At 37.3% G+C, this 57,671-nt stretch carries 58 protein-coding genes (1 of these 58 running past the window's edge); 48 read left to right on the top strand and 10 right to left on the bottom strand.

Annotation, left to right across the window (positions count from 1 at the left end; all coding sequences use genetic code 11):
- The 16 genes from K0R93_RS00280 to K0R93_RS00205 form a co-directional block, all read left to right on the top strand.
- A protein-coding gene (locus K0R93_RS00280) for an ABC transporter ATP-binding protein (protein ID WP_300295789.1) crosses the window boundary here: on the top strand, positions 1 to 695 show its 3' portion. Its footprint begins 151 nt before the window's first position; only the last 695 of its 846 coding nucleotides appear in the window; the start codon falls outside the window, past its left edge; the stop codon is at positions 693 to 695.
- Positions 646 to 1,572, top strand: coding sequence for an iron-hydroxamate ABC transporter substrate-binding protein (locus K0R93_RS00275; protein ID WP_300295786.1), 927 nt, complete (start codon positions 646 to 648; stop codon positions 1,570 to 1,572). The genes K0R93_RS00280 and K0R93_RS00275 overlap by 50 nt, the downstream gene beginning before the upstream one ends.
- 73 nt (positions 1,573 to 1,645) lie before the next feature.
- Positions 1,646 to 2,653, top strand: a complete 1,008-nt coding sequence (locus tag K0R93_RS00270) for a FecCD family ABC transporter permease (protein ID WP_300295783.1) — start codon at positions 1,646 to 1,648, stop codon at positions 2,651 to 2,653.
- Positions 2,650 to 3,660, top strand: a complete 1,011-nt coding sequence (locus K0R93_RS00265) for a FecCD family ABC transporter permease (protein WP_300295780.1) — start codon at positions 2,650 to 2,652, stop codon at positions 3,658 to 3,660. Before K0R93_RS00270 ends, K0R93_RS00265 begins: the two co-directional genes overlap by 4 nt.
- A gap of 366 nt (positions 3,661 to 4,026) precedes the next feature.
- Positions 4,027 to 4,413, top strand: coding sequence for a metal-dependent transcriptional regulator (locus K0R93_RS00260; protein WP_300295777.1), 387 nt, complete (start codon positions 4,027 to 4,029; stop codon positions 4,411 to 4,413).
- 22 nt (positions 4,414 to 4,435) lie between these two features.
- Positions 4,436 to 4,720 (top strand): FeoA family protein, encoded by a 285-nt coding sequence (locus K0R93_RS00255; protein WP_330684946.1) that lies wholly within the window; start codon positions 4,436 to 4,438, stop codon positions 4,718 to 4,720.
- A gap of 122 nt (positions 4,721 to 4,842) precedes the next feature.
- On the top strand, positions 4,843 to 6,861 hold the full coding sequence (gene feoB / locus K0R93_RS00250; protein WP_330684945.1) for a ferrous iron transport protein B: 2,019 nt from the start codon (positions 4,843 to 4,845) through the stop codon (positions 6,859 to 6,861).
- Between the two features lie 9 nt (positions 6,862 to 6,870).
- Positions 6,871 to 7,023: a FeoB-associated Cys-rich membrane protein gene (locus tag K0R93_RS00245; RefSeq protein WP_300295774.1), complete on the top strand. Its 153-nt coding sequence runs from the start codon at positions 6,871 to 6,873 to the stop codon at positions 7,021 to 7,023.
- Positions 7,024 to 7,175: 152 nt separating this feature from the next.
- Positions 7,176 to 7,571 (top strand): transcriptional repressor, encoded by a 396-nt coding sequence (locus K0R93_RS00240; protein WP_300295770.1) that lies wholly within the window; start codon positions 7,176 to 7,178, stop codon positions 7,569 to 7,571.
- Positions 7,572 to 7,751: 180 nt separating this feature from the next.
- Positions 7,752 to 8,183 (top strand): MarR family winged helix-turn-helix transcriptional regulator, encoded by a 432-nt coding sequence (locus K0R93_RS00235; protein ID WP_300295767.1) that lies wholly within the window; start codon positions 7,752 to 7,754, stop codon positions 8,181 to 8,183.
- Positions 8,184 to 8,248: 65 nt separating this feature from the next.
- Positions 8,249 to 10,135 carry a heavy metal translocating P-type ATPase gene (locus K0R93_RS00230; protein ID WP_300295764.1) on the top strand — a complete coding sequence of 629 codons (1,887 nt, stop codon included), beginning with the start codon at positions 8,249 to 8,251 and terminating at the stop codon, positions 10,133 to 10,135.
- 217 nt (positions 10,136 to 10,352) lie between these two features.
- Complete coding sequence (locus tag K0R93_RS00225) at positions 10,353 to 11,576, top strand: MFS transporter (protein WP_300295761.1); 1,224 nt, start codon at positions 10,353 to 10,355, stop codon at positions 11,574 to 11,576.
- 304 nt (positions 11,577 to 11,880) lie between these two features.
- Entirely contained in the window at positions 11,881 to 12,924 is a 1,044-nt protein-coding gene (potA, locus tag K0R93_RS00220) for a spermidine/putrescine ABC transporter ATP-binding protein (RefSeq protein ID WP_300295758.1), read from the top strand.
- A 2-nt stretch (positions 12,925 to 12,926) separates the two neighbouring features.
- Positions 12,927 to 13,766 carry an ABC transporter permease gene (locus K0R93_RS00215; protein ID WP_300295755.1) on the top strand — a complete coding sequence of 280 codons (840 nt, stop codon included), beginning with the start codon at positions 12,927 to 12,929 and terminating at the stop codon, positions 13,764 to 13,766.
- Positions 13,760 to 14,533 carry an ABC transporter permease gene (locus K0R93_RS00210; protein WP_300295752.1) on the top strand — a complete coding sequence of 258 codons (774 nt, stop codon included), beginning with the start codon at positions 13,760 to 13,762 and terminating at the stop codon, positions 14,531 to 14,533. The genes K0R93_RS00215 and K0R93_RS00210 overlap by 7 nt, the downstream gene beginning before the upstream one ends.
- Before the next feature lie 13 nt (positions 14,534 to 14,546).
- The gene (locus K0R93_RS00205) at positions 14,547 to 15,599 is read left to right on the top strand and encodes an ABC transporter substrate-binding protein (protein WP_300295749.1); all 1,053 of its coding nucleotides are present in this window, start codon (positions 14,547 to 14,549) and stop codon (positions 15,597 to 15,599) included.
- A 47-nt stretch (positions 15,600 to 15,646) separates the two neighbouring features.
- On the opposite strand, the gene sstT is transcribed toward K0R93_RS00205, so the two are convergent.
- From sstT to K0R93_RS00190, 3 genes are all read right to left on the bottom strand, one after another.
- Positions 15,647 to 16,876, bottom strand: coding sequence for a serine/threonine transporter SstT (gene sstT / locus K0R93_RS00200; protein WP_300295746.1), 1,230 nt, complete (start codon positions 16,874 to 16,876; stop codon positions 15,647 to 15,649).
- 272 nt (positions 16,877 to 17,148) lie between these two features.
- Positions 17,149 to 17,598, bottom strand: coding sequence for a GyrI-like domain-containing protein (locus tag K0R93_RS00195; RefSeq protein ID WP_300295742.1), 450 nt, complete (start codon positions 17,596 to 17,598; stop codon positions 17,149 to 17,151).
- A gap of 73 nt (positions 17,599 to 17,671) precedes the next feature.
- Positions 17,672 to 18,643, bottom strand: coding sequence for a helix-turn-helix transcriptional regulator (locus K0R93_RS00190; RefSeq protein ID WP_300295739.1), 972 nt, complete (start codon positions 18,641 to 18,643; stop codon positions 17,672 to 17,674).
- A gap of 474 nt (positions 18,644 to 19,117) precedes the next feature.
- Here K0R93_RS00190 and K0R93_RS00185 point away from each other — a divergent pair, with 474 nt between their 5' ends.
- The 5 genes from K0R93_RS00185 (at position 19,118) to K0R93_RS00165 (ending at position 23,530) form a co-directional block, all read left to right on the top strand.
- Positions 19,118 to 20,353, top strand: a complete 1,236-nt coding sequence (locus K0R93_RS00185; RefSeq protein WP_300295736.1) for an outer membrane protein assembly factor BamB family protein — start codon at positions 19,118 to 19,120, stop codon at positions 20,351 to 20,353.
- Positions 20,354 to 20,453: 100 nt separating this feature from the next.
- Complete coding sequence (locus tag K0R93_RS00180) at positions 20,454 to 21,665, top strand: alpha/beta hydrolase-fold protein (RefSeq protein ID WP_300295733.1); 1,212 nt, start codon at positions 20,454 to 20,456, stop codon at positions 21,663 to 21,665.
- Between the two features lie 198 nt (positions 21,666 to 21,863).
- A complete protein-coding gene (locus K0R93_RS00175; RefSeq protein WP_300295730.1) occupies positions 21,864 to 22,289 on the top strand; it encodes a MarR family winged helix-turn-helix transcriptional regulator in 426 nt (141 codons plus the stop codon).
- Positions 22,289 to 23,143 carry an SDR family oxidoreductase gene (locus K0R93_RS00170; RefSeq protein ID WP_300295727.1) on the top strand — a complete coding sequence of 285 codons (855 nt, stop codon included), beginning with the start codon at positions 22,289 to 22,291 and terminating at the stop codon, positions 23,141 to 23,143. Before K0R93_RS00175 ends, K0R93_RS00170 begins: the two co-directional genes overlap by 1 nt.
- A 132-nt stretch (positions 23,144 to 23,275) precedes the next feature.
- Positions 23,276 to 23,530 (top strand): YuzF family protein, encoded by a 255-nt coding sequence (locus K0R93_RS00165; RefSeq protein WP_300295724.1) that lies wholly within the window; start codon positions 23,276 to 23,278, stop codon positions 23,528 to 23,530.
- An 82-nt stretch (positions 23,531 to 23,612) separates the two neighbouring features.
- Here K0R93_RS00165 and K0R93_RS00160 read toward each other — a convergent pair whose 3' ends face one another.
- Positions 23,613 to 24,833, bottom strand: coding sequence for an NAD(P)/FAD-dependent oxidoreductase (locus K0R93_RS00160; protein WP_300295721.1), 1,221 nt, complete (start codon positions 24,831 to 24,833; stop codon positions 23,613 to 23,615).
- 299 nt (positions 24,834 to 25,132) lie between these two features.
- The gene (locus K0R93_RS00155; RefSeq protein WP_300295719.1) at positions 25,133 to 26,023 is read right to left on the bottom strand and encodes a TraX family protein; all 891 of its coding nucleotides are present in this window, start codon (positions 26,021 to 26,023) and stop codon (positions 25,133 to 25,135) included.
- A 288-nt stretch (positions 26,024 to 26,311) separates the two neighbouring features.
- Here K0R93_RS00155 and K0R93_RS00150 point away from each other — a divergent pair, with 288 nt between their 5' ends.
- The 10 genes from K0R93_RS00150 to K0R93_RS00105 all read left to right on the top strand — a co-directional run bounded on the left by K0R93_RS00150 (position 26,312) and on the right by K0R93_RS00105 (position 41,526).
- The gene (locus K0R93_RS00150) at positions 26,312 to 28,105 is read left to right on the top strand and encodes a DUF4153 domain-containing protein (RefSeq protein ID WP_300295716.1); all 1,794 of its coding nucleotides are present in this window, start codon (positions 26,312 to 26,314) and stop codon (positions 28,103 to 28,105) included.
- Between the two features lie 223 nt (positions 28,106 to 28,328).
- Positions 28,329 to 29,354 carry a branched-chain amino acid aminotransferase gene (locus K0R93_RS00145; protein ID WP_300295713.1) on the top strand — a complete coding sequence of 342 codons (1,026 nt, stop codon included), beginning with the start codon at positions 28,329 to 28,331 and terminating at the stop codon, positions 29,352 to 29,354.
- A 110-nt stretch (positions 29,355 to 29,464) separates the two neighbouring features.
- Positions 29,465 to 30,001, top strand: a complete 537-nt coding sequence (locus K0R93_RS00140; protein ID WP_300295710.1) for a dihydrofolate reductase family protein — start codon at positions 29,465 to 29,467, stop codon at positions 29,999 to 30,001.
- 80 nt (positions 30,002 to 30,081) lie between these two features.
- Positions 30,082 to 30,492, top strand: coding sequence for a DUF2200 domain-containing protein (locus K0R93_RS00135; RefSeq protein ID WP_330684941.1), 411 nt, complete (start codon positions 30,082 to 30,084; stop codon positions 30,490 to 30,492).
- Between the two features lie 816 nt (positions 30,493 to 31,308).
- Positions 31,309 to 34,368: an AAA family ATPase gene (locus K0R93_RS00130; RefSeq protein ID WP_300295707.1), complete on the top strand. Its 3,060-nt coding sequence runs from the start codon at positions 31,309 to 31,311 to the stop codon at positions 34,366 to 34,368.
- A gap of 220 nt (positions 34,369 to 34,588) precedes the next feature.
- The gene (locus K0R93_RS00125; protein ID WP_300295704.1) at positions 34,589 to 36,181 is read left to right on the top strand and encodes a BCCT family transporter; all 1,593 of its coding nucleotides are present in this window, start codon (positions 34,589 to 34,591) and stop codon (positions 36,179 to 36,181) included.
- A 166-nt stretch (positions 36,182 to 36,347) separates the two neighbouring features.
- The gene (locus K0R93_RS00120) at positions 36,348 to 36,806 is read left to right on the top strand and encodes a (2Fe-2S)-binding protein (protein ID WP_300295701.1); all 459 of its coding nucleotides are present in this window, start codon (positions 36,348 to 36,350) and stop codon (positions 36,804 to 36,806) included.
- A gap of 19 nt (positions 36,807 to 36,825) precedes the next feature.
- Entirely contained in the window at positions 36,826 to 37,719 is an 894-nt protein-coding gene (locus K0R93_RS00115) for an FAD binding domain-containing protein (protein WP_300295698.1), read from the top strand.
- Entirely contained in the window at positions 37,709 to 39,943 is a 2,235-nt protein-coding gene (locus K0R93_RS00110; RefSeq protein WP_300295696.1) for a xanthine dehydrogenase family protein molybdopterin-binding subunit, read from the top strand. Before K0R93_RS00115 ends, K0R93_RS00110 begins: the two co-directional genes overlap by 11 nt.
- Before the next feature lie 62 nt (positions 39,944 to 40,005).
- Positions 40,006 to 41,526, top strand: coding sequence for an HAL/PAL/TAL family ammonia-lyase (locus K0R93_RS00105; RefSeq protein ID WP_300295693.1), 1,521 nt, complete (start codon positions 40,006 to 40,008; stop codon positions 41,524 to 41,526).
- Positions 41,527 to 41,535: 9 nt separating this feature from the next.
- On the opposite strand, the gene K0R93_RS00100 is transcribed toward K0R93_RS00105, so the two are convergent.
- Together K0R93_RS00100 and K0R93_RS00095 are read right to left on the bottom strand one after the other, a co-directional pair.
- Entirely contained in the window at positions 41,536 to 42,447 is a 912-nt protein-coding gene (locus tag K0R93_RS00100) for an AEC family transporter (protein ID WP_300295690.1), read from the bottom strand.
- A gap of 85 nt (positions 42,448 to 42,532) precedes the next feature.
- Positions 42,533 to 43,321 carry a polyphosphate polymerase domain-containing protein gene (locus K0R93_RS00095; protein WP_300295688.1) on the bottom strand — a complete coding sequence of 263 codons (789 nt, stop codon included), beginning with the start codon at positions 43,319 to 43,321 and terminating at the stop codon, positions 42,533 to 42,535.
- 213 nt (positions 43,322 to 43,534) lie between these two features.
- Between K0R93_RS00095 and K0R93_RS00090 the strand changes: the two genes are divergently transcribed.
- The 13 genes from K0R93_RS00090 (at position 43,535) to K0R93_RS00040 (ending at position 53,647) form a co-directional block, all read left to right on the top strand.
- The gene (locus tag K0R93_RS00090; protein ID WP_300295686.1) at positions 43,535 to 45,547 is read left to right on the top strand and encodes a carbohydrate-binding domain-containing protein; all 2,013 of its coding nucleotides are present in this window, start codon (positions 43,535 to 43,537) and stop codon (positions 45,545 to 45,547) included.
- 313 nt (positions 45,548 to 45,860) lie between these two features.
- Entirely contained in the window at positions 45,861 to 46,640 is a 780-nt protein-coding gene (gene bla / locus K0R93_RS00085; RefSeq protein WP_300295684.1) for a subclass B1 metallo-beta-lactamase, read from the top strand.
- 73 nt (positions 46,641 to 46,713) lie between these two features.
- A complete protein-coding gene (locus K0R93_RS00080) occupies positions 46,714 to 46,977 on the top strand; it encodes a hypothetical protein (protein ID WP_300295681.1) in 264 nt (87 codons plus the stop codon).
- A gap of 45 nt (positions 46,978 to 47,022) precedes the next feature.
- Positions 47,023 to 47,508 carry a hypothetical protein gene (locus K0R93_RS00075; protein WP_300295678.1) on the top strand — a complete coding sequence of 162 codons (486 nt, stop codon included), beginning with the start codon at positions 47,023 to 47,025 and terminating at the stop codon, positions 47,506 to 47,508.
- A 101-nt stretch (positions 47,509 to 47,609) separates the two neighbouring features.
- On the top strand, positions 47,610 to 48,128 hold the full coding sequence (locus tag K0R93_RS00070) for a hypothetical protein (RefSeq protein ID WP_300295675.1): 519 nt from the start codon (positions 47,610 to 47,612) through the stop codon (positions 48,126 to 48,128).
- Positions 48,129 to 48,172: 44 nt separating this feature from the next.
- On the top strand, positions 48,173 to 48,943 hold the full coding sequence (locus K0R93_RS00065) for a class I SAM-dependent methyltransferase (protein ID WP_300296308.1): 771 nt from the start codon (positions 48,173 to 48,175) through the stop codon (positions 48,941 to 48,943).
- Positions 48,944 to 49,220: 277 nt separating this feature from the next.
- Complete coding sequence (locus K0R93_RS19230; protein WP_442870165.1) at positions 49,221 to 49,313, top strand: PF20097 family protein; 93 nt, start codon at positions 49,221 to 49,223, stop codon at positions 49,311 to 49,313.
- The gene (locus K0R93_RS19225; protein ID WP_442870164.1) at positions 49,310 to 49,429 is read left to right on the top strand and encodes a PF20097 family protein; all 120 of its coding nucleotides are present in this window, start codon (positions 49,310 to 49,312) and stop codon (positions 49,427 to 49,429) included. The genes K0R93_RS19230 and K0R93_RS19225 overlap by 4 nt, the downstream gene beginning before the upstream one ends.
- A gap of 167 nt (positions 49,430 to 49,596) precedes the next feature.
- Positions 49,597 to 50,178 carry a histidine phosphatase family protein gene (locus K0R93_RS00060; RefSeq protein WP_300295672.1) on the top strand — a complete coding sequence of 194 codons (582 nt, stop codon included), beginning with the start codon at positions 49,597 to 49,599 and terminating at the stop codon, positions 50,176 to 50,178.
- A gap of 81 nt (positions 50,179 to 50,259) precedes the next feature.
- Entirely contained in the window at positions 50,260 to 50,730 is a 471-nt protein-coding gene (locus K0R93_RS00055; protein ID WP_300295670.1) for a hypothetical protein, read from the top strand.
- A 792-nt stretch (positions 50,731 to 51,522) separates the two neighbouring features.
- Positions 51,523 to 52,011 (top strand): response regulator transcription factor, encoded by a 489-nt coding sequence (locus tag K0R93_RS00050; RefSeq protein ID WP_300295667.1) that lies wholly within the window; start codon positions 51,523 to 51,525, stop codon positions 52,009 to 52,011.
- Positions 52,012 to 52,314: 303 nt separating this feature from the next.
- Positions 52,315 to 53,325: an alpha/beta fold hydrolase gene (locus tag K0R93_RS00045; RefSeq protein ID WP_300295665.1), complete on the top strand. Its 1,011-nt coding sequence runs from the start codon at positions 52,315 to 52,317 to the stop codon at positions 53,323 to 53,325.
- 127 nt (positions 53,326 to 53,452) lie between these two features.
- On the top strand, positions 53,453 to 53,647 hold the full coding sequence (locus K0R93_RS00040) for a hypothetical protein (protein WP_300295663.1): 195 nt from the start codon (positions 53,453 to 53,455) through the stop codon (positions 53,645 to 53,647).
- 141 nt (positions 53,648 to 53,788) lie between these two features.
- Here the strand turns inward: K0R93_RS00040 and K0R93_RS00035 are convergent, their stop codons facing one another.
- Entirely contained in the window at positions 53,789 to 54,163 is a 375-nt protein-coding gene (locus K0R93_RS00035; RefSeq protein WP_300295660.1) for a pyridoxamine 5'-phosphate oxidase family protein, read from the bottom strand.
- 213 nt (positions 54,164 to 54,376) lie between these two features.
- Between K0R93_RS00035 and K0R93_RS00030 the strand changes: the two genes are divergently transcribed.
- From K0R93_RS00030 to K0R93_RS00020, 3 genes are all read left to right on the top strand, one after another.
- Positions 54,377 to 54,880 (top strand): RrF2 family transcriptional regulator, encoded by a 504-nt coding sequence (locus K0R93_RS00030; RefSeq protein ID WP_300295657.1) that lies wholly within the window; start codon positions 54,377 to 54,379, stop codon positions 54,878 to 54,880.
- A 68-nt stretch (positions 54,881 to 54,948) separates the two neighbouring features.
- The gene (locus K0R93_RS00025) at positions 54,949 to 55,653 is read left to right on the top strand and encodes an Ldh family oxidoreductase (RefSeq protein ID WP_300295655.1); all 705 of its coding nucleotides are present in this window, start codon (positions 54,949 to 54,951) and stop codon (positions 55,651 to 55,653) included.
- 5 nt (positions 55,654 to 55,658) lie between these two features.
- Positions 55,659 to 55,808, top strand: a complete 150-nt coding sequence (locus K0R93_RS00020) for a hypothetical protein (protein ID WP_300295653.1) — start codon at positions 55,659 to 55,661, stop codon at positions 55,806 to 55,808.
- Positions 55,809 to 55,980: 172 nt separating this feature from the next.
- Here the strand turns inward: K0R93_RS00020 and K0R93_RS00015 are convergent, their stop codons facing one another.
- Together K0R93_RS00015 and K0R93_RS00010 are read right to left on the bottom strand one after the other, a co-directional pair.
- A complete protein-coding gene (locus K0R93_RS00015; RefSeq protein ID WP_300295651.1) occupies positions 55,981 to 56,412 on the bottom strand; it encodes a GerW family sporulation protein in 432 nt (143 codons plus the stop codon).
- 36 nt (positions 56,413 to 56,448) lie between these two features.
- Positions 56,449 to 56,928 carry a hypothetical protein gene (locus K0R93_RS00010; RefSeq protein WP_300295648.1) on the bottom strand — a complete coding sequence of 160 codons (480 nt, stop codon included), beginning with the start codon at positions 56,926 to 56,928 and terminating at the stop codon, positions 56,449 to 56,451.
- A 482-nt stretch (positions 56,929 to 57,410) separates the two neighbouring features.
- Here K0R93_RS00010 and K0R93_RS00005 point away from each other — a divergent pair.
- Positions 57,411 to 57,671, top strand: a 261-nt coding sequence (locus K0R93_RS00005; protein WP_300295646.1) for a DUF2975 domain-containing protein, incomplete at its 3' end; no start/stop codon positions are given.

The raw sequence follows: 57,671 nt of genomic DNA, 5'->3' as shown, positions 1-57,671 counted from the left end.
GTATTATTTCCCATCAATCTGGCACCGTTATATTGGATGGAAAAAACATTATAAGAGAAAACACGAAGACGCTGGCTAAGAAAATAGCCATTCTTCCACAAACCCCTGAGAGTTTAAGTGAATTAACAGTCAGTGAACTTGTATCCTATGGACGCTTTCCTTATCAAAAAGGATTTGGGCGGTTGACGCAAAAAGACTATGAAGTAATTGATTGGGCACTAGAAGTTACTGGAACAAAAGATTACAAGTATCGGACTATAGATGCCCTGTCAGGAGGTCAACGGCAGCGGGTGTGGATTGCCATGGCCCTTGCCCAAGAGACTGAAATTATCTTTCTTGATGAACCTACAACCTATTTGGATATGGCCCATCAGCTGGAAGTTTTAGAGCTTCTGAAAAAGCTAAACGTTGAACAGGGACGCACGATTGTGATGGTGCTTCATGATCTAAATCAAGCAGCACGGTTTGCAGATTATATTATTGCCCTAAAAAGTGGAACTGTTGTAAAGGCAGGAAACTGTGATGAGGTAATTCGTCAGGATGTGCTGAAAGAAGTATTTCATATTGATGCTGAGATCGGCAGAGACCCGCGAACCAATAAACCAATGTGTATTACCTATAACATTTTAAAAGGAGAATCGAACAATGAAAAAAATATTAATCCCTATCCTTCTAGTGTTTGTGCTAATTATTAGTGCTTGTAGCAATCAAACCACGGGAAAAGAGAAAGTCTCATCAGCGCAGGAAGCTCAACCAGAAACAATTGTATACGAGTCCGAGAATGGACCTATTGAAGTACCAGCTGAGCCAAAGCGTATCGTTGTATTAAGTGCTTTTATTTCTGGTAATGTTATGGCCTTAGATGGCAATATTGTTGGCGTAGACTCATGGTCTAAAATGAATCCGAGATATGAACAATATATAAAAGATGCCGTAGAAGTATCGGAAGAAAGTTTGGAAAAAATTATTGAATTAGAACCAGACTTGATTATTGCGCCATCAACGGCCAATAACATCGATAAACTAAAAGAAATTGCTCCCACTGTCACCTATACATATGGCAAAGTTGATTATTTGACACAATTTCTAGAAGTTGGCAAGCTGATGAACAAAGAAAAAGAAGCCCAGACATGGATTGATGATTTTAAAGGAAGAGCTCAAAAATCTGGAGAAGAGATCAAGGAGAAAATTGGTGCCGATGCAACGATTTCTGTGATCGAAAGCTTCGAAAAACAACTTTATGTATTTGGAGATAATTGGGGACGGGGAACAGAAATTCTTTATCAAGAAATGAAATTGAAAATGCCGGAGAAAGTAAAGGAAATGGCCTTGAAAGATGGTTACTATGCATTATCATCAGAAATTCTGCCGGAGTACGCTGGAGACTATATAATTTTCAGCAAAGATCGAGATGCAGATAATTCATTCCAAGAAACGGATACTTACAAAAATATTCCTGCAGTAAAAAATAATCGGGTGTTCGAGGCAGATTCTAAAGAATTCTATTATAATGATCCAATTACATTAGAGTATCAATTAGATTTCTTTAGAAAAAGTTTACTAGGAAACTAGCAAGGTAGAGGAATTCTTAACCCAAGAGTTCCTCTTTCCTTTGCGTGATAAACCGAAAGTTAGGAGACTGATGATGGAAAAAAGTCGATATTCGATCTCTTTTGTCATTAAATTAATGGCTGCAATTCTTTTATTCGTAGGTATGTTTGTTATGGCCATGGTGCTAGGAGCTGCAGATATATCCGTCAGGGATGTTTGGGCAGCGGTTGTCACTGATGCAGCTGGAGATAAAATCTTGATCATCCGCGAGATCCGCTTGCCTCGCGGCATTGCAGCAGCTTTTGTTGGTGCTGCACTGGCAGTGTCGGGGGCTATTATGCAGGGAATTACAAGAAACCCTATGGCTGACCCAGGGCTGCTGGGACTAACTGCTGGAGCAAATGCAGCATTGGCTATCGCTATGGTGTTCTTTCCTTCAATGAGTTATTTTGGAATCATCATTGCATGTTTTATTGGTTCAGCTGTGGGGGTGCTATTGGTTTTGGGCGTCAATATGGCAAGAAAAGGTGGGTTTACTCCTTACCGCATTGTGATAGCTGGTGCTGCTGTTTCAACATTCCTTTACGCAGTAGCAGAAGGCATTGGTATTTATTATAAAATCTCAAAGGAAGTATCCATGTGGACAGCTGGTGGATTAATTGGTACGACATGGAGTCAGCTTCAAGCAATTGTTCCTATTATTTCTATTGGCATACTGATAGCCGTTTTACTTTCAAAACAGCTTACGATCCTGAGTTTAAGTGAAGAAGTGGCAGTGGGTTTAGGACAAAAAACAACGCAAATAAAAATGATACTTTTCATGGTAATTGTTTTACTTTCCGGGGCTTCTGTTGCTCTTGCTGGAAATATGGTCTTCATAGGCCTACTCATTCCCCACGTGGTTCGAGGAATAATCGGAAGTGATTATCGATTTGTGATACCCATATCCGTTTTTTTAGGAGCTGCTTTCATGATTTTTGCTGATATTCTTGGTCGTACAAGCAACGCACCCTATGAAACACCGGTGGCAGCCATTGTTTCTATGCTGGGATTGCCATTTTTCTTATTCATTGTGGGGAAAGGAGGAAAAATACTCTCATGATCCAACCAGCCTTAATAAAAAAACAGCAATTGATTTTATGTAGTTTATTTGTTCTCATCATTATAACCATTGCTATTGGCATGGGAATGGGTACTGCGTCCCTATCTTACGATAGATTGATTTCAACAATTCTAGGGAATGGTACTATAAAGGAGGAATTTGTTTTATTTTCTATACGTTTACCGCGTATTTTCATCACACTGCTTGCGGGTATGGCTCTTTCGCTATCTGGAGCAATACTCCAAGGGGTTACACGGAATGATTTAGCTGATCCTGGGATGTTAGGGATTAATGCTGGGGCTGGTGTCGCGATTACCATTTTCTTTCTGTTTTTCCCTATTCATTCAGGTGCTTTTGCTATGATACTTCCCCTCGTTGCTTTTGTGGGAGCACTCATCACAGCATGTATCATCTATCTATTTTCCTATCACAGAGGTGAAGGAATTCAACCCGCTAGGATGGTTCTTGTGAGTGTTGGTTGCTCAACGGCACTTTCGGGATTGATGATTGTCCTTATTTCCTCTAGTGAGCGTACGAAAGTAGACTTTATAGCCAAATGGCTATCTGGAAGTATCTGGGGTGCAGATTGGCCGTTTATTTTGGCAATTCTTCCATGGTTAATGATTTTGATTCCGTTTACCTTGTACAAGGCAAATCAATTGAACATACTTGGCTTGAGTGAACCTATGGCTATTGGGGTAGGTATTTCACTTGAAAGAGAGCGTATTCAGCTTCTGTTGACATCCGTTGCCCTTGCGGCATCTGCAGTATCTGTCACAGGAGGGATTTCATTTATTGGCCTAATAGCTCCCCATATGGCCAAAGCAATGATAGGACCAAGAAATCAATTATTTATCCCTATTGCTGTTTTAATAGGCGGATGGTTCCTATTATTTGCAGATACAGTAGGTCGTCATATGGTTGAACCTAATGGGATTCCAGCGGGTATTATGGTGGCGTTAATCGGTGCACCCTATTTTCTATATCTATTAGTGAAGAAATCTTAATAAGTAGAATAAATTTAACCCCATGAAAATAGAATTAGAATAGCTAATAAGTGATAAAAAAGATTATTTATCATTGATTTTAATTCTCAATCTATTGACAATGATGTTTGGAAATGATATTCTTTATCAGTAAGAAGGGGCAATGGGAGCATCCCTGCATCCAGTGGTAGAGTATATTCCATATAATGTAAGTGTTATATTGTTAGAAAATAACAATAAATGATAAAAAGCCATTGTACTGTTAGAATATAGATGATATTATATATAATGATAATTATTATCAAGAGACAAATTAAAACAATAGGCATTAATAAATGTTTACCAAAGACTTCGTAATATAAAGTGACATTTAAACGGAGTGATAAAATGAAAAATAGTGAGTCAATGGAAATGTATTTAGAAACAATCCATATATTAGAGAAAAGTTATGGTCATGCCCATGTTGTTGAGATCGCAAAACGTCTAGGGGTATCAAAGCCAAGTGTATCACAGGCAACGAATTATCTTAAAGGAAAGGGTTTAGTGAATAAAGAAGCCTATGGAACCATTACATTAACAAAAAAGGGTAAAGAGTTCTCAAAGCAAATATTCGCGAATCATCAATTGATATCACTATTTCTCGAACATTCTCTTGAGTTGACTGCAGAGGAAGCCGATAAAAATGCATGTAGAATGGAGCATGTGCTAAGTGATGATATTCTAGAAGCTATGAAAACATACTTATACAAAAACAATGTAAGTATTGATAGGTAGCACAAACTTGGGAGGTGTGTATATGGAGAGTATTATAGGTAATAAATCTATGGCTAGAACTTTAAACAAAACAGAAAGATTGGATAGTCTACTGATGAATTTAGCACAAGGAAGGATTAATACAGAATATATTATTAAGGACATTAAGACAAATGATGAAGAGCTTAAGAACTTCTTATTTACATTGGGTTGTTATGAAGGAGAATCAATAACTGTGATATCTATTCTTGCAGAGAATTATGTTATTACAGTAAAGGATGCAAGATACAGTATTGATAAAGATTTGGCTGAAGCTATTATCATATAGCTTTTTATTGGGTAAAAAGTTAACCGAGGTTAACTTTACATAAAAATAATATATTTTCAAGAGAGTTTTTATTCTTGAAAAGTTAGGTAAACCTAACAATCATAAAAAGGAGGTCAATATCCATGAATATGGAGGGGCACATGAAAGTAGCGCTAACGGGAAACCCCAATAGTGGAAAAACAACGTTATTTAATGCAATAACAGGAAGCGTTGAACAAGTAGGTAACTGGGCAGGCGTAACCATTGAGAAAAAAGAAGGTGAGATTAAGAAAAGCCTTAATAAGACAAATGTACAAGTTACAGCTGTAGATCTTCCAGGGGCATATTCAATGTCTCCGTTCACTTCTGAGGAAAGCATTACAAGTGCTTTCGTTAAAAATGAAAATCCGGACGTTATTATTAATATCGTTGATGCAACGAATTTAAGTAGAAGCTTATTCTTTACGACGCAGCTTCTTGAAATAGGAATACCAGTTGTTGTTGCACTAAATAAGAGCGACTTAACCATGAAGAAAAAGACAACGATAGATGTGGACGGGTTATCTAAACTATTGGGTTGTCCTGTCATTGAAACAGTGTCAACAAAAGGGAGTGACAATGGTTTAGAAAAGCTTATTTCTACAGTAGTAGGGGTGAAGGGTAAGACGCAAACGGCACCATTTGATAGTAAAGGTGTAAATATGTCAGATAAAAGCTCCGTTGAAGCTTCAGACAAAAAACGATATGCGTTTGTCAAAGGAATTGTTGCAAAGGTAGAGAATAGACAGGTAAATAGTAGTAGTCAAACGAAGCAGGATGCTGCTGACAGAATTTTAGCCCATAAATGGCTGGGTATCCCTATTTTTGCAGTGGTTATGTGGGCGGTTTTCTCAATTTCACAAACCCATTTAGGACCATTTTTAGCAGATACTTTTGTTGGCTGGATTGATTCATTCTATGCTTGGGTAGAAGGATCCCTTGGTGAAGGTGTATCACCTGTACTTTCTTCAATTTTATTGGATGGTATTATCGGAGGCGTTGGAGCCGTTGTTGGTTTCCTACCATTGATTATGGTATTATTTTTCTTATTGGCATTGCTTGAAGACTGTGGGTATATGGCTCGCGTTGCAGTGGTGATGGATCGCTTCTTCAAGCGAGTGGGCTTATCAGGTAAATCAATCATCCCTATGATTATTGGTACAGGTTGTGCTATTCCAGGGGTTATGGCAACGAGAACCATTAAGAACGAAAGGCAAAGAAGAACAACTGCAATGTTAACACCTTTTATGCCCTGTGGCGCCAAGCTGCCTGTTATCGCATTATTTGCTGGCGTGTTCTTTGATGATGCAGCATGGGTAGGAACGACTATGTACTTCCTTGGTATTGCAATTATCATTGCAGGAGCCCTAATCGTAGTAAGAATAACCGGTGAGAAACATGCAAGATCATTCTTCATCATGGAGTTACCAGAATATAGATTTCCAAGTATCAAAAGAGCCACTATATCTATGCTTTCAAGAGGTAAAGCATTTATTATTAAGGCTGGTACAATCATACTTCTTTGTAACGCGGCAGTACAAATCATGCAAACATTCAACTGGCAATTCCAAGTGGTTGCTGAAGGTGCAGAAAATACAAGTATTTTAGCAAGTATCGCATCACCATTTGCAATTTTATTGGTACCATTAGGTTTTGGTGTATGGCAATTGGCAGCCGCTGCAATTACAGGTTTCATAGCAAAAGAGAATGTAGTTGGAACATTAGCTGTAGTATATAGTATTTCAAACTTTATTGATACAGAGGAATTAGCTCTTGTTTCAGGTGGCTCAGATGTTGCTCAAATAATGGGCTTAACCTCAGTAGCGGCATTGGCATACTTGATGTTTAACTTGTTCACACCACCTTGTTTCGCCGCTATTGGTGCCATGAACTCAGAGATGGAAGATAAGAAGTGGCTGTGGAGTGGTATAGGGTTCCAATTTGGTATGGGCTACGTTGTGGCATTTATTACTTATCAGGTAGGAACATTGATCACAACAGGTGCAGTGGGCACTGGATTCATACCAGGGTTAGTTGTTGTAGCTGCATTAATTGGTATTGTTGTATATCTTGTGAGAAAAGGTAATAAAAGAGCGCAAGAAAAGCTTGCTGTAAGCATATAGGAGGGAATTATGTCAAATATAATTGTAATCCTAGTTATATTAGCAATAGTAGGAGCTGCTATCGCAAAGATTGTTATTGAAAAGAAAAAAGGAGCCAAATGTATTGGCTGTCCTTCTGGTGGAACAAGTAAAAGCAATTGTGGCTGTAACACTCATAAGTAGTAGACAATTGAAAACAAGTGATAAAAAATCCGAGTAGAAATTAATCGGATTTTTTCCTTCTTCATTATATTCTCAATTATTGAAGAAAGTGCTTATTTAGAAATACAATTTTATTTTCATTGGTAAAGAAGAAACTATAAGAGGGCGGCTATATGAAAGAACTTAATTTTGATCAGAAATTAACCAGAAATGTTGAATTAGTGCTGCAAGTATTTCAGGCGAAACCATTTGAAATCTTTGATGTAATCATGCTGCTTGAGGACATTAACAAAGATGCCCCGATGATGAGTCAAAGAACTGCGTATAGAGCGGTTGAAAGATTAATGGCAATCGGAAGGATAACATGTAATGATGTAGTAAAGGGTACGAGAAAATATAAATTAGCAGAAGGTAATTATTGTACTTTGGTATGTGGAAAGTGTGGAAGAAAAGAGCAGTTAGAAATCAATAAAGAAATTACACTTTATCAAAAGATTTACAAGGATTACGGTTTTGCCATAAGAAGTGCTACAGTAAAAATTTATGGCAAATGCAGCCATGCATGTTGAACAGAATAAAATTAAGCAAATAAAACACATCTAATGATAGAGTGTTTTATTTCTTTTTGCTCGGTATCTTCACGATCAAATGTATATTGGCAAGAGGAGATATTTATGGTAATATTAGTTTGAAATTCAAAATATATTAATATCAAATATTATTAATATCAAAAGGAGTTGCTGGTCAATATGAAATCAACTGATGAAATTACAAAAGAGTTAACAGATGAATTGCTATATTTCTTTAACGGGTTTTCATCGTGGGAAAGCTCTGTAATCAAGAGTAGTGAATTAACTGTTTCTGAAGCCCATGCAATTGAAGTTTTAGGACAGTATGGGAAAATGAATATGAAAGAGTTAGCCCAAAAACTAGGGGTAACAACGGGAACAACCACTGTTACAGTAGATAGGTTAGAAAAAAAGAAATATGCCCAAAGGGAATCTACAAAGGAAGATCGACGGGTAATTTTGATTCGTTTAACTGAAAAGGGAATTGAAGCAGCTGAAGAACATCATAAATATCATATTGATTTAACAGAGCAAATGATGTCCTCTCTTTCAGCAGATGAAATAGAACAGCTATATAATATTCTAAAAAAAATAAACAAAGATACCTTCTAAAATATTGTAATACGTTGAGCACGATATTTGAAAATATAAATGAAAGAATTTGTGGGTGAGAAAATATGAATACATTTAGTATTAAAAGATATTTTGTCGATGAGGAACATCGAACCATTGCCTTGACTGTTTTATCTGGTATATTCTTAGTGATAAGTTGGTTCGGCTGGCTTAGCGGTATGCTGCCATTTGATGTTGCTTGGTTTAGTATTATTATTAGCGGTACCCCAATTATTCGTGGTGCTTTGATTGGACTTTTTGTAAGACATGATATAAAGGCAGGGCTACTTGTTAGTATAGCCCTTGTCGCTTCAATCGTAATAGGAGAGTATTTCGCAGCGGGTGAAGTGGCGTTTATCATGATGCTTGGTGAAATATTAGAAAATAGAACTGTTAGGAAGGCACAAGAAGGTATAAAAAGATTAATTCAGCTATCTCCTGAAACCGGAAGGATTAGAACGGCATCAGGTGAGAAGAAGGTTGCAGTTGATGAAATAAAGGTAGGGGATATTCTTCTTATTAAACCCGGTGAAGCAATCCCAATAGATGGCGTAATAATTAGTGGTAAATCAACCATTAACCAATCCATTATTACCGGGGAATCTATGCCAGTAGATAAAACCGTTGGAGACGAAGTATTCGTGGGTACCTTAAACCAGCTGGGAGCAATTGAAGTACAGGCAACAAAGGTTGGAATGGATACGTCCTTGTCTAAATTAATACGACTAGTGAAAGAAGCCGAGAATAAGAAAGCACCTGTAGTCAGATTAGCAGATAAAATGGCAACGGTTATCGTTCCTTTAGCATTGATTTTGTCTATCATCACATATCTAGTTACGAAGGACATTACCAGGGCAGTTACTATTCTTGTTGTATTTTGTCCATGTGCATTGGTGCTAGCTACTCCTACTGCCATCATGGCAGGTATCGGAAATGCTGCAAGGAACGGTATTCTTATAAAAAGTGGCGAAGTGATGGAGAACATAGGAAAAATTGATACAATAACCTTTGATAAAACTGGTACGATCACCCATGGTAGACCTGAAGTCACTGAAATCATAAGTCTTAGTAAGGAACATGGAGAAAGTGATGTACTACAATTAGCTGCAATAGCTGAAAAATTCTCTGAACATCCCCTTGGTAAAGTGATCTATAAAAAAGCTATAGACGCTTCTTTAAGTATTTCTGATCCACAAGAATTTACTATTCATCTAGGGCAAGGTGTCATCTCTATAATTAATGGAAAGAAAGTAATGGTAGGCAACCTGAAACTTCTTAAAGAAAACAATATTGAAATTACAAATGAATATATGGAGAAGATATCATATCATGAGCGTCAAGGAAAAACAGTTATGATTGTAACGATAGAAAATACTATTATTGGACTGATAAATGTGGCGGATCGAATGAAAGACAATGTCAAAGAATCGATTTCCAATATTAAAAATTTAGGTCTAGGTATAAAGCATATTCTTCTTCTGACAGGCGATAACAAAAACACTGCCTCCTGGGTAGCAGGCCATGCTGGTATTAATGAAATATATGCAGAGCAGCTACCAGAAGATAAGGTTGCTGTTGTTGAGTCACAAATAAGAGCGGGCAAAAGGGTATGTATGATAGGGGATGGCATAAATGATGCGCCAGCTCTAGCGAGAGCAGATGTGGGCATTGCCATGGGTGCATTAGGGGCAGATGTTGCTGTAGAAACAGCTGACATTGCACTAATGTCTGATGATATAAGCAAAATTCCTGAACTATTCGTACTGGCTAGAAAGGTACTTCGTACAGTAAAGTTTAATATAGCTCTGTCTATGGCAATTAACTTTGGCGCAATTCTTCTGGCTGCGTTAGGGATGATAGATCCAATCATTGGTGCGTTGATACATAATTTAGGTTCTATATTAGTAGTTATGAGTTCTGCAACATTGATAAAATATAAAGCGATTATCTAATTGAAAAAGGTATTCTGATCAAAGAAAGGTTGCAGATGGATTATGATCATTTGCAACCTTTTTGCGCAAAAAAAATCCTAATTATTCTGAGGTGGTTATTAGATGCCTTTTCGTGGTATATTTCTTATATAAGTTGAAGGTTGTGTGGATTCTCAGATGTTATATAGGAAATATTCAAAGATGAAAAAGTATAATTGATCGGAGTGACAAATCAAGTATGATAAACAACTGGAAAAAAAATGTGGTTTTGTTTTTAGTAAGTCAAACACTATCTTTATTTGGTTCTTCATTGGTTCAGTATGCAATTATGTGGTATATCACACTCAATACCAAATCAGGTGTTATGATGACGATTTCAATTATCTGCGGTTTTGTGCCGACCTTTTTCCTTTCGCCCTTTGCAGGGGTGTGGGCCGATCGATATAATCGGAAAATCCTTATCATGCTTTCTGATGCATTCATTGCCATAGCAACACTTTTACTAGCCATATTATTTTTATTAGGCTATGATTCTTTGGGACTACTCTTTGTTATGTCTGCTTTTAGAGCAATTGGTTCTGGTATTCAGACACCGGCCATTGGAGCATTTATTCCTCAAATAGTGCCAGAGGATCAGTTAACAAGGGTCAATGGAATTAACGGCAGTATTCAGGCAATGGTAATGTTAATTTCACCGATGCTCAGCGGTGCTCTTCTTACCATGGCGACCATCGAAACTATCTTTTTTATTGATGTGTTTACAGCTGCTATTGCCGTTTTGGTACTGCTTTTCTTTCTAAAAGTGCCAGCACATACCAAGGCCCAAAATCAAGAGAAAATCGATTATTTCAAGGACTTGCAGGCAGGCATCATCTATATTAGAAACCAAGCTTATGTGAGAAAGTTTTTTGTATTCTGTGCCTTCTTCTTTTTCCTAGTAGCGCCCGTTGCATTTTTAACTCCGCTTCAGGTCACCAGGAGTTTTGGGGAGGATGTATGGCGATTAACTGCCATTGAAATCACCTTTTCCGTGGGAATGATGCTAGGTGGGGTTATTATGGCTTCTTGGGGCGGTTTTAGCAACAAGGTATTTACCATGACCCTTTCCAGCTTTGTCATTGGCATTTGCACGCTAGCCCTGGGTGTAGTGCCTATTTTCTGGCTTTATCTATTGATCATGGGAATTGTTGGTATAGCCATGCCATTTTTCAATACCCCTTCAACCGTTCTGCTCCAGGAAAAAGTTGATCCAGATTACTTGGGAAGAGTATTCGGTGTAATGGGGATGATTTCAAGTTCTATGATGCCATTGGGAATGCTCGTATTTGGACCGATGGCAGATGTGATTCAAATAGAACTGTTGTTAATAGGAACGGGTTTTCTACTATTCATCCAGAGCTTTTTCCTCATTGGCAGTAAAGATCTCGTTGAAGCAGGAAAGCCAAAAGGTAGAATCAGCTAAAATAGTCTTAGCATTGTGTGCTGATAACGAGGATGAATTTTTATAAAATATAAAACAAAAATTTTATTATGTAATATACAGGGGTTTAGGCCCCTGTATTACTATTTTTTGCTAGCGTTATTCAGGTATGATAAGGAAGACAGGCATTTTTTGAAAATTCATGACATTGACAAAAGGTAACAAAAAAAATATAATTAAGTCGATTTAATCTCATCAATATTCAAGCTTACAGACACTAAATTGGTTAAAGCAAATAATTCATTTTAAATGACAGCGATATAGATGATAGGTGAGGAGGGGTCCTATGGAAGAATATATTATTGAACTGAGCCGATTGACAAAAAAATTCATGGAAAAAGAGGCTCTTTGCGGAATTGATTTAAAAATAAAACCAAAGGAGTTTGTCACACTGCTGGGACCCAGCGGATGTGGGAAGACGACAACCCTGCGGATTATCGGTGGATTTGAAGAGCCAACTGCAGGGGATGTTATTTTTGAGGGCAAGCAAATTAATGAAGTGCCTCCCTATCAGAGACAAATTAATACGGTATTTCAGAAGTATGCGTTATTTCCCCATCTAAACGTGTTTGACAACATTGCCTTTGGTCTCAGGCTAAAAAAGCTGGATCAAGGGGCAATTGAAGAAAAAGTAGCTTATATGCTTAAACTGGTGAATCTAGAGGGCTTTGGGAAGCGAAAGGTTCAATCTTTGAGCGGAGGACAGCAGCAGCGGGTGGCTATTGCCAGGGCGTTGGTGAATGAACCCAAGGTGCTTTTGCTAGATGAACCATTGGGCGCTTTAGATTTGAAGCTTCGAAAAGAAATGCAGCTAGAGCTGAAAAATATGCAGCAAAGAGTAGGAATTACCTTTATATATGTTACCCATGATCAAGAAGAAGCGTTGACCATGTCAGACCGGGTTGTGGTAATGAGTGAGGGAGAGATTCAGCAGATCGGAACACCTGAAGATATTTATAATGAGCCGGTAAATCGGTTTGTGGCTGATTTTATAGGCGAAGGGAATATCCTTGATGGCATTATGGAAGAGGATTTTAAGGTGAAGATAGAAGGGAGAAGCTTTACCTGTATAGATAAGGGATTTGGCTCAAATGAAGTGGTAGAAGTGCTGGTACGGCCAGAGGATATCCAAATCGTTGAAGCCAATAAGGGGATGCTCAAGGGCGTGGTAGAGTCGGTGGTGTTTAAAGGGGTTCACTATGAGATTTTGGTACGGGACGAATCAGAAATGACCTGGATGATCCATGATATACACATGGTGAAAGTGGGGCAAGCCATAGGGATGGAAATTGGTCCTGATGCTATCCATATCATGAAGAAGGTGGGATAGAGATGAAAAAACAATGGCTATCCGTACCCTATGGCATATGGGCCCTTGTATTTAGTATAGCACCGATCCTTATCATCGCTGTTTATAGTTTTTGCAGCCGTTCTGCCTATGGAAACATTATTTATGAATTTACGGCAGAGAACTATGGGAAATTCTTAGAACCTATTTATATAAATGTACTTTGGCGTTCTGTTCTACTGGCAACCCAGAGTACTCTTGCTTGTTTTATCCTAGGTTATCCTATGGCAATGATTATTGCAAAGAGTACCATAAAAAAAAGAAATATCATGGTCATGTTGTTTGTGCTGCCCTTATGGACCAATTTTTTACTAAGAACATATGCTTGGATGGTGTTGTTAAGAGATCAAGGTGTGATTAACCAATTTCTTATATACATAGGCATCATTGATGAACCGCTAAAGCTGTTATATAGTCATAATGCTGTTTTACTGGGGATGGTTTATAACTTTCTTCCCTTTATGGTATTACCTATTTATTCAGTATTGTCCAAACTAGACAACAGTCTTGTGGAAGCTGCTGAAGATTTAGGAGCACCTCCTTGGCAAGTCTTTTTGAAAGTAATTTTCCCATTAAGTCTCCCAGGTGTAATTTCAGGAGCTATCATGGTATTTATGCCAGCCGTCAGTACCTTTGTCATATCTGATTTATTGGGCGGGGGGCAAACGGTTCTTCTGGGTAACCTCATCCAGAACCAGTTTCTAGTGGCGAGAAACTGGCAGTTTGGATCAGCCATATCCATGATTATGATTATCATGATCTTGATTACCATGGGTATTACATCGAAATACCAAGGGGAAGGAGGGGGAAGACAATTATGGTAAAGAAACTCTGCAAGGCAGCATATGCTGGCATCATTTACGTGTTTTTATATTTGCCGATTTTGGTTTTGATCGTCTACTCTTTCAATGATTCAAAGTACCGAGGAAATTGGAGTGGATTTACCCTGCGGTGGTATCAAGAACTAATGAGAGATCGTACCATTATCAGTGCCCTTTATAATACTTTTACCATCGCCATATTGGCTTCTTTATTAGCTACAGTCATTGGAACGGCAGCTGCCATTGGCATTCATCATATGAAGCCAAGAGCAAAGGCTGTTTTTATGAATATAACCTATTTGCCCGTAATGAATCCAGACATCGTTATTGGTATTTCGCTTCTTGCATTATTTGTGTGGTTGAAGTTTAAGCTGGGATATATAACCTTATTACTGGCCCATGTTACATTCAACATACCTTATGTGATTCTAGCCGTTCTGCCTAAGATTTATCAGCTCAATCCCCACTTGGAGGAAGCTGCCCTGGATTTAGGTGCCACACCTCTGCAGGCCTTTTTTAAGGTGATCTTGCCAGAGATTATGGCAGGTGTTGTAACAGGATTTCTCTTGGCATTTACCCTGTCATTGGATGATTTTATGGTAAGCTTCTTTACAACAGGATCAGGGGTAAATACATTGTCAATCAAAATATACTCTATGACAAAGCTAGGGGTCAGTCCCAAAATCAATGCATTATCGACAATTCTGTTTATCGGTGTATTGAGCCTGTTGATTATACTTCAGCAAAGAGCAAGCAATATAAAAGAATGAAAGGGTGATAAAGATGAAAAAAATAATATCCATTTTGATGATTGGCCTATTGATTTTATCTCTTGCAGCATGTGGAAAAGGAGAAACCAACGAACAGGGCTATTATAACAAGCTAAATGTATATAATTGGGGAGACTACATTGATCCACAAGTGTTAGAGGACTTTGAAGAAGAGTATGGAATCAAGGTGAATTATGAGAACTATGCCAATAATGAAGAAATGCTGGCAAAGATTCAAGCAGGAGGAACAGAGTATGATGTGATTTTTCCTTCTGAATATATGGTAGAAGCCATGATCAAACAAGGGTTGCTTTTAGCGTTAGATATGAACAATCTGCCCAATATGAAGAACATTGGAGAACAGTTTAAGAATCTGCCCTATGATCCTGACAACAAATATTCAGTACCTTATTTTTGGGGAACCATGGGTATTATCTACAATACGAAAAAGGTTGAGGGACAAGTGGATAGTTGGAATATCCTTTGGGATGAAAAATACAAGGGAGATATCCTGATGTTAGACAGCTCGAGAGATACTATCGGGATTGCTCTAAAGAGGTTGGGGTATTCTTTAAATACACGGAGTCTTGAAGAGTTGGAAAGAGCAAAAGTGGAATTGATGAACCAGAAGCCTTTGGTAAAGGCCTATGAAGTGGATGCCTATAAGGATATGATGATCGCAGGGGAAGCTGCCATGGCCTTGACATGGTCTGGTGATGCCATGCTGTTGGTTGAAGAAAATCCTGACTTGGCGTATGTAATTCCTAAAGAAGGAACAAACCTTTGGTTTGATGCCATGGCAATTCCCACAACCAGTCAGCATAAAAGGGAAGCGGAGTTGTTTATCGACTATATGCTGCGGCCTGAGGTGGCAGCAAAATGTGCAGAGTATGTTATGTATGCTACACCGAATGAAGCAGCAAAAGCGTTGCTTTCTGAAGACGTGATTGAAGATGAATTGGCCTATCCAAAGGGAGATATCATGGAAAAGGGTGAGGTTTTTATTGATCTTGGTGAATTTACTACAGAATATGATCGTGTATGGACGGAAATAAAGGCAAAATAGTAAAAAGGAAGAACAAATGTATATGCATTTGTTCTTCCTTTTTTAAATTATTTAATAACGATTTGTTTTCCTTCTTTACGCCATTCTGCAAATTCAGCTACGGCAGTAAATAGAACGTCTGTTGATGAGTTAAGTGCTGTTTCGAAGGAGTCTTGTAAAACACCTACGATAAATCCAACACCAACTACCTGCATAGCCATCTCATTCGGGATTCCGAACAAGCTGCATGCTAGAGGAATCAATAATAATGAACCACCAGCTACACCAGAAGCACCGCAAGCACTAACAGCAGACAATACACTTAGGATGATTGCAGTAGGTATGTCCACTTGAATGCCAAGAGTGTGAACCGCTGCAAGGGTTAATACAGAAATAGTAACCGCTGCACCAGCCATATTAACTGTTGCGCCTAATGGAATAGATACTGAATACGTGTCTTTGTCCAAACCTAATCTTTCACATAAGCTCATATTTACAGGAATGTTCGCAGCTGAGCTACGAGTAAAGAATGCTGTGATACCACTTTCCCGGATACACTTAAATACAAGACGGTATGGATTTTGACGAATCATTACGAATGCAATAATTGGGTTAACTACAAGAGCTACGAAGATCATAACACCGATAAGAACTGCAAGTAATTGTCCATAGCTTAGTAAAGACTCAAGTCCGCTTGTAGCAATAGAGTCAAATACAAGACCCATGATTCCTAATGGTGCAAAGTTTATAACCCATCTAACCATTTGAGAAATTGCATCTGAAAAGTTAGAAATCATTGTTTTTGTTGTATCAGGAGCATTTTTTAATGCCAATCCAAGAAGTACTGCCCATGATAATATACCAATATAGTTGGCATTAAATAATGCTTTTACTGGGTTATCAACAAGGTTTAATAATAATGCTTTAAGAACTTCCGTTACACCCCCAGGTGCTGTTACACTCTCAACACCAGCTACAAGAGTTAAGCTAACAGGGAACATAAAGCTTGCAATAACCGCCACAAATCCAGCTAGGAATGTGCCTAAAAGATATAGCACGACGATGGATTTCATATTTGTTTGCTGACCACTCTTATGCTGGGAGATGGCTGACATAACCAAGAAGAAAACCAACATCGGGGCAATCGCTTTCAAAGCACCTACAAATAAAGAACCTAAGATTACTACTGGGCCTGCAGTTTCTGGAATCGTTACAGCTAAAATGATACCGATAATCAAACCTACAAAGATTCGTTTTACCAGACTTAATTGATTCCACTTGTTCAATAGATTTTTCATAGTCTTTTTCCCTCCTATAGATAAAATATAGATAATAGTGCGACTGGGCACAGTACCTTTAGATGTCCTAGTATTAGACAGCTTGTCCTAGTAAACTATGCGCCAAGGACTAGTTTACCATAAATTCTAACCCATGAAAAGCAGAAAAATTAAATTATGTTAATTAAGTTATGTAAATAATGTAAAATTATGTGTATTTAAATAAAAAAAGATTCACCTTACATAATTTAGGTGAATCTTTAATAATAACTATATGATCAAATAACTATCGTCTATTTGATGGGAATATATATGTCAAATTCCCCATTGACCATAAATCTCCCATCGTATAATTCTAGTTGTGGCCTAAAATCCATTTCATGCCCTGAAGTTGGAAGCCAATGGGTAAATATATTCTCGTAAAATCCACCCAAGTCCTGTATAGCGCCTCCATAAGTATATACGATGTATTTACCCCCTTGGACAACCTTTGTCTCCATGTTTTCTGGAACAGATTCAAAGCTGTCGACTTTTGCACAGGCTGTGTAGTGAAACCTACAATCAGAATCTACTTCACCATCACATATACCATAAAACAGCATAGGGTTACTTTTGTGCTTGATGTTCATGAAGCTTTTATTAAATACCTCCCAAAGACGAGGTATTTCTCCGTTCGTATTATCCCCGAAATAAGTGATACCCACAGCCTTGAATCCTTCAATGTTTACGATCTTACCTTCCATAATCATTCGCTCCCTTCATTTATTTGGTATTGTAATTATATCAACCTATTGTTGCCAACAGTATGTCAGGAATTTAAAAGACTTTATACATTTTTAAGATTTTATTGCATTTTTCGATAATATGGTCTCTAAGTTCTATAGGCTCTAAAATCTCTATCCTATCACTTAAGGGAAATAGTGCATTGCAGGCTGTTTGAAAACTTATCATATCGATAACATAAATCCAATAATTATTCTCATGGCTGGACGAACGTACCTCAAAGCCTTCAAGGATTTTTTTCTTTTCTTGATAAAACTTAATCTTTACGGCATATGCAGCCTGCTCCGTCTTAAGAGAGGCATGTCTCACAAATTGATGCTTACTATTTTTCCAGAATTCTTCTAGGTTGAAGTTTTCAGTCATGTTGAAGCTTTCATCTAGTACTTCAACATTTTCAATTCTGCTGCATTTAAAAACTCTGATTTCATCTTTGAGTTCACAAAAAGCAGCCACATACCACTCCGAATTTTTTACCACGGCACCATAGGGCCTGATAATCCGTTCTGATGTTTCCCCATCATATTTTTTATAACACACTTTTAATTTCTTCATTTGAAGGACAGCGTCTTTAATGATATCAATATTCTTAAGCTGTATTCTTTTGCCCCACCAAGGGTCTGCATCAATAAAAAACTTTTCTTTGGCCTTAATGATTTCTTCTTTATGTTCCTGTGATACGCTGTTTTCAAGCTTAATAACGGCATTTTTGAGTTTTTGTGCCATTTCAGTGTTCTCTTCTGGTCTGATCCCCATACTTGAAAGCAACAGATGAACAGCATCGCTGCTTTCCAATACATTTGCATTTATTTTGTAGCCCTCCATAAAAGAAAAGCCTCCGTTAGGGCCTGAAATTGACAGAATAGGAATCCCCGCTTCACACAGTATATCAATATCTCTATAGATGGTTCTTTCCGAGGCTTCAAGTATTTTAGCTAAATCCCGTGCTTTCATTATGCCCCTCGAATCAATCATCATTATAATTCCTAAAAGCCTGTGAAGTCGCATTCGATCACACTCCTACCCTATCTTTTTTGATGCTTTATTAAAAAAACAATGCTAAATACAAACATAGCTTTATAAGATTTGGATACTTCTTATAACCATTATAAGGAATTGAATGATTTTTTACATCACTTTATGTGAAATTACAGGAACAATCATTCACTTATCTAAGAATAGGACATGGAATGAGCATCAAATCGAGGAATGGCCACTGTGCGAACAGTATGTTTAGGATTGTTTTGGAGTGAACAAACACTAAAATTATTGACATAGCTACACGATAATACTACTATATATATATAGTAGTGTAAAAAGGGAGACTGCATACTTATATGAAGCTGAAATAAAGACTACGTTGGCGGTAATAGAAGAAATTCAAAAGACCATACGATGGAATAACTTTTAAAGTAAAAATGGGAATTAGAAATCATTTTATGACAGCAGTAACATATCAATAATGGTAAAGGGTGTGAGATTATGAAAAAATACGTAATGCCTGCTCTGCTTATTGTAGCTGCTTTAGGATTTGGGTTATATGTAAGGATATATGCTGATAAAACTATAGTATCTGTGGCAATGTATCAAGGTAACAATCAGCATACCGGAGTCTATGAAACTGAAGGTGTAAAGAACTTTCAGAAGCTAAAGTGGAAATATAAAACAGGAGGATCGATAAATTCAGCACCTATTGTTGATGAAGATAAGGTGTACATTGGAAGTGATGATGATAGATTATATGCGCTAAATATTGAAACGGGAAAGGAATTCTGGAGCTTTAAGACAAATGGTGATATACGCTCAACTCCTTGCATTTATGGGAAAATGCTCTTTTTTTCCAGCGAAGATGGGAATATGTATGCATTGAATAAAGAGACAGGTAAGAAAATGTGGCATGCTGCTTCAGGTAAGCGTATAACCAAAAACCAATTAAATGACGTTGTCATTGGTGCATCTCCTGCTGCAGAAAATGATACGGTTTTCTTTGGCAGTTATGATGGGCATATGTATGCATTGGATATAAAAACAGGAGCATTAAAATGGAAGTTTAAAACTGAAGCTAGTGTGAGAAGCTCTCCAGCCCTATATAAGGGAAAGGTTTATTTTGGGAGTTTTGATGGACACATGTATTGTGTAGATGCTAAAGCTGGGAATTTGGAATGGAAGTACCAAATACCACCCCATCCGAATAGCCCTGTCTGGGAAATACAATCATCTCCTATGATTTATGATGATATCGTGTACTTTGGGGGCATCGATCATACCATATATGCGCTGGATAGCAGAACGGGTAAAGAAAGGTGGGCAAAGTATTTTGCCGATCAGCCTATATATTCAACCATCGCTTATAAGGAGGGTATATTATTCCATGGAACCATTGGGTGGCATAATCCAAGGGTGTGTGCTGTAGATCTAGATGGCAATATAAAGTGGAAGTTTCAGAATAGAGATCGAACGATCAGGGATTCAGCTGGTAATCTGTATATAGGAAGTTGGATACATAATCAGCAAAGGTTTTTTCCATCTCCTGTGATTGCAGGTGATTTGTTGTATATAGGGTGTTGGGATAAAAATCTTTATGCACTGGATATACATACTGGCGAAATGAAGTGGAAATTTACTGCTGAGGGACCTATCGGGTCTTCCGCAGCGGTAAGAGATGGAATCGTTTATGTAGGAAGTTATGATGGGCATCTATATGCTTTGTCAGACTAACCATATAACCTAGGTAAGGTATATAAATTATTGGAACAAATGAAGAACAAAAAATCCTTAAATATTCTGGTTGAGAGATAGATAGGGGGAGCCGTCTGTTATGAAGAGTAGTAAAGAACTATTGAAGGTCGTATCATTGCTGATATTTGCAATGATACTTGTTCGATTTCTACCAATGAAGACTAATGAACATACAGCTACAGAGAGCTTTAGTATAAATGTAAGTGATTTTAAAAACGGGGCAGTTGACAAGCGGTTTGTTCAAGAAAAGCCAAGACTTATAACAGTAGAAAACTTCCGTGCCAGTAAGCTAAACAACACTAGGGATATATATGTATATCTTCCTCCAAGCTACTATGAAGATACATCTAAAAAGTATCCCGTGTTATACGTTCAGGATGGAAAAGGTGTATTTTACTTATCTGATTGGTCAAAAGAATCCCTAAATATGGATAAGATAGCTGACGAATTGATCAATAAAGGCAGTATTGAAGAAATCATCGTTGTAGGGATCAGTAATATGGGAAATGAAAGGGATAGCGAATTTGCCCATTGGGACGGAATTGATAGAGGACGATTTATTGAAGCAAAGGGGGCTTTATATGAGGACTTTTTAATAAATGATGTGAAGCCCTTTGTAGAAAAGAATTTTAGGATTAAGCAGGGGAGAGAAAATACTGCTATTATGGGCGCATCCCTAGGGGGATTTGTTAGTTTAAATATTGGGTTGAGGCATCCAGATGTTTTTTCTAAAATAGCCCTTCAGTCTCCATACTTAGGATGGGGAGAAGAAAAGTTGCTGGAGGAAATAAGGGAAGGGGCGTACAAAGACAAAAGGGACTTAATGATTTGGATGGATATGGGTGCTAGAGAAAATGAATTTATGGATGTAATGAGGAGGGCAATAATGGCGTTCCATAAGCAGGGGTATAAGCCTGTGGAAGAAATCGCAATCCTTGAATTTCCAGAGGGAAAGCATTCAGAAGGGTCTTGGTCACAGCGGGTGGATGATATACTCATATATTTTTATGGAAGAACAGGAAATCCCGTGGATGTTCAGTTAACTACCAACGATAAGGTGAGTATCTCAAGCCAAGCAAATGGGGTATATCGCCATATGAATCCTATGGTTACTTATGATAACGGAATGACAATAACTGATTTTACAGGAAGTTATTGGATTGATGATGAGGGCATTGCTGAAATAGATGGTTTTGGAACAATCATTGCAAAGCAACCAGGAAAGGTAAATATAACCTACAAAACCTCCACAGGCCTAAGCCGTACCTCCCAGATTGAAATATATAAGTAATAACTGTTTTGTATGAAAATTATTAATATGTAGTTAGTAAAATAGAAGGTATGTATTGGAAATATATACCTTCTATTTATATATAGCTTGAAATTTCGGCAAACTCATTGAGGGGATATTTGTATAAAGCGTAGTTTGACATTGCAGTATTTATTGGGTAAAATATAGTTAGTTAAACTAACTAACTGGAGGTGCCACATGAGAGAGAGCATAATAGCTAGCGCTGATGCAGTGTCAAGATTTTGTCGTCTTCAAATGAATATAAAAAAGGAGATACCTATTCGCTCCAGTGAAATGGGTGTTTTGATTTATGTTGAAAAAAGCGACGTACCCGTCACCCCGTTGATGATCAGTAACTTCTTCGGGATATCAAAGCCTTCTGTAACGGATATGGTTAACGCGCTGCTTAAAAACAATTATCTGAGCAAAACCCTATCTCAAACAGACAAGAGAAGTTATTCTCTATCAGTTACCCAAAAAGGACATGAATTGGTTGAATCCACCTATAGTGAATATTTTAGGACCATGGAACTTCTGGAAGAAAAAATGGGATATCACGAATTTGAACTATTCATTCAACTGATTGGAAAGGCAAATCGCGTATTAAGTGAGGAGAGGGAATGATGAAGGTATTGGTGACGGGCGCATCGGGCAATGTTGGGAGTCATGTTGTAAATGAATTAGTGAAGATGGGAGAGGAAGTAGCTGCTGCAGGTACAGATATTCAAAAATTAGGTCGAATGTTTCAAAATCAAGTAGAACCAGTATACTTTGATTTTACAGATAAAAATACATTTGATAAAGTCCTTGAAAATGTAGATAGGGTATTTCTTATGAGACCTCCACATCTTGGAAAGCCAGAGGACTTGTATCCTTTTATTGATGCAATGAAGGCCAATAACATTAAATTGATTTCATTTCTTTCTTTAATGGGAGTGGAGAACAATACAATACCTCCCCATCATAAGATTGAGAAATATATTGAAAATGCTGGGATTCCTTATGCCCATGTACGTCCAGGCTTTTTCATGCAGAATCTATCGGGTGTTCACGCTGTTGAAATCAAAGAAAAAAATGAGATTTTTGTTCCTGCAGGAAAAAGCAAGACGAGCTTTATTGATGCCGCTGATATTGGCCTTGCAACTGCTGTTTTGCTTCACAGTCCTGAAAAGTATAAAAATACTGCCCATACAATTACAGGACCTGAGGCCCTAGATTATTATCAAGTAGCAGAAACACTAAGCCGTGTGACAGGAAGAAAGATTACCTATGCTAAGCCTGGGTACTTGAGATACAGGCGCTATTACATCAAGAAAAGAGGGCTTGATAAGGGATACGTTAATGTAACCGTGGCATTGTATTTTATGACACGGATGGGCACCGCCAAAGAAGTGACAAACGGATTTTTTGAGTTAACAGGCAGAAAACCCAGAACCTTAGAGGAATTTGCAAGAGATAACTTAAAATACTTTGTTTAAAGAATAAGGGTACGGAGAAACAAATTAATACTGACTAGAGATGGTCTATGGGACCATCTTTTTCTGTAACTTTCTATAGATTTATTAAATATGATGGTAGTGCAGTAAATTGAGTAGTAGGGGGTTGGGAGAATGAATTACCCGTTATATCAAAGAGCGATAATGCAAAATATGCAGCCAATACATTATGCCACACTAGTGGACCCTTATGTTATAGAAACACTTAGAATGATCATAGGACGATCAGTGGTTATTGAGACCGTCAGAGGAAACCTTCAGGGGGTATTAGCAGATGTAAAGCCTGATCATATTGTTGTGAAGACTTATGATAAAGATACGGTATTCTACGTTCGCTTACAGCAAATTGTTTATATAATGCCAGATTAGTGTGATTGAGCATGATCTTTTAATAATTAAAGTAGGGTCCGATGTTCTATATGCTAAAGATAGACACCGTTCCCTACTATAATTATTTATAAGTAAGCAGAGGTCGATTTTGTAGATAAATATTCAAATCGGCGTTAGACTCTGTGGTGATCTGATCGGCGATAATCTTCGCCAGTATCATGCTGTAAACCATACCATTATCCCCATACCCCATTAAGAAGTACCAGTTAGGGAAGTCATCATAGATTCCTAAAGTAGGCATGCCATCATGGGTACCACCATAAAAGGCACCCAAATAAAACTCAGGCTGCACATGAATGTTAGGAAATAGTTTGTTGAACTCCTGGATTAGCTGCTGCTTTTTATGGGGCAACATGCTATCACGTTTTTCAGGGTTTGTGGTGTTTTCATCCAATCCACCTATGATGATACGATGATCAGCCGTAGTACGCATATAAACATATGGACGAGCCGTTTCCCAAATTAAGGTCCTTTTGTACCAGGATGAAAAGTCGTCCACTGGGTTCGTTACTACAGCATAGGAGCTAACAAAGGTTACGTTTTTGTCCTGCTTGAATTCTTGACATTCATAACCAGCAGCGATGACTACATGGCGGGCTTTAATGGTACTATTGTTTTTTGTATGGAACAATGTATAATCTTTTTCAATTCTTTTTCCATGGACCTGGGTTTCTTCAAAAACACGAATTCCTTTGGTATGTGCTTTTTCAATAAGTCCTACGGTAAATTTATATGGATTCAGTTCTCCATCATTTCTAGAATATATGGCAGCTGGTTTTGTAAAGGGGTAAAGCTGTCCTATTTCTTTTGATGTTAAGAAATCTACATCAAACCCATGCTTCTTTAAATAATCGTATTCTTTTTGTAATGTGACCACATCCTCTTGGTAGCTTGCATAATAGAGGCTGTCTCGACGAGTAAAATCGGGGCTTATATCTAATGATTTACATACGCTTTCGATTTCATCTATGGCTGTTGCGCATAGCTTTAAATGGTCAGCGGCAGTATTCTCACCGAAGCTATTAATCAGCTGATAAAACATCTTGTCTCCTGAATACTGTATAAGGGCAGTATTTGAAGAAGTACTCCCATGACCTACTTTGTGTTTATCAATCAAAACGACATCCAAACCCTTGTCCCATAAGTAATAGGCACATTGGGCGCCTGAACTGCCGCCCCCAATAATTAGCACATCGCATTCAATGTTGCCTTCAAGGGGAGCATAGATACGAGGATTATTTATGGTCGTACGCCAATAAAGCTTTCCTGATTGCAAATTCATTGTAATATAAGCCTCCTTATCTTTTGAAAACCATAGTCCAATAATAGTATGAACCAGTAAAGGAATTGTATTCTTCATCCGGGTCTTAATGAGGGTGAGATTATATTATAATAAGAAATTGAGAAAAGCAAACTGAGTCAAAAATAGGCTAGCAGTTCAGTTTATTCTTGCTTCGGAAAAAGGCAGTTACTTATGGCAGCAGCGGTAGTGAAAACGAAGAGGCAAAGAAAGTAGAAGGCCAAGATTGTATGAAGTGGTTCTTCTACTCTTATATATGGACGAGCAGAAAAAAATATGAATTAATAAGACTTCAGTAGAACTGCAATTATTATTAGAAGTGTCATGTGGGCAGGATAAAAGATATAACCCACATATTTATTAAGCGTAATTGTTCTTGAATCTATATGGGCTGACCCAAAAATCGGAATTAATGCAAAAATGCCCAACCCGTTCAAATAGTATCTTTGCAGTTGTGATAATCCATTCTGAAAGTCAAGCTTGTTCCATACAAATTTGAAATTGAAAAGGTTACGCCAAAATAGTGCTGATGAATATGCGGAGTTGAATAGGGCAACCCTGTAATATCCATGGAGTAGATATAATAGTACAATGCCTATGGCGGCAGTTACCGTCTTTTCCTGAAAGACGTGAAACAACAAAACTAAGACCAGTGCCAGCAAACCATACTCCAGATAAAAACCTTTTACCATAAAGCTTATTACTTCGGGAAGAATGATGATTATAACGGCCAGAACCAATAGCATCATACCCCATAAAAGGTGTACATAATTCTTGTCCTTTATAAAATTTCTAATCTTCAAGATGCCCATATCATAGACATAGAGCAATCCGATGGCCATTAGAAATGTAAATAGTATATTCAAATGAATAGGATTAAATTTAAGACTGGGATTAAAAAAAGAATAAGGCAATTGTGTTATTAGGGCAAAGAAAAAAAGTCTTAAGACATATTTTTTGGGATTCGATGTTCGGGAATAGCCCAAGGCAATATGATAGGCAAAGATGGGAAATGCCAATCTTCCTATGATCCTAAAAAACATCTCATTTGGAAAAAACATATACCCAATATGATCAACAAGCATTGTTACCAATGCCAGCAGCTTTAGCATGTCATCTCGATATGCACTTTTTTCCAGTACCTTTTCTTGAACGTCCAATGTCTCCACCATCATTTCCCCCCATGATTTATAGTGATTGCAAATAATTATGCCATTTATATTGTTTTCATTTTACACTATTTAGAATAGCAATATCAAAACAATATCAAACAAAAACATGAAACTTTTTTAAAGTTGAATCGTCTATATATGTATAAGTATAGTTTTAGAGAGGCGTTTTTTTGAAAAGATAAAGTTATAAAGACAACTGCTGTAGGGTATAAGGTAGATATGATGGAAAGGATTCGAGAATGATGTAGTGAAAGTTATAACCAAATCATACAAGAGAGGTGAAATGTAATGGGACGTTTGAAGGAAGTTTTAACGAATAGTATAAAGGGAATTTCTATAGCAGGATTTCGTTTTCCAATGACGATAGTCAGCTTATTGGCTGCGGCTTCAATTATTTTTAGGTTGATCGCGATTAATGGTACACTGCCCCTGATGCTTCAAAAGCTTATCTTTACGTTTGTGGTAGGCGCAGTTTTAGGTATGGCTGTACAATTCGCAGTTGAACGATTTCAGAAGTTTTCTGGTAAAAGAGTGCTGGTTTATGGGGTAGCATTATTACTCCTTGTGGGTTACTTTTTAATTTTATTGCCAGCACCGGAAATAAGTGCAGAGATCACAGTGAGAAGTTTGGTTGCAGTCTTCGCCCTAATTTGCATGGTGCTATGGGTTCCACCCTATGAGTCGGAAGTTAACTTTAACTTGGTTTCTCTGGTTCACTTTAAATCTGTATTTACTTCTTTGCTCTATTCAGGTGTTCTCTCAGCAGGAATTGCAGCCATCATTGGAACTGTTGATATTTTGCTTTTTAACGTGGATCAGGATACGTATGCTTACGCCATGACGGTCATATGGGTGCTGTTTGCGCCTGTCTATTATTTATCACTGCTTCCTAGATTCAATGGGAAATCTGAAGCAGACCAAAGTATGATGGAACATGCCAGCAGTTATCCGAAGTTTCTTGATATTCTGGTCTCAAAGATCGCAATTCCTTTGATCAGCGCCTATACGCTGGTATTGATCGCGTATTTTCTAAAAATCGTTTTCACGAGGACGTGGCCGTCTGGGCAGGTTGGACCAATGGTCTTGGTTTACTCCATTGCGGGTCTTCTGATTTTTATTTTATCAAGCTTACTGGAAAATCGGTTTGCTTTATTTTATCGTAAAGTATTTCCTAAAATTTTGATTCCTGTTGTTATCATGCAGTTAATTTCTGTAGGTATTCGTTTAAATAGCTATGGGGTGACCGAGTCAAGATACTATGTGGCAATATTTGGTGTCTTTTCTATCATTGCTGGTGTGCTTTTGAGCTTCAACTCAGTTTCCAAAAATGGAAGAATTGCTTTGCTTGCTGCTGCTTTCGCCATCATCTCAATCATTCCCCCTGTAGATGCCTTTACAGTCTCCCGCCACAGTCAAATTAACAGAATCGAATCTATCCTTGAAAAGGAAGGGATGCTTATTGAAGGTAAAGTAATCAAAAAAGAGGATGCTTCAGAGTATACGAAAGTTGAGACGACGAACATTTTATATTACCTAGAAAGAAGCAGTTCGTTGAAATATATTGATTGGCTGCCAGAGGATTTTGAAATCTATCATGATATGAAGCCAACCTTTGGATTTGAACCGACATATCCTGCCTATACAGGTGGAAATCAACGATATATCTATGTGTCACTGGATGGGCAGCAGCCTTTGCCAGTTTCGGGATATGATGTTCTGCTCAATGCCTTCATAGGAAGATATATGAATGAAAAAGAAATGGTTAATCGTGGTTTTGAATTTGAGGGTAAGACTTATGGATTGAAAGTAGATAGAATCTCTAATGATGAAGTCCGTGTTTCGATCTTGGATTCATCAGGTGTAGAACTTGTTGGAACCGGTCTCAATGAATTTGCTGAGGGACTCGTTGGGGAGACTACCGTGACGAAGGAAGCGTTATCGCCAAATGAGATGAGCTTTGATGTGATAGAAAATGGGTATAAGTTAAAAATAATTTTCCAAAATATCAGCTATACTTCTGGAAGTGGTACAGAGTCAGGTATGGATTATGGGTTCTATGTTTTATTCGCAACACCGAAGTAAAGAACTGATATTGTAGTTAAATAAAAGGGTCTGAGCCATATGCATCTTAATATGCAGTAAAGGCAGACCCTTTTATATTTTCTGTTTTCTACTGTACTTTAACGGTTAAAGGCACATAATAATCTTGTAAATATTGTGCTACATGGATTTACAGCATTGAAACCGTACAATAGCAGTGATACAATTTTCTTAAAGCATAAATTGTAAAGAGGGAGAGATGTATATGACAAAAGCTGTGGATATCGATTGGGGTAAACTAGGTTTTAGCTACATAAAAACCGATTACCGTTATATCTCTGTATGGAAGGCTGGAAGCTGGGATGATGGGAAGTTGACCGAGGAGAATACTTTAACCATAAGCGAAGGTTCAGCTGCCCTTCATTACGGTCAGCAGTGCTTCGAGGGCTTGAAGGCATACAGAACAAAGGATGGGAAGATACAACTGTTTAGACCGGATCAGAACGCAAAGCGTATGAAAGACAGCTGTAGACGACTCCTGATGCCTGAAGTATCCGAAGAAAAATTCATTGATGCCTGTGTACAGGTTGTAAAGGCTAACGAGCACTATGTACCACCTTACGGTATAGGTGCTACACTCTACCTTCGACCTTTCGTGATTGGCGTTGGGGACAATATCGGTGTAAAGCCTGCGCCTGAATACATATTTGGTGTATTCTGCATTCCTGTAGGACCTTATTTTAAAGGTGGTATGACTCCTGTTAATTTTATGATTTCCGAATATGACAGAGCAGCACCCTACGGAACAGGTGCCGCCAAGGTAGGGGGTAACTATGCCGCAAGTCTGATGCCCCATGAAGTGGCAGTAAAGAGAGGCTTTGCAGACTGTATTTATCTTGATCCACTGACGCACAGCAAAATAGAAGAGGTTGGTGCTGCAAACTTCTTTGGAATTACCAAAGACAATAAGTTTGTTACACCAAAATCTGAGTCTATTCTCCCAAGTATCACAAAGTATTCTTTGATGCATGTGGCAAAGGAATATTTGGGCATGGAAGTTGAAGAAAGAGATGTGCTGATCGATAAGCTGGATGAATTTGCAGAAGCCGGAGCTTGTGGAACTGCAGCAGTTATTACGCCTATCGGTGGTATAGAATATCATGATAAACTACATGTATTCCATAGTGAAAAGGAAGTAGGGCCAGTCACTAGGAAACTCTATGATACCCTCTGTGGAATTCAGTTTGGAGATGTGAAAGCCCCTGAAGGCTGGATCGTGGAAGTGAAATAAGTAAGCTATTACAAGATAAAAACCGCCGTTACTTGTGATACAGAGAAATGTAGCATAAGTAACGGCGGTTTTTAAACCAGTAAGCATAGACAAGTGGAGGAGTAAATCGAATGGAGAATCAGAGAAAGGTTGTTTTATATATAGCTCAAAGTCTTGATGGATATATTGCAAGAGAAAATAATGATATCAGTTGGTTATCCATGGTAGAGCATGATAATGAAGATTACGGATATGATGCCTTTATTAAGAATGTGGATACTGTTTTCATGGGAAGAAAAACGTATGAAAAGGTATTAAGCTTTGGAATCGAATTTCCGCATAAAGGAAGGATGTGCTATGTACTTTCAAAAACATTGGAGGGAGCCGACGAAAATGTCCAATTTTTCAGTGGCAATATAGAGGATTTAATAACTAAGCTTAAGGCACAAAAAGGCAAGGGCATTTTTATTGATGGAGGTTCGGAGGTAGTAAGTGCATTTAGGGAGAAAGATTTGATTGATGAATATGTGATTTCAATCATCCCGATCTTACTGGGCAAAGGCATACGGTTATTTAAAGAAACGGATACAGAGAGCAGGCTTAAATTAGTGGAGAGTAAGGTTTTTAATTCAGGATTGGTGCAATTAAAATATGTAAGACAGGAATAACGCTATAGGCAGTATTCTTATAGCAAATTAAGGATTAAAAGCTGTGCGTATGAGTAATAAAAAGTATAGGGAGCTTTCGTTTGAACCCGACTATTTTTAGTGATACAATAAAGGAAATTACGTATGCGAGGATGTATTATGACAAAACATCGTATCTCACAATGAGTTTCGCAAGAGTCTACCCCCTTTTAGTTACGAAGGCGGAGAACAAAGGGCGTACCAAAACAGAAGTTGATGAAGTTATCCGTTGGTTGACAGGATATAGCCAGGAAGAGTTAGAAGAACAACTGGAAAAACAGACAGACTTTGAGAACTTCATTGCTGAGGCTCCCCAGCTGAATCCTTCGCGGGCTTTAATAAAAGGTGTGGTCTGCGGTGTCCGAGTGGAAGATATCGAAGAACCAACTATGAGGAAAATTCGCTATTTGGATAAGTTGATCGATGAGTTAGCAAAGGGAAAAGCGATGGATAAGATTTTTCGGAAATATTAATTAAAAACAGAGAAGCACGGATTCCATATACGTAAATAATATCGAATCGGTGTTTTTTGTATCGGCAATAATCTTGAAACTTCAGGCAAATGAGTCAAGTTATTTTTTATTTCTTTGTATAGGAGTTTTAGGAGAAATAATTTTCTATTTCAAGGTGCATATTATGAATACTTTTTGCACAGATGAAGTAACAGCTTAACTTGTAGGAAGATGCGACACAGCACCATCGGTATGACAGGATCGTCCGACTCTACAAAAGATTATGCAATCATTATGTAGGGAAGGCCCCCTGTGGCCTTCCGTTTATCGCGGAGAAATAACATAACGGAACGGCACAGGGGCCGCTCCCTACGATTATGTCGCATCATTTATCTTTTATGACTATACAGGAGGTGCATTTGCACCTCCTTGAATTTTGAAAGAAAATCAACAATAATATTTAGCAGTTATGGAGCTGATAGCAAGCTTGATACAATATTAATGTACCAAGTGGTTAATTTAACAATTAATCTTAAAAGAATAAATATTATTGGGTATGAGGTCTAAGATGTTACGGTGAATCGTATCGCTCTAACTGCGGTTTTTCTATAGGGTATGCTTCTAATCACAAGTCATTTCGTGGGTTATCACAACTAGATTAAATGGACGGTGAAGCATGACACTTCAAAGATAATTATAGTTTAATAGTGGTTTGAATTTATGGTAAAATATAGATAAATCAGAATAGTACATAAGCTTTTTACTACAAAAGTAATGGACGAAGGAATCATAAGAGACAAATAAATTGAAGTTTTGAGAAAAAATGGGGAGGACTATATGATTAGAATAAAAGTGTTGCTTTTGGGAACACCGAAAACGATATGCAATGGTCATTTGGTTACCTTTCCATTTAAAAAGGCGGAGGCCTTATTCTACTATCTGATGGTACGAAAACAGGCTACCCGGGATGAATTGGTAAATCTGTTATGGGCAGAACTGGATGAGAACGTAGCGAAAAAGAATTTAAGAAATGCCATATATATGTTACGCAGGGTTTTTGAAGAAGAAATCGTACAATCTCCCCAAAGATCAATTGTCGTTTTAAATGAAGAAATATCATGGGAAACAGATATAGAACAGTTTTTTAATAATGATGAGATCGGTAGTATAGATGTGTACCAAGGAGAGTTCTTGCACGGTTTGTTAGTGAAAGATGCTGAGAATTTTGAGCAGTGGATGTTTCAAAGCAGGGAAAGCTATAGAGATCTATATATTCAAAAGCTCCATAGGGCGATAAAGAAGTACTTCTCATCCAATAAGCTAACAGAGGCAGAATCTTACTGTAAGTTGTTGATAAAAGCGGATGAATTGGATGAGGAAGCCTATAGAAGCTTAATGAAGATATATGGGATGCAAGGATTCTTCAACAAAGGAATAGAGACATATAATAGGTTGCTAGAGGTGTTAAATAGAGAATTATCTATTCCGCCAGATGCTAAAACGGAAGAAGCCTTTGATGCATTACTTAAAGAAAAAAACCTCCGAGAAAATATAAAAGAGTATGAAGCCGATGAATTTTTTTATGGCAGAGGCAAAGAGCTGAATATACTAAGCCAAAACTATAAAAGGTTTATAGAAGGCAAACATGGGACGAGTATTATTATCCTCGGAGAAGCCGGGATAGGCAAAACAAAACTTATGGAGCAGTTTATCATGAGAAGCAATGATAAACTCCCCATTTTTACAGGGTACTGCTATGAAGCAGAAGAGAGATATTTGTTAAAGCCCTGGAACGGAATCTTTCAGAGTTTATCTAAATACATAAATGAATATAGTATAGAGATCCCTTTGCTGTGGAGGAATATCGTAGGATATATCTTTCCTATGGTTGATATACATTCCAAGGCAGCTGATATAAATCCAGTAGAAAAAATAGACATACTGAAGTTTCAAGTGGCAGAAAAGACCATTGTGAGTATATTAAAAAAGGTGGCAGAGCGAGCCAAAATCATCATACATATTGAAGACCTTCAATGGGCGGATGACATAAGCTTATCCTTGCTCAGAACTATTCTCCAGGAAACACAGAATGAGTCAATTATAATAATGGCCACTTGCAGAGATGCATATGCCCATAAGGTGGAACGTTTCTTAAGCGATATGTTATGTTATGGCTTACTAAGAAAACTTGAGGTTGGCCGATTTAACCGAAGTGAAGTGTATGAGTTTGCTGAGGCCCTGTTATCTCAAAGCATTCCAGAGGAGCAAAAGGAAATCATTTATAACGAAACAGAAGGAAATACATTTTTTCTTGTTGAGTATTTGAATAATATTAAGCACAACCTTCACATGGATACAATTACACCTAAAATGAAGGATATTTTGAAGAATAGAATATTAAATGTGTCAGAAGAAGGGCAAAAAATCCTAAATATCGCTTCAATCTATTTTGATAAAGTATATTATCAAAGCCTGTATGAATTAAGTGGCAAGAATGAATTGGAGCTTATGGACATCATGGATGAGCTTCGAAATAAGCGTCTGATCAAAGAGGTAGTCCTTGGCAATGAAGTAGGCTTTGTTTTTACTCACCAAAAACTAAGGGAATATATTTACAATGAACTTTCCCACTCTCGCAGGAGAATTCTTCACAATAGGGCTGCAGCGATTTTAGAAGGAAGTCTTAAGAATAAGAAATCTGATAGAGAGCTATATTCAAAGCTTATTTATCATTTTGTGAATGGGGGCAATAAATTAGCTGCCCTAAAGTATAGCATCAAGAACCTTGAAGAGTGTCTTCATTTTAGCCATGAGATATTTCCTGTGTTAAGCAGTACAGGTCTTAAGCAGAGTCAATATCTTTATCTAAAACCGGAAGAAGCCCTAAGACAATTAAAGGAGCTGAATATCCTATTACAAGAGGTGAAAGAAGAAGTAGAGGAAGGACAGGACACTATTGATGAGCTGGAGTTATTATACCTTCTGATGATAGGAAGATTTCATATAACCCAGGGAGAGTATGGGAAGGGTTTAGATATCATTAGGGAGATTATTCCAAAGGCTGTGGAGACCAATAATTGGGGTTATGTACTAAAGGGTTATAGACAGTTGATATACTATTGTATAAACACGCAAAATACTGGGGAGATGGGAGAATATTTATCTAAGGCATTGGAGATAACGGAAATTAGTGGAGAAAAAGGAGAGATGGCCATTCTCCTGAGACTCAAAGGCTATCTAAAGATTATGGAGGCAAAATATGCTGAGGCTGAATCTCTACTTGAGCAAGCTATCTTTGTTTTCAAGATGTTAAATGATCACAACTATTATGTTTTGAATATTGCAGCTTGCTATAACTTCATTGGTGAAAGTAAACGTCATCAGTGTAAATTTGATGAAGCTATTGAGTATTATAGCAAGGCGATAACCATATGTGAAGAGAGTAGTGTTCTTCGGGGAGTAACCATTTTTTATACAAATGCTGGACAAGCTGCTTTTGATAAGGGAGATTACGAGGGCGCAAGATTTTTTCTGACAAAGTCCCTAGGTTATTATTCTCAGCTGGATTTTCTTTGGGGGCGGTCTACTGCAAAGGCTTATACAGCTCTCCTTTTCATCGAGGAAAAGAAATATGAGAGTGCCTTAAAACAGCTTGTTGATGCAGAAACAGATGCAAAAAAACTTAAAAGTCCCTACGAGTTAGGGCTGGTCTTGAAGGCAAAGGCGGAGATAAGAGCCTTAATGGATAAGATACCTAGATTAAATAGGATCTTCGAAGGATATTTGGAGAGGGATATAAAGGAATACTGCAATGAAGCAATGAATATGTTTAAAGATCTACAAGGATGCTATGAAGTAGAACGATTAAAAGAATTAAGAAAAACAGATAAAAACTAACGTCTGATATAAATCAGGCGTTAATTTTTATATAAATTTGTTTGAAAAATCTAGAAATCCACTGACTTTTTATTGACGATTTATTGTTACAATAATAACAGAACTGTAGAATATTTTGAAAATTCAAAATCCAACATGCAATCATATGTGTTAAAAAACATTTACTAAGAATTTTCTGAGTACTCTACGATTCACATAAAAAAACAGGGGGGGTTAAAAAATGTCTAAAATCAACAAAGCAAACTTGAGGATGTCCATATTTATACCAATGTCTATTATTTTCATACTTGCCATTGTCACGGGTTTGGTTGCTCCGGAAGCCTTTTTTAATGCAGAAAACAAGATTGCCGAATTTGCATTTGTTAACTTTGGATGGTTGTTCCAAATCTCAGGGAATATCTTTTTGTTTATGTGTATTTACCTAATGTTTTCTAAATATGGAGATATCAAATTAGGAGGCAAGGATGCAAAGCCGGAGCTTTCCTATTGGAATTGGTTTGCAATTTCCCTATGTGCAGGCATAGGAACAGGAATTTTATTCTGGGGTGTTGTTGAACCGTTAACCCATATGTATGCACCACCTGATTTTCTAGGCCTTACGCCTGGAAGTGAAGCAGCAGCAATGTTTTCTATGACACAAACATTAATTCACTGGACTTATATTCCATATGCTATGTATGCCATAGCTGGTATTGGTATTGCCTTTGCTGTTTATAATGCAAAGCTTCCATTTCAGGTTAGCTCTATGTTATATCCTTTGTTTGGTAAGAGAATCAAAGGTACAGTTGGTGCAGTAGTTGATAATATTTGTTTATTTGCTATTGCAGGGGGTGTTGCAGCTATTCTTGGTGTAGGAACAATGCAAATTGGAAGTGGCTTGAATATACTAACTGGAATTCAAACTGGTAAAGCTTTATGGATTGGTATTGTAGGTGTTATCGTGGCAACCTATATCATTTCAAGCTATACAGGCCTACAAAGAGGTATCCGATGGTTATCAGACAATAACGCCAAGTTATTTATGGTAATGTTAGTGTTTGTTTTCATATTTGGCCCTACAAGATTCATTCTAAACTTTGGAACACAATCAACAGGACATTTTATTCAAAACTTCTTTGAGAGAACCCATTACTTGAGTCCAATTGATGGTTCGCCATGGCCAAGATGGTGGCCTATTTACTACTGGGCAATTTGGTTGGCTTATGCACCGCTGTCAGGTATGTTCTTCGCTAGAATCTCAAAGGGGCGTACAATCAAACAGTTTATGATGGTGAATCTAGTCCTTCCGGCTACATTTGGATTAATATGGTTCTCCGTATTTGGAGGAGCAGCGGTAAATCTTCAAATGAATGGTGCAGGTATATTTGAAGCAATGCAGGCAAGTGGAAATGAAGTAGCTGTGTTCTCATTCCTTAAAAATTTTCCATTATCAGGGCTTACAAGTGTTATATACATAATAGCCATATATGTTTCCATCGTTACACTAGCAGATTCCATGACTTCCACTATATCCTCCCTTTCAACCACAGCCTTTAATTCTGCCGAGGTTGAGCCCCCAGGAAAGGTTAAGATATTCTGGGGAGTGGTGATGTCATCCTTAGCAATCATAAACTTATTGGCTGCAGGGGGTAAGATCAGTGGTATAGATGCGACCAAACAGATTTCTACAGTGGCAGGTTTCCCAATTTTATTCCTTATGGTGGTTATGGCCTTTACGTCTATGTACATGATCATTAAACAAGAGAAGTATGATGTGGTGAATTGTCCTGAAACAGCAATCATCGATGAAGAAGTATTGTCAGAAGCTGAATAGATATATATGAGTTTAAAGTCCATCTATTTTAGATGGACTTTAAATATCATAGGCATTAGATGAGAGGTTCTTTGTTCTTTCTTGACTTTTTATTGACTTAAATAGTATACGATAAATATGAAGAATAAATATGAGGGGTAAACGTTTAAAGAAAGGGAGTCGGAAGATGGAATTAATCATAAACGTAAATGACATAGAATATAAGCTGGACGTGAATCCAAGAATGAGATTGCTGGATGTACTAAGGGAAAATTTAGGGTTGACGGGTGCAAAAGAAGGATGTGGAGAAGGTGAATGTGGGGCCTGTACAATCATTATGGATGGCTTGGCTATAAATTCCTGTATGGTCCTTGCCCATCAGGCAAGAGGAAAGAAGATCATTACTGTGGAAGCCCTGGAGCAGGATGGGGAGATGGACCGATTACAGGAGGCATTCATTAACAATGGAGCAGTTCAATGTGGTTATTGTACACCTGGAATGCTCATGTCCTGTAAAGCGCTACTTATGAACAATCCAAATCCAACAGACGAAGAAATAAAAATTGCGATAGAAGGAAATCTTTGCAGGTGTACAGGGTATATCAAAATAGTTCGGGCTGTCAAAGAAGCTATTCAAAACCAATAGATGATGAGAGGGTTAGACTATGATGAATGAAATGAATTTTAAAATGCCAGCATCCTTAAACGAATTAGCATTGAATTTAGACAATGCAGATGAGAAAACCTATCTAATTAGTGGAGGAACTGATTTAATTATTAAGCTGCGTGAAAAGAAAATATATTCCGGCACAATTATTGATTTAAAAGGTATCCAGGAATTAAATTATATACGACAAATAGAGCAAACGATCTGCATTGGTGCGAATACTACATTCACTGAAATGATTCATAGTGAAATATTAATAAAGAATGCTCCGTGCTTGGTTCAAGCTGCTGAACAAATTGGTTCAACTCAAATAAGAAACGCTGCAACTATTGGAGGGAATATTGCCAATGCATTTGCGGGGGCAGATGCAATTCCAGCGCTTATAGCCATGGGAGTCAAAGTTAAGATGATGAATGCTAAAGGAGAGTTTTTTCTTAAGGATATAGATGAGGTCGTTATAGGATCAGGGAAAAATAGCCTCCATAAGGATGAAGTCATTACTGAAGTTATCGCACCAGTTTTAGGTCATGGATATAAATCTTTCTTTGGAAAGGTTGGAAGCAGAGAAAGAGTAACGATTGCGAAACTGAATATGGCTGTGGTAGTAAAAAATAATCATGAAACCGGTGTTATTGAAGACGCTAGAGTGGTATTGGGATCACTTGGACCAAAGGCTTTTCGATCTGACTTGGTAGAGATAGAGCTTGTAGGAAAGTATATAACAGATTCACTACAAACGGAATTTGAAAAGGCACTAATAACGCAGATTGACATTTCCATAGCAGGAAGAAGTTCTAGGCCATATAAAAGAGAGGCTGTTAAAGCTTTATCTGAGGACGCATTTAGCAACTTGTTTGGAAGTCCAGCCTGGAGGTGTAACAATGAAAAATGATCTTAAATATGTTGGCAAATCTATTCCAATCCATGATGTAAAAGAGAAGGTATCAGGTAAGTTGAAATATGCCGCTGACATGCAGCTGCCTGGAATGCTTCATGGAAAACTTTTGCTAAGTTCCGTGGCCCATGGAAGAATAAAAAAGATTGATGTATCGAAGGCAGAGGCGCTAGAAGGTGTAGTGAAAATTTTTACCCATGAAAATTCTCCGAATACCCTCTATAATTCCCATAAATGGTTTGTAGGTATGGAGATAACGAAGGATGAGCGACTATTTACAGACCATGTGAAGTTTGTGGGAGATAGAATTGCTGCAGTTGTAGCCAAGGATAGATTTACTGCTGAGAGGGCAGTTAACCTAATTGAAATTGGATATGAAGAACTTTCTGTTGTGGTTGACCCTGAGGAAGCCATAAACTTAGAGGATTATTATATAGGCCAAAAGAAGATAGAAAGTGGCAGTGTGCATGATGTTTTTTCTAAGGCTTCAATCATTATAGAGGACAGTGTTGAAACACCTAAAATTCATCATGCTGCCATGGAAACCCATGTATGTGTAGCTTCACCGGGTATCCATGGAGATGTTACTGTATGGACCCCTTGCCAAGTAGTTTTTCAAGTAAGGCTGATAGTGGCAGAAGTATTGGGTATGCCATTAAACAAGGTTAGAGCTATCAAAGCCAGTATGGGAGGCTCCTTTGGAGGAAAAGGCCAACCGGTTTTAGAACCTGTGTGTGCCTTTTTAGCTAAGGCGATGAATGCGCCGGTTAAGCTTCAAATGGATCGTACAGAGAGTATCATTGGTACAAGAACGAGAACTGCTACCCGTGGAACCATTAAAACTGCAGTGAGTGAAGATGGAACGATACTTGGTAGAGATATCCATATGCTGGTAGATACTGGTGCCTACTATACAAATGGGGATGCTGTAACCATGGCCATGGCGAAGAAGGCATTTCGCTTATATAAAATAAAGGATCAGCGGTTTGTTGGAGATGTGGTGTATACGAATACGCCAATCGGTGGAGCCTGTAGAGGTTACGGTTCTCCTCAGATTCATGTCCTATCAGAAATAAATATGGACAATGTGGCGAGAAGACTGGGGATGGACCCAGCTGAGCTAAGATTGAGAAATTTGGTTCACCCCTTTGACAAAGATCCTATAAATGGACCCGATTTAGGAAATGCAAGAGCCATCGATTGTGTGACAGAAGGAATGAAGGTTTTTGACTGGAAGCAAAAACGGTTAAGACCCAAAACCTCAGGCCGTATCGTCAGGGGTGTCGGCATGGCATGTGCTACCCATGGTAACGGATATCATGGGGGGTATCAGGATTTTATTACCATGTCTTTGAGAATGACAGAGGATGGCGGGGTGTTTCTGAACTCTGGTATCCATGACTTAGGGTGTGGAACCGTAATGACCATGAAGCAGATTGTAGCCGAGGTTCTTGACGTTGAAATAGATAAGATACTGGCGCCAGAAGGGGATACTTTAGTAAGTCCCTTTGATGTAGCAGGTACACAAGCCAGTAGAGTTACCTTTGTTTGTGGTTCCTGTGCCATGAAGGTGGCAGAGCAAGTAAAAGAAAAGTTTATTGGTTGTGCTTCCAAAATACTTCAATGCTCTCCAGAGGAGGTTGTTATGGAGGCTGGGGAAGTATGGTCCTCTACAAGTGAGACTGTTAAGTATTCCTATGGAAAAATGATAACAGACATTCAATCTAAGTTCCAGGATGATATCAGTGTGTCTTATACGTATACTTCGCCAGCTAATCCTGGCGTATATGCTGCAAATTTTGTTGAGGTAGAGGTAGATACTTTAACAGGACTTGTAAAAGTATTAGATGTATTGGCTGTCCATGATATAGGAAAGGCTATAAATCCTGGATTTGTGGAGGGACAGGTGCAAGGGGCTATACAAATGGGCATTGGATTTGCTCTTTCAGAAGAAATCAAAGTGGATCGTAACGGAAAGATAAGTGGAGATAAGTTTAGCAAATACCATGTAATCAATGCGCCTAGTATGCCTGATGTTAAGGTATTGCTTATAGAGGAAGGGGAAGAACATGGTCCCTTTGGAGCGAAGAGTATAGGTGAAATTAGTACATGTGCCATTGCACCAGCTATTGTAAATGCCATTAACGCTGCTTTGGATATAAATATTACATCTTTGCCAGTTACACCTGAAAAAATTATTAAAGCATTGCACGAAAAGTAAATTGTTATACTAAATGGTTTGTTGATGATTTGTCTACTGATAGCTATTAGGGGGGGATTTATATGATTCAAGAAATGATCATGCTGGATGGAAATAGTCTTACGATCCATGAGGTGGCAAAGGTTGCCAGAGAAGGGGCTCAAGTTGGAATCAGCAGTGAGTCAATGAAGAAGCTGGAACAGGGAAGACAAATGGTTTATGATATGGCGAACAGTGATATACCGGTTTATGGCTTTACAAGAGGCGTAGGGGAGAATAAGGATCGACAGGTTGTGGCTCGATATTATCAGGAATATAATAGAAATCTTATTCTATCCCATTGTCTTGGTGTTGAACCGGAAGCAAAAGAAGATGATGTTAGAGCCATAATGCTGGCGAGATTGAATACCTTGCTTGTTGGATGCACAGGTGTACAACCAGCTGTGGCCACCATGTATATGAATATGATAAACAATAAAATTCACCCTGTCATTCCTCAAAGGGGTTCCGTTGGAGAAGGGGATATCACGGTTCTTTCCCATATAGGGCTGGCCATGATTGGAGAGGGAGAAGTGAACTATAACGGAGAAAGAATGAAAGCCTCTGAAGCCTTTAAGAAAGCAGGTATGGAGCCTATTGTTCTTGGACCTAAGGATGGGCTGGCGATTGTTAGCTCCAATGCTTTATCAGCAGGAGAAGGTGCCCTTGTACTGAAAGATATTGAAGATTTGGTTGATTTGGCAGATGTGGTGTATGCATTGACTTTGGAGGGTTTTAAGGGGAATGTAACACCCTTAGATGAAGCAGCTTACAGCGTTAGACCTTATCAAGGACAGAGCATTAGTGCAAGCAGGGTTCGAAAGCTATTGGAAGGAAGCTATTTATGGCTACCAGGAGTGACGGATTCTTTGCAGGATCCTTTAAGCTTAAGGGGGTCTTGTCAAATCCATGGGGCAGTGCGGGATTCCCTAGGGTATGTTAAAAATCATATGCTCATTCAATTGAATTCCTCCGACGATAACCCATGCTTAATAATGGATGAAAATAGGATTATTTCTTGTGCAAACTATGAAGTTCCTACTTGGACATTGGGCTTCGAAATGCTAGGGCTGGCATTAAGCCATCTTTCAAGGAATGCATGCTTTAGAACGATAAAGCTGGCCACACCAAAGTTCACTGGACTATCAAGGTTTTTAACGCCTGCAGACGGCAGAGTTTTGGCATACGCAACCATTCAAAAGACATTTACCTCCTTGGATACTGAAATCAGACATTTATCTAATCCAGCTACAGCGGATTATTTCTCAGTGGCAGGAGATATAGAAGATCATGCAAACAACTCCCCTTATGTGGTACAGAAAACTGCAAGAATAGTAGACAATTTGATATATATATTGGGAATAGAGGCAATGCATGCGGTACAGGCTATAGATCTACGAAAAGCCACGAGATTAGGGGTCGGGACAAAGGCTGCGTATGATGTGATTCGTTCAGAAATACCATTCCTAGATCAAGATAGAAATCTATCTGAGGATATCCGTAAGATCTACAAGTTGATTAAATCTAGAAAAATATTAGATTCTGTAGAGAAAGTCATTCGTTGATCATTGAGCCTAACCCATAATCATTAGAACCATAGGCATTAAGACGATCCCCATGATGATGGAGAAGGAGGTCATAAAAGCTGAGGTTTCCACATCACCCTTCACATCGCTGGTAAAGCCGGCTATCATAGATGCAATCGGTGAAAAGAACAGCATACATAAAACAGTCTTAACCTGGTGGGGAAAGGGTATGAAAAAGGCCACGATTATAGTAAATATCAGGGCAAAGCCATAGCGCATTCCTAGGTACTTGAAAGCCATCCTAAATTTCTTCTGATCCAAATGTAGTTCTAACCCGATCCCAATCATAAGCATTGCCATAAAGGTATTGGCACTGCCAACTGTTGAGGTAAAGGTAATCACCGCGTTTGGAAGATGCAAATCCATCAAGCGAATAATAAGTAAAAATAAATAGGTGTCAAACACTGGTGAGCGTAACATATTCTTTAGAAAGCGTCCAATGGTGGTCTTTTCGTTTTCATTGGTAATCGACAGTGCACAGCCGTAGCCGATTCCTGCCGCTCCAATGGCATTGCCCACATCAAACAATGAGGCGAAAATTATTGATTCTGAGCCAATAAATCCTGAAATATAGGGCATGGCAAAGGCACCGATATTGTAGCTGCCGATGTTGAGAATGCCAAAGGCCTGCTCCTTGGCATCGGTGTGGCGATTGGCTAAATAACCGGCAAACTGCTGGATAAGGTTAACGCCAATACCAATTGCGACTAAAAACAGTAGATTGTATGATATTTCAAACTTATTAAAGCTAGTAGCCAGCGCACATGGCAAGGTTATCCATAGGACGATTTTTGAGAATTTAGGAAAATCACTGAGGCTCACCCAGCCAACTCCCTTGATGGTATACCCAATCACGATTATTAGAATTAATGAAATAGCTTTTACCAGCATTGCCCCCATTACGTCACACCCTTTTGCGTTTAGTTACCACTTCAGTATAGCATAAAAGGTTATTAATCAGTACTACCCTAATATGTTCAGTTTGTTAAAGATATTGAGGCATTAGCTGATGTTGTATTGAATATTGTTTTGAGTATGGTTTTCTTTCTCCTTTCAGTTTTTGATTTTTTAATATCATCTTTTGGTGTTCTAAACCATATTTTGAAAAACTTGTTTTATAAAATTTGTATTCTGAAAGCAGCTTTGACAACCATAAGGGTATGCTGTTTTCTGCCTTTATTTCCATCAACCACTGATCTTTCGTAAGCAAAGGTTCTCCGTGATCACCGTTTTCCAGCCGCAGATCATACCTTCTTGTTCGAATATTTGTATCAAGGGTTACTCGTAAATCCTTATTTTCCCTGGCGAAAAGACCCTTTCTGTCGTAAGCCAAATATAGCTTAGGCTCTAAATCGTATATCGTTAACATATATGCAATTTCGTTGATCACCTGTCTATTCATGTATTCCCTATACACTGGTTTTATTCCTGAAGATACAAAATCATAGGCTTCATCAAGCTTTAGTGTCGTTCTTCTTTTATTCACAAGACCGCACACTTTTTTTTTGATTTCTAAATATACCTTTTCATCATTTTGGGGCACCCCGTAGGCCCTTATGCGAAGTTTTTCTTTGTATTTGGGCTTGGATAAGGATGTTCTGATCAAATGATGATCCCTTGTATCTAGATAGATATTGCTTATGGTATAAAACCCATTGCTTAAATTGTTTTTGTCTGGCTCCATATAATCCAGTAATCTGTCCTGAATTTTTTCATAGGTATCTTTATTTAGTAAAAATTTGCTTTCATGCCTGCTAAAAACCTCTATTGCCATGGTAATTTCTCCTCTCATAACCTTTGATTTTTCTCTTTAATTTTATTCTAAGGATGCAACCTTAAAGTAAGCTTAAATATTTTAAGTGAATGTTATAATTCATAAATCCCTCATATTTAAGGTTTGTTTAAGCTTTCATTTGTAAAATAGAAACATGAAAGCAAACAAAATCGTGCAACAAGAGAAATGATCAAAATTAGGGAGGATTGAATAATGAACAGGAAACAACTATATTTAAAGCTATTAACCTTATTATTATGTACAAGTTTATTACTTGCCTGCAGTACCAATGCTAAATCCCAGATAGATTTAGTAACAGAACAATTAAGTACAAATGCTGCTGGGGTAGAAAATATCAGTTCTGTCATAAGCCAGATGGTTAGCTATGAAAGGGATGATGATTACAGTGATTGGAAAAACGAAAATCCAAGTTATATTGAACTAAATGGAACGAATGCCAATGTAAATGCTTCAGGTGTGGACGTAAAGAGTGGTAAAGTCACGATTACAGCAGCAGGGGTATATGCATTTAGCGGTAAGTTGGATAACGGACAAATCATCGTAGACGTCCAAGACAAAGGTACAGTTAAACTGATTTTAAATGGTGTAGAGATAAATAGTGCTGACAATGCACCAATCTATGTAAAGAATGCTGGAAAAACCATCATTACTTTACAAGAAGGAACGGAGAACTTCATATCGGATGGAGCAGAATATATACTGGCAGATGCTTCATCAGATGAACCGAACGCTGCCATATTTAGCAAAGTCAGTCTTACCATAAACGGAAGCGGTACAGTAACTGTACGAGGAAATTTCAATGATGGTATTACCAGTAAAGATGACCTAAAAATCACCGGAGGGAATATTCAAATTTATTCCAAGGATGATGGACTAATAGGAAGAGATATGGTGGCAGTAAAAGAAGGCAATATCACCATAGAAGCTGGTGGTGATGGCATCAAATCCACCAATGACACCGATGCTTCCAAAGGATTTATAGCCCTTGAGGGAGGAAGCTTTGACATAAAATCAGAAAAAGACGGAATGCAAGCAGAAACATCCCTGTTGATAAGTGATGGGACATATAACATTTTTTCAGGAGGCGGCAATACAAAGGGTACAGTAAAAGTCGATGCTCAAGCCAAAGGCCAATGGAGAAATCCTAAAGGCAATCGAGATACAAGCGCATCGGCTCCTCCAACTCCGCCTACACCGGCATCCCAACCTCAGCCAATAACTACGAATACAAGCGTAACTGAAGCGGAAAGCAAAAAAGGAATAAAGGCAGCCATAGATATTTCGATTGGAGGAGGCACCGTTCATATAGATTCTGCCGATGATGCCATACACAGCAATACCAATGTTACTATCAATGGAGGTGATATCTCTATTGCTTCGGGTGACGATGGAATTCATGCAGACACAGTTGTAAAAATAGATAGCGGAAAAATCAATATAACAAAAAGCTATGAAGGTATAGAAGGTACAGAGGTGACGGTTGGTGGCGGAGAAATTCATGTCACTGCCAGTGATGATGGCATCAATGTGGCAGGAGGCAACGATGGATCAGCTGTAAATGGACGCCCTGGAGAAAACCATTTTAGCCCATCAGAAAATACAAAGCTTAATATAAATGGTGGATATATTTCTGTGGATTCCTCTGGGGATGGATTGGATGCAAATGGATCGATTTATATGAGTGGCGGTACAGTATTGGTAAATGGCCCAACAGCAGGTAACAATGGAGCACTGGACTATGATCGGACTTTTGAAATGACGGGAGGGTTTCTTATCGCTGTAGGAAGTTCAGGAATGGCACAAGCACCCTCTGAAGAATCAACCCAGTACGCTATCAGCATGAATTATTCACAGACACAGAAAGCAGGTACAATCGTTCATTTAAAAGATAGCAAAGGCAATACAGTAGCAACTTTTGCACCGAAAAAGGATTATCAAACGGTGGTTATCAGCGCACCTGAACTAGAAAAAGATGCTAGTTATACACTTTACACTGGTGGTACTTCAACAGGAAGTGAGGCTGATGGTCTGTATGCCGATGGTGAGTACCAGGGGGGAACAAAAATAGTTGAATTTGCGATGACAAATTCTGTCACATGGCTATCGGAAACAGGAGTAACAACCGCTAGAAGCACAAGGCCAGGGCCACCTAATGGTACTGCCTTTGAAGGAGAACAAAAACGACCTGAGAGAAGAATACAATAGGATAATGCACCCCTTTTGAAAGTCTTGGAGGACACCTTAGGGCAGAAGGATAATTCTTTTTATGACTATCAAGAGACCACAAGAAATGATATTAGGATAGAATACCAAAAACTAGGAAATTTAATTTGCCTAGTTTTTATTTTAGAGGAAATTAATGGAAAATAGAGAATAATATAAGAAATGTGAGTACCAATATATGCGCCTGCCTACTACAGGTAAAGGTGCAGACTAGGTCTAATGAGTAATAAGATTAAGTGTTAATTTTAAAAAAGGTTATATCAAATCAAAATCTACACAGGTTGGGAGACTTCTTATGAAAAAAATTTATCTGTTATTCGTTATTATGATTATTACCCTTAGTATGATTGCTTGTTCAAGCAATCTTGATGTTAATAGCTATCCTAAAGTTGATGAGGGCAGCTACAAGAGTGGTTCGAATGATCAAAATTATATAGAATTATCTAAGGTGAAGGACGATATTTGGGTTCATACCAGCTATGAAAATTATAATGGCTATAGAACACCTTCTAACGGTATGTTGGTAATTACGGCAGAGGGCATAGTGTTAATCGACACACCATGGAATAATGGACAGATGAAAGAACTATTGAAATTAAGCAAGAAAATATTTAATGAAGAGATTACTACAGCGATCATAACCCATGCACATGTTGATAGAATCGGTGGGATTGATACCTTGATAGATAATGGAATTGATGTTCTAAGTACAAGTCAAACTGCTCAGGATGCGGAGAAGAACGGATTCGCAACGCCACAACCTAAATTGACTTCAGAACAAACTATCCTAATAGGAGATAAGAATTTTGAAATCTTTTATCCAGGGGAAGGGCACGCTGTAGACAATATTACAGTATGGCTTTCAGACGATAAGGTATTATTTGGAGGGTGTTTGATAAAGTCAATGGAATCTCAGGATTTAGGGAGTGTGACTGATGCCAATATAGAACAATGGCCATTATCAGTAGAAATGGTGTTAGAAAAATATTCAAATGCAGAAGTTGTTATCCCAGGACACGGTAAATGGGGAGATATAAAGTTGGTTCATCATACATTAGAGCTATTTGCGAATTGATTAGTTAATTAAGTAATTCTTATAAAGTTTTAGAATCAAGGGTGGTTTTAATGGAAATATTGGAGGCTGAAATATGGACTTAAAGAATGAAAAATCAAATGTATATAAGGTTGGACTACCAATAACTGCTATTATTACGATGACCTCAGCAATAGTTGCGCTAATGACCAATCCAAGTGATGCTTTATTATTAAATCTACAACAATTATTTATGAGTGCATTCATGCTATTACTAGGTACGCAAAATATTATTGCGAAGAAAAATAAATATGGGTATTTTCTATATGTAGTAGCAATTTTCAACTTTGTGGTGTTTATTACTAGAAATGTAGGTTAGAACGATCTTCTTATTTACTGTTATTCGTATAAAGGGGTGAGGAATGTGACTACTTCAGATTTTTTTCCAAAGAGAAAACTCGCGGTTTCTACTACAATGATTATAGGATTTGTCATGCTATGTGTGTACTTATTTTTATTTTATCCTAGGGACCTAATTAGCATCATTGGAAAAGAGCCTGTTATTGATTCAAATGTACATTTAACAGTGACTAACCGTAATTCCATTCTGGATGATGGGTCTACTGCTGAGAGTTATAGTGAAAATCACGCAAAGGAAGTATTAGATTACCTAAAATCTTATAAATATAGGAGAACAAATACAAGTTATAGAAAGCTTGATAATGTTGAGTATTTCATTATCAAGATAGAAAATAATGGAGAAGAAGTTTTTCGAACAGCAGTTAGAGGAGACAAATATCTTTCGGTTATAGATAAGGATGGAGCATGGTCATTATATAAGGTTTCAGGGAATAAATTTGATATAAAGGTTTTGAAAAATTTTTATGAATCGTTAAGAAGTACTAATTGATAAAACGAGTGAACGGCACATAGATTTTCAAAATACTATCGTTATCCCATGGAAAAATGAATTCGTACTTTTGCCATAGGTGCGCCATAAGGAGATAGAAAATGAAAAAAATCGTATTAATACTTTTAATAGGAATAGTATTCTTACAGGGTTGTACCAATATAGAAGATCATATCGAGTGGTATCAATCAAAAGAAAGTGCTATAGAAAATGGAATAGAAAAAGAAGGTCTCGACAAATCAGCCATTTTGGCTGTTGAAGAAATCAATGGTGAGACGATTATCTTTTATGAGATGTATATGGAAGCAGAGAATCTTAGTGCATTTGGTATTGCTATCATTAAAGAGAATAATCACAGTTACAGCTGGTATAGACCTTCGGCCTATTTTGGTTTTGAAGCTACTGATAGTGACTATATGCTAGCAGGTACAAATATTAAGACTCCAAGAAAGCAAGAAATTTCAGTGGTAATAGGAAGAGTCTGCGATAATACCATTAAAAGTGTAGTTCTGTCAGGGGATGGGCAAGAAAGGGAGCTAGACATATCAGGCAAAGGGAGGTTGTTCTATTCAATCCATAAAGCACCATTCACACACCTAAAAATACAGCCATTACGATAACAGTATCGAAAGAATGTATTGAGAGTGGAGATGATAACTTGGATATGAAATACTTATTTGATGAAGTTGTTCTAAATTACGAAAAAAGACGCCCTAATTATGGAGCAGAGCTATTTAGAGAGATAATAAAATATGGGGAAATCACTATGGACAAGTCAGTGATAGAGGTAGGTTGTGGAACAGGTCAAGCTACAAAGCCGTTTTTAGAGGCAAAATGTAAAGTAATAGCAGTCGAATTAGGTGAAAATCTTGCCTCATATACAAGAAATAAATTTAGAGATTATTCAAATTTAGAAGTTATTCAATCATCTTTTGAAGATTATGAGTGTGATAATAGTAGTTTTGATATGTTGTATTCAGCTACTGCTTTCCATTGGATACCTGATGAAATTGGGTATAAAAAGGCATATAAGATAATAAAGAATGGTGGTACGATTGCTTTATTCTGGAATAAACCATCCACAAATCATAAGGATAATCCACTGCATCAAAAAATTCAGTCTATTTATACTGAGCTTTTGCCACAGTGGAGTTACAAGGTAACCAATAATGAAGATAAATCAAGGTATTCAAGCATAATAAATAAATTAGAACAATATGGGTTTACTAATATTGAGTTTAAGTTATATCATAATATCAGGAAGATGACTGGAATTGAATATATTGAATTGCTAAATACTTATTCAGATCATTTAGCTTTAGAAAAATCAATAAAATCAAAGCTTTTTAATGCTGTTAGGGCAGCAATCGAAGAATTGGGGAATGAATTAATTATTAATGATACAGTTGACCTATACCTAGCACGAAAACCATAGCATTAGCTATAAACAAGTATTTTTTTATTTCATAATTCAAATATTATCAAGTTGAGTAGGAATTTATTCCTACTCATTTTTAGTAGGAGGAAATAAGTGGAAAATGTAGAATGACTATAGTATCTAAAATATAGGGGGCTGTTTGGAGCTGGCATATGGATGTATTTGTTTGGAATTATTGGCGTGCTAAGTCCAGGCTTATACACATTAGAAAAAATCTATCAAGAAGTGCAAAAGAAAGATAACTAAGAAATAGTAAAGATAAGGGGATGTAACTGTGCACTTAGAATGTCCATATTGTAAGAATGAATTAATCAAAGGTTTCATAGACAGTGGGCGGTACTCTTTTAATGGCACAATGAACATATGAGCCTGTTCGAGAAATACACTGTATTTGGTGGAGAGTTTATATCTGAGAATCCAAAGGTGAGTTGTTATAGATGTAAAAATTGCAATAAGATTATTATTGATTTAGATGAGCTTTAACGCTGGATAAAGTATTAGCACTTTACTCAAGAATTGTGGAAAATGAAGACTAAAAAAGATTAGTCATTTTTCAAAGTAAGAGTCAATTAACCACTCTAATACCGTAATTGTACAGATTTTTGAATACATGTATTTTGAGATTAGAATTTTAGGGGGGATAAAAGAGTATGACAAGTATATTTTTTATCAGGCACGCTGAACCAGACCATGATTGGGAAGATGATAGAACACGACCTTTGACTGATGAGGGAATAGCTGATAGTAGAAAAATTATAGAATTCTTTAGAAATCATAAAATAGATTGCTATATGTCAAGTCCTTATAAAAGAAGCATAGATACTATAAAAGAAATTGCGTTTGAACATAGTATTGATATTATCATGGATGAAAGATTTAGAGAACGAGAAAAGGGCCTAAATGGTAGCAGCTTAGAGATGCTTCAGAAAAGATGGGATAACTTTGATTTTCATGAGGAGAATGGAGAATCGCTTAATATGGTTCAGAGTCGTAATATTGAAGCAGTGTTAGAAATCTTAAATAATCGTAAAGGTGAGAAAATAGTAATTGGAACCCATGGCACAGCACTCAGTACGATTTTAAATTATTTCGACCCATCTTATTGCTGTAATGATTTTCTAAGAATTATAGACTTTATGCCATATATAATTCGCCTTGATTTTGATGGGATAAATTACGTTGGGAAAGAAGAATTATTGATTATTCAGAAAGTGTTTAAGGGGAGGAAGTAATAAGGTTAGAGTAAAATGCTCTTCTCATAAAGAAATGTCTTTCAATGACTTAGAAGTATATTGTAAATTGATATAGGGAGAATGATGCAATTGAAGTTCCGGCAGTTAACATTGCTCATATTGATAATTATAATTGTTTTAAGTGGCTGTGCTACAAATAATACACACACTATCATGTCTGAGAATTTAATTACTACCAAACTAGAAGATATTGATATGGCTCAAATAGATAATCAAAATCAAGGGGCAAAGCAAACTCAAGATAGAGAGATGATTAGTAACCTTTATGAATTCTTACATGGCATAGAAATGCAAGAACTAACTGCCGAGCAGGAAAATGTTTTAATGAAAAATGCTGAAATAATGTATTTTATTTCTTTGATGTCAAATAAGGATATTGTAGGTTCTGCAATGATACTTAAAACAGGAGATCTTATAATGTATGATATTGAGACGATGAAGAGTGGCAAAAGAACCCAAGCGTATATTCATTACGACCTTAATGATGAAATGCTAGAAAAAATTATAAAATTAACTGACTCGATAAAGTAAATCATAATATCTAATAACAATACAAAGTAATGCAGCTTCGTCCAACAAAGTTTTGTGTGCCTCTTCAGATATGAGTGGCTCTCCACATTGTTCTTTTCGTGTCTGTTTTCCAATGGCCCAGTTATTGTGTCGCTGGAAATTTGTGCTACTATATCATGTCGATTCCAAAGACTCAATCGTTTTAAATTTACAATGTAGAAGTGCTTCTGTTGTAGCTATTAAAGACCGCAGTTACAGCGATACGGAGAGTATTACCATAAATAAAAGGTTTGCCTTTTTAAACAACAAAAGGTAAGATTTTAATTAAGAAACCAAGAAAATTGTGGGAGAACAATTATGAAACATATAGTTTTCTTTATACATGTCATATCCTTCATGTTTGGCTGTGTCACGATCGTTTTATCGATCTTGTCATATCTCAAATATAACAGTAGGTTGATAAAGTACTTCACATTATTCTTAATTTCAATGTTGGCCATTCTTATGGAAAGAACTATCATGTATTACCAACTGGTGAGTGTACTTGATGGTGAATATCTCAGCGTGATATTGTGGGTAATCTCCTGTCTTGGGAGCGGTCTTTTGATGTATTCCCTACCTCTTTTTACATATGAGTTGCTTCAGTTGAATCTATCAGAAGGAAAAAAGCTTATATTCAGCCTACTGGCGTTCCTCCCGATTATTTCACTGGTATTATACTACACCCTCCCATACAAAATTATCATCCTCAATGTTATAAATTTAATAATTTTCATTACTCTGTTGTATTGTCTGTGTCTTGGCGTAATTCTCATGAAGTCAGTGAAGTTACCTGCGACAAGGAAAATCATAAAAACCTTCTTAATTATATTCGGTTTCTGGATTCCGCTTATGTTTATCGATTTTAGGCTGCAAGAGGTACCGGTTTTTCAGAATACTTTTCCTTATGGATTACTGTCGCTACCGATTTTTTATTTTGTATGGAATTTTTTTAGCCTCTATTTTGGGTTTAACTATTTAGATAATTTTGTTCACTCTCTGGTCGAAAAGGAGCAAAAGGACGGCTTCGAAGAGACCCTGGAAGAGGATAAGTTAGAAAACGCCTTTTTTGAAAGATATAAATTTACGAATAGGGAAAGGGAAGTTATTCAATTGCTGGTTAAAGGTTACAGTTATAAAATGATAAGTGAAGAACTGGTCATCTCGTTCACGACTGCCAGGACACACGGTTATAATATATATCAGAAAGCAGGGGTCAGGAACAAAATTGAACTGATCAATCTCATGAAACAAAATCACTAACTTAGACATTGAAATAGAAAGATACCCATGGTAATACTGTCCAAAATCAGACAGTATTATTTTTTTGCTGTAATCAAGGATTTATAAGGGTTTTAAGTGGTCTCATACAAATGTAGTATATAAATTCCCTCCCAAATCATACATGTATCTGATGCTTTTTCATACATTTGCGCGATGCACGAAAAGCTTCATATGGACTAAAATGAAAACATGAGATTTCCAAAAACAAATACTAGTGCAATGGTGAGATTTACAAAGGAAATCGTGGGATTAAAAAAGTTTAAATCCAAGGAGGTTATTTGTATGAATTTTAAGGAAATATCACTTAAGGCAGCAGGTCTTTTGATAGGCATAATTGTTCTGGGTATATTGATATCGCTGCCATTTTATTTTCATGACATGTCTCGATTGAATAAAACGCTTAAAGAAAGAAGCAAAACTATTGATTCTCCCTATGGAACTATTGAATTTGTTGATATAGGTGAGGGAAAGCCAGTTTTGATTTCTCATGGTACCATGGGGGGATATGATTTTGGCCTTTTGACTGCACAGGGCTTTTTAAGCGGGAATTACCGGTTAATTATTCCCTCTCGTTTTGGTTACCTGCAGTCTTCAATTCCATCTGATGACTCATTTGAAGCGCAGGCAGATAGTTATGCATATTTACTTGACCAATTAGGTATAGATAAGGCCGTGATTGCTGGAACGTCAGCAGGAGGAGTACCTGCAATCCAGTTTGCTATTCGACATCCAGAAAGAATCTCCAGCCTGATATTGATATCTACTGTAGCCTATTCTCCACCTTCGGAGTTCAAAGCCCAAAATCTTCCGATACCAGGTTTCGTATATGATGCGCTACTGAAGAACGACTATATTTTTTGGGCAATGCTGAAAGTATCACCATCAACAGTGCATAGTATCATAGGTGCTTCTGATAATTTAAAGAACAACTGCAGTAAGGAAGAACTTGAGCTTATGGACAAAATGGGGTGGGCTTTAATGCCTGTCTCTAAACGATATCAAGGATGGAATAAAGATGCAGAGAACATTAACAAGCTGGAGGAAATGTCTCTCGATAGGATTAAAGCACCTACCCTCATCATCGGAGCAGAGGATGATACGTTTGCACCACATGCTTGGAGTAAGTATACGGCAAAAAATATTCACAACAGTAAGCTTATAACTGTAAGGTTTGGAGGTCATATGCTTCTTGGACATATGCACGATATGAGAAGACTTTCAGAGGAATTTATTGAAAAAAATTTTACCAGCCATGGCGAAGGAAAAATGGTAATTGATAATAACAAATTTTAATTGTTACAAAGTCTGATGTTCCTAAAGCTCAAGTTGATATAGGGATAAATCAGAATCATTGGAGTAGTTGGCGAAATAGTATTTTTCTTTAGTACTGTAGAACAAATAATAGAAAGGAGAGCATAAAATGAAGGTTTTTTCACTTGTTATAGCTATTATTACAGCTTTGCTTTTGGTTTCTACTTTGGTATGTGGGTTGTGGATAAGGTCAAATAAAGTAACAGATGTGAGCTCGTTAAACTTCCACATGAATATAGGGATAACATCGGTTATATTTAGTTTCATTGCAGTGATATTACTCATTATGGCAGTAAGACGATAATCGTTATTGTTCAGCAAGCTTCAAATTGCATGGATAGTGTCTGATCGTAGGAATTGTTTAAGGATCTCATAAGCTTCGAAGTGAATTATGAAAAAGAAGGAGATTCTCAAGAAAATGAGATTCTCCTTCTTAATTGAAAATCTAAAGCATTTGTTTTGCAGATGAAACTGTTATCTCCAATACTCTCGTTAAAAATGAAAATTTTTCTTTCATCATATCAAATTCTGCACCAGATTCAAGAAACTTTGCAGTTCCTTCAACTACAAAGCCTGTTCCTTGGTAATCGTTATAACCTAAGACCTCTTTACTGCCTAAAGCCATCTTTACTTTATTATTTTGATCAGCATTTTTTTCAGTTCTTCGCATTGCATATGCAGGGATTAAGATTCTTTCATCGGGTGTTAGAACTAAGTATGAGTTCCAAGTGTTAACGATGTGTGGTGCACCTTCTCCCCATGATACGATCGAAACTACACCTTCATTTTTTAATACATCATAAAACTTTTGTGTAAGCATTGTACATCTCCTCCTAAAAGTGTATTAGATAATACAAATGAGTATTAAATATATTATAGATATATATTATCTATAATTAGTATACGATTATGTTTTTATAATGTCAACACAATCAAATATATTATAGATAATTTTTGTCTATAATATTGACTAATAAAAAATAATGAAGTACTATGTGGGAAGATTATATTGTTATTTAGGAAGGTGATTCTGTTGCAATTTTCTGTGGGAGTAGAGTATGCGTTACATTGTTTACTATATATGGTAGATATGCCATCTGGAAAATCCGTTGGGATTAAAGACTTAGCAACTTATCAAGGCGTGTCTGAGACTTATCTATCAAAAGTATATACAAAGCTAAGAAAATCAGGTATTGTGAAGTCGATTCCAGGTGTTAATGGAGGATATGAATTAGCACGTTCACCAGAAAATATAACATTTTGGGATATTATTGAAGCTATCGAAGGGACTTCACCATTATTTCAGTGTGTAGAGATTAGGCAAAAGGAGCTACTGCTAGATAAAAATAACCTACCTGATACCTATACAAAATGTCCTTGTTTAATAAAAGTGGTAATGTTAGAAGCCGAAGATCAGATGAGACAGTATCTGAATAATAAGACTTTAGCATGGCTGCATGAGCAAGTAAAAAATAAGATTCCTGAAGAGCATAGTAAAGCAACTATTGAATGGTTTAACAATGCTAAATCAAGGTAAGCTTAAAATTCTTACTAGCGAACAGATTTAAATACTTGCTTTTTAAAATAAATAAAGGAGGATTACTAATGCGTGTATCTTATGATGAGCTGAAAAGTGAACTTAAAAGAGTTCTTATAAGTAGAGGATTTGAACCGGAAGCTGCGGAGATTGGCGCGTCCATAATAGCAGACAACAGCCGTGATGGCGTACCTTCCCATGGCTTAAATAGGTTTCCTGCTATTGTCAAATTTATAGATGAAGGTGCAATTAATCCCCATAGGCATCCAGTAAAATTGAATGGTGTCGGAGCCCTTGAACAATGGGATGGACAGCTAGGCTTCGGTCCAATAAATGCGAGTATTGCCATGGACAGGGCTATTGAATTAGCGGGGCAATACGGTTTAGGATGTGTTGCTCTAAAAAATACGAATCACTGGCTTCGTGGAGGTACTTATGGATTGAGGGCTGCCGATGCAGGATGTATTGGTATTTGCATGACAAATACATTTCCAAATATGCCACCATGGGGTGGTACGGAAAAGCGTATAGGAAACAATCCCTTTATTATAGCTATTCCACAAAAAAGTGGAGAGCACGTGTTATTGGACATGGCTCAGTCTCAGTTTTCCTTCGGAAAGCTGCAGACATACTCCCTTGCTGGAAAGAAGCTGCCGGTTACGGGAGGCTATGATAAAGATGGAAATCTTACTGACGACCCCAATGCTATATTAGATGGTGGTGAGGTTCTTCCTACCGATATGCAGGTGAGGATTATGCGGATGCTTATATAGAAAATATGTCAGAGTATATTAAGACATCAGCAAAGGCGGAAGGCTTTACCGATATCCTTTACCCAGGAGAAAGGGCTGCCAGAGAGCGGGCAGAAAATATGAGAAAAAATATTCCCGTAAACGAGGAAATGTGGGAAACATTGCTGAAGCTATAACGACTTACCGACCAACTCCGCATCTAGTAAAATTTACGTCGGATTATTTGTAGTGATGTATATCATAGATAAGCACAAAGCAAATAAATTTGGTGCTAGGCACTAAAGTTATATACATTCTAATAACTGTATAACTTTGGTACCTAGCACTTATTGTTAAAAGAATACAATATTATTGATTTTGCTGCTGTCCCTGCTGTTGCTGGCCTTGTTGCTGACCCTGCTGCTGAGCGTTTTGACCCATGCCCATAATTTGAGGGATCTTATTCATTATTTGTCCAATTGCTCCAGCGGTAGGATTTATTGATATAGCAGATATATTGCCTTGGTCTACAATCAACACAGCATCAGTAGATATTCTTGCGCCCAAGCCTAGGGCATCCATGCCAGTATTTGACGATCCCTGGGATGCAGCGGTACTACCTTGAGTAAGCTTGCCTGATGAGTTGCCGCCACCATATCCGATGGAAACTGAAATGACGGGAATAAGTGTTTTATCTTCCACTGATATTGGTCTTCCGAGGGTACCTTCCTGTTGAGCGAAGCTTTCAATATTTGAAAACAAAGTAGTAACATTTTGTTCCATCGTATTATTTATATCCATGTTAATTCCTCCCTTAAATTTTATATAGTATTGTTTTTATACGAATTTCAATAAAGAACGGCCAAGATTTAATTTTGCACTGGCGTCGATATTTATAAAATCATCATTTGCTAAAAAGTTTGGACTTTGGTATAAAGATTCCAATGTGAAAAACCTAGAAATCATGTTGATTCCCCCAAAAACTAAGCCTGTAAAAGAAGGATCTTTAAAACCATACTGGGCACTTATATGAATATCAGTAGGATGAATCTTGCTAAAATATTTCCTGTTTTGCAGGTTTATTTTGCTGATTGTCAACTGTCTTTTAAGAATTCTTTTATTAAAAAGATAAATACTTAGAACAAAGCTGTCATTTTCTGATGAAACCACTGACCTTAGAACAGGATAAAGCCATAATAATGTCACATTTAAATCTGAAGAAGTAGAATTAAAATGAACAATAATTTTTGAAGCTACGGTGAACAAGAGAATTGCAAGAAGTAAAAATGTAATTGTTAATATATATAGTAAAACCATGGAAACTACCTCCATGCTTTGTTGTGAATAGGATGCTTTAATAGTTTAACCAAACTAATTGCTTTTATGGTGTTAAATACTCTCATATTCAGAATAAATTGGGAAATGCTGGTGATAGATATGACGTTTATACGGTTATTTGCATAGGTCTGACATCCTTTTCACCCTTTGGATGCTGAAAAAACTGTATTTACAGTGATAAGGTGAACCATACCATAAGTAAGGGTCGTTTTAAAGCTAAGTATTGATACTACATGTTTTAATGGGATATATTTGGAAAAGTACTGTAGAAGGGCAGGTCACTAAACTTGCCCTTCTAGTTTTCTGCCTTTTTACCAATAGATACACCTTTTTATTAACCCTTTTATTAAAAAACACAATGCATATCGATACGAACATATCGAATAGAAAGAAAAATATATTGATAAACGATAAAAAACATGTTAGAATCAAATTATCAAAAAATAAGTGAGGTGCTTAATGTGAAACAAGTTTCAACACTCTTTTTAAAGGTAGTAGTTTTTCTTATTGCAATTCCGGTTCTTGCTCTGTGCATATTTTGGGTGCCTGGATTTGTAAATTACTTACCTTACCCCATTTTAATCGGTGTGTATGCAACGGCGATATCGTATTTCTTTGCTCTGTATCAAACTTTAAAACTTTTAAGCTATATTGATAAGAACAAAGCTTTCTCGGAATTATCTGTAAAGGCTTTAAAGAATATAAAATACTGTGCAATCACA

The organism is Anaerosolibacter sp., from assembly GCF_029240175.1.
Classification (GTDB): Bacteria; Bacillota; Clostridia; order Peptostreptococcales; family Thermotaleaceae; genus Anaerosolibacter.
The sequence above is the reverse complement of the archived record's forward strand: the minus strand, read 5'-3'. Positions and strand labels throughout refer to the sequence as shown.

Coding starts and splice junctions, on each gene's coding strand:
- K0R93_RS00275 (WP_300295786.1), top strand. CDS start 646: ATGAAAAAAATATTAATCCCTATCCTTCTAGTGTTTGTGCTAATTATT.
- K0R93_RS00270 (WP_300295783.1), top strand. CDS start 1,646: ATGGAAAAAAGTCGATATTCGATCTCTTTTGTCATTAAATTAATGGCT.
- K0R93_RS00265 (WP_300295780.1), top strand. CDS start 2,650: ATGATCCAACCAGCCTTAATAAAAAAACAGCAATTGATTTTATGTAGT.
- K0R93_RS00260 (WP_300295777.1), top strand. CDS start 4,027: ATGAAAAATAGTGAGTCAATGGAAATGTATTTAGAAACAATCCATATA.
- K0R93_RS00255 (WP_330684946.1), top strand. CDS start 4,436: ATGGAGAGTATTATAGGTAATAAATCTATGGCTAGAACTTTAAACAAA.
- feoB (WP_330684945.1), top strand. CDS start 4,843: ATGAATATGGAGGGGCACATGAAAGTAGCGCTAACGGGAAACCCCAAT.
- K0R93_RS00245 (WP_300295774.1), top strand. CDS start 6,871: ATGTCAAATATAATTGTAATCCTAGTTATATTAGCAATAGTAGGAGCT.
- K0R93_RS00240 (WP_300295770.1), top strand. CDS start 7,176: ATGAAAGAACTTAATTTTGATCAGAAATTAACCAGAAATGTTGAATTA.
- K0R93_RS00235 (WP_300295767.1), top strand. CDS start 7,752: ATGAAATCAACTGATGAAATTACAAAAGAGTTAACAGATGAATTGCTA.
- K0R93_RS00230 (WP_300295764.1), top strand. CDS start 8,249: ATGAATACATTTAGTATTAAAAGATATTTTGTCGATGAGGAACATCGA.
- K0R93_RS00225 (WP_300295761.1), top strand. CDS start 10,353: ATGATAAACAACTGGAAAAAAAATGTGGTTTTGTTTTTAGTAAGTCAA.
- potA (WP_300295758.1), top strand. CDS start 11,881: ATGGAAGAATATATTATTGAACTGAGCCGATTGACAAAAAAATTCATG.
- K0R93_RS00215 (WP_300295755.1), top strand. CDS start 12,927: ATGAAAAAACAATGGCTATCCGTACCCTATGGCATATGGGCCCTTGTA.
- K0R93_RS00210 (WP_300295752.1), top strand. CDS start 13,760: ATGGTAAAGAAACTCTGCAAGGCAGCATATGCTGGCATCATTTACGTG.
- K0R93_RS00205 (WP_300295749.1), top strand. CDS start 14,547: ATGAAAAAAATAATATCCATTTTGATGATTGGCCTATTGATTTTATCT.
- sstT (WP_300295746.1), bottom strand. CDS start 16,876: ATGAAAAATCTATTGAACAAGTGGAATCAATTAAGTCTGGTAAAACGA.
- K0R93_RS00195 (WP_300295742.1), bottom strand. CDS start 17,598: ATGGAAGGTAAGATCGTAAACATTGAAGGATTCAAGGCTGTGGGTATC.
- K0R93_RS00190 (WP_300295739.1), bottom strand. CDS start 18,643: ATGCGACTTCACAGGCTTTTAGGAATTATAATGATGATTGATTCGAGG.
- K0R93_RS00185 (WP_300295736.1), top strand. CDS start 19,118: ATGAAAAAATACGTAATGCCTGCTCTGCTTATTGTAGCTGCTTTAGGA.
- K0R93_RS00180 (WP_300295733.1), top strand. CDS start 20,454: ATGAAGAGTAGTAAAGAACTATTGAAGGTCGTATCATTGCTGATATTT.
- K0R93_RS00175 (WP_300295730.1), top strand. CDS start 21,864: ATGAGAGAGAGCATAATAGCTAGCGCTGATGCAGTGTCAAGATTTTGT.
- K0R93_RS00170 (WP_300295727.1), top strand. CDS start 22,289: ATGAAGGTATTGGTGACGGGCGCATCGGGCAATGTTGGGAGTCATGTT.
- K0R93_RS00165 (WP_300295724.1), top strand. CDS start 23,276: ATGAATTACCCGTTATATCAAAGAGCGATAATGCAAAATATGCAGCCA.
- K0R93_RS00160 (WP_300295721.1), bottom strand. CDS start 24,833: ATGAATTTGCAATCAGGAAAGCTTTATTGGCGTACGACCATAAATAAT.
- K0R93_RS00155 (WP_300295719.1), bottom strand. CDS start 26,023: ATGGTGGAGACATTGGACGTTCAAGAAAAGGTACTGGAAAAAAGTGCA.
- K0R93_RS00150 (WP_300295716.1), top strand. CDS start 26,312: ATGGGACGTTTGAAGGAAGTTTTAACGAATAGTATAAAGGGAATTTCT.
- K0R93_RS00145 (WP_300295713.1), top strand. CDS start 28,329: ATGACAAAAGCTGTGGATATCGATTGGGGTAAACTAGGTTTTAGCTAC.
- K0R93_RS00140 (WP_300295710.1), top strand. CDS start 29,465: ATGGAGAATCAGAGAAAGGTTGTTTTATATATAGCTCAAAGTCTTGAT.
- K0R93_RS00130 (WP_300295707.1), top strand. CDS start 31,309: ATGATTAGAATAAAAGTGTTGCTTTTGGGAACACCGAAAACGATATGC.
- K0R93_RS00125 (WP_300295704.1), top strand. CDS start 34,589: ATGTCTAAAATCAACAAAGCAAACTTGAGGATGTCCATATTTATACCA.
- K0R93_RS00120 (WP_300295701.1), top strand. CDS start 36,348: ATGGAATTAATCATAAACGTAAATGACATAGAATATAAGCTGGACGTG.
- K0R93_RS00115 (WP_300295698.1), top strand. CDS start 36,826: ATGATGAATGAAATGAATTTTAAAATGCCAGCATCCTTAAACGAATTA.
- K0R93_RS00110 (WP_300295696.1), top strand. CDS start 37,709: ATGAAAAATGATCTTAAATATGTTGGCAAATCTATTCCAATCCATGAT.
- K0R93_RS00105 (WP_300295693.1), top strand. CDS start 40,006: ATGATTCAAGAAATGATCATGCTGGATGGAAATAGTCTTACGATCCAT.
- K0R93_RS00100 (WP_300295690.1), bottom strand. CDS start 42,447: ATGGGGGCAATGCTGGTAAAAGCTATTTCATTAATTCTAATAATCGTG.
- K0R93_RS00095 (WP_300295688.1), bottom strand. CDS start 43,321: ATGGCAATAGAGGTTTTTAGCAGGCATGAAAGCAAATTTTTACTAAAT.
- K0R93_RS00090 (WP_300295686.1), top strand. CDS start 43,535: ATGAACAGGAAACAACTATATTTAAAGCTATTAACCTTATTATTATGT.
- bla (WP_300295684.1), top strand. CDS start 45,861: ATGAAAAAAATTTATCTGTTATTCGTTATTATGATTATTACCCTTAGT.
- K0R93_RS00080 (WP_300295681.1), top strand. CDS start 46,714: ATGGACTTAAAGAATGAAAAATCAAATGTATATAAGGTTGGACTACCA.
- K0R93_RS00070 (WP_300295675.1), top strand. CDS start 47,610: ATGAAAAAAATCGTATTAATACTTTTAATAGGAATAGTATTCTTACAG.
- K0R93_RS00065 (WP_300296308.1), top strand. CDS start 48,173: ATGAAATACTTATTTGATGAAGTTGTTCTAAATTACGAAAAAAGACGC.
- K0R93_RS19225 (WP_442870164.1), top strand. CDS start 49,310: ATGAGCCTGTTCGAGAAATACACTGTATTTGGTGGAGAGTTTATATCT.
- K0R93_RS00060 (WP_300295672.1), top strand. CDS start 49,597: ATGACAAGTATATTTTTTATCAGGCACGCTGAACCAGACCATGATTGG.
- K0R93_RS00055 (WP_300295670.1), top strand. CDS start 50,260: ATGATGCAATTGAAGTTCCGGCAGTTAACATTGCTCATATTGATAATT.
- K0R93_RS00050 (WP_300295667.1), top strand. CDS start 51,523: ATGAAGTCAGTGAAGTTACCTGCGACAAGGAAAATCATAAAAACCTTC.
- K0R93_RS00045 (WP_300295665.1), top strand. CDS start 52,315: ATGAATTTTAAGGAAATATCACTTAAGGCAGCAGGTCTTTTGATAGGC.
- K0R93_RS00040 (WP_300295663.1), top strand. CDS start 53,453: ATGAAGGTTTTTTCACTTGTTATAGCTATTATTACAGCTTTGCTTTTG.
- K0R93_RS00035 (WP_300295660.1), bottom strand. CDS start 54,163: ATGCTTACACAAAAGTTTTATGATGTATTAAAAAATGAAGGTGTAGTT.
- K0R93_RS00025 (WP_300295655.1), top strand. CDS start 54,949: ATGCGTGTATCTTATGATGAGCTGAAAAGTGAACTTAAAAGAGTTCTT.
- K0R93_RS00020 (WP_300295653.1), top strand. CDS start 55,659: ATGTCAGAGTATATTAAGACATCAGCAAAGGCGGAAGGCTTTACCGAT.
- K0R93_RS00015 (WP_300295651.1), bottom strand. CDS start 56,412: ATGGATATAAATAATACGATGGAACAAAATGTTACTACTTTGTTTTCA.
- K0R93_RS00010 (WP_300295648.1), bottom strand. CDS start 56,928: ATGGTTTTACTATATATATTAACAATTACATTTTTACTTCTTGCAATT.